Raw genomic sequence first — 49,905 nt, 5'->3', positions numbered from 1 at the left:
GTCTCGTTTCCCGCTCCAAATTCTTCTTCATCTCTAAAATATCCACAGCGAAAAGACGCGCTGGGGACGTTTTCTATTGCACCTGAAATACTCTTGTAAACAGAGTTATCCACAGAATTCGCGCTTTACCCAAACCGTGCAGAAAGTTAGCAGGGTGAATAATATCTTCCCAAGTCACTGTATTAATTGGATAAAATTTCATTTCAAAATGTTATTGAGATCACTTGACCTCTTCTCAAGTCCAGATGGTGCTTGAGTTTTTATTTTTATTCACAGGCTGTGAATATATCACGCATCCCGCGTAAGCCCTTTTTCAATCACCCTAACCAGCCGCTGTTTCTTAGGAAGCTGCACCTCGACCACGCAGGCATTTCGCTTCTCGATTTGCTGCGCAATCGCCCATTCTATGTGTTCATCAAGAAGTGGGTGCTCACCTCTACGGCTTTCGAGCGCCTGAATATTCGCTTCATCCCACGGGGCATTGCCCAGCGCGACGGCCACGTTTCGCAGCCAGCGCAGGTGGCCAATACGCCGAATAGCGGAACCTTCCGTCACCTTCAGGAACCAGGCTTCGGTCCAGGCGAACAGCTCAATAAGCTGTGGCGCATGCAGCGCTTTACGGGGGCTGAAGTCCTCTTCGTCCGTCAGCTGTGAATAGCGGTTCCACGGGCAAATCAGCTGGCAGTCGTCGCAGCCGTAGATCCGGTTGCCGATAAGCGGTCGGAATTCTTCCGGGATCGCCCCTTCGAGTTCGATGGTGAGATATGAAATACAGCGGCGGGCATCAACGGTGTAAGGCTCAACGATGGCGCCCGTCGGGCAGATGGTCATGCAGGCCACGCAGCGGCCACAGCCTTCCTCCACCGGGCCATCTACCGGCAGGGGTAAATCTATCAGCAGCTCACCGAGGAAGAAGAACGATCCGGCGTCGCGGCTCAGGATAAGTGAGTGCTTACCTGTCCAGCCAAGTCCGGCTTTTTCGGCGATCGGGCGCTCAAGAACAGGCGCGGAATCGACAAAGGGTCTAAAATTCAGCGAATCACAGTGCTGCTGAATGGTTTCCCCGAGTTTTTTTAAGCGGTTACGCAGAAGCTTATGGTAATCACGTCCCAGAGCGTACCGGCTGACGTAACCCAGGGAGGGATTTTTTAGCGTGCGCGCAAAGGCCGCGTTGGCAGGCAGGTAGTTCATGCGCACGCTGATGACGCGTAGTGTACCCGGTAAAAGTTCATGTGGACGGGCGCGCATCATGCCGTGACGCGCCATCCACTCCATTTCGCCGTGGTATTGTTTGTCCAGCCAGGCCTGCAGTTTTGGCTCGCTGGCAGAGAGGTCGGTATCGGTAATGCCTACCTTCTGGAAGCCAAGCTCAGCACCCCACTGTTTTATTTTTTGCGCTAATTCATTGAGATCGAGGGGCTGTGACATGACGGACCATACGGTGAAGAAAAACCCCGCAAGTATACCACATTCCATCTGGCATGCGGACGACCTCCGGCGCGCCGAAAAAGAGGCCGCAGACAGTCTCGGCATTACCCTTTATGAACTGATGCAGCGCGCGGGAGAGGCGGCGTTTAACGTTGCCCGCAGCGCGTACCCGCAGTCCACTCACTGGCTGATTTTGTGCGGGCACGGCAATAACGGCGGCGACGGCTACGTCGTTGCGCGTCTTGCCGTTGCAGCCGGTCTCCGCGTTACCCTGCTGGCGCTGGAGAGTGATAAGCCCCTGCCGGAAGAGGCCTGCGCGGCGCGGGAGGCATGGCTGAACGCAGGCGGCGTGATTCATGCTCCTGATATCGTCTGGCCGGAAGATGTTGATCTGATTGTTGATGGTCTGCTGGGGACCGGGCTACGCAGCGCGCCTCGCGAAAACATTGCCGCGCTTATTGAACACGCTAACGGGTACTCTGCACCGGTAATCGCGTTGGATATTCCGTCGGGCCTGATCGCGCAGACCGGCGCGACGCCTGGCGCCGTTATTCAGGCTGCGCACACCGTGACCTTTATCGCTCTGAAGCCGGGCCTGTTAACCGGAAAAGCGCGGGATGTGGTCGGCGTATTGCACCATAACGCGCTGGGGCTGGAGAGCTGGCTCGTTGGACAGGAAACGCTCCTGTCGCGCTTTGATTCCTCGCAGCTAAAAGAGTGGCTTCCGCCGCGCCGCCCAACGTCTCACAAGGGCGACAACGGCAGACTGGTGATTATTGGTGGCGATCGCGGTACGGCAGGAGCGGTTCGCATGACCGGTGAGGCGGCACTTCGCAGCGGTGCCGGGTTAGTGCGAGTACTCACTCGCATTGAAAATATTGCGCCAATCATCACAGCCCGACCGGAACTGATGGTCCATGAGCTTACGCCCCAGACGCTGGAAGAAAGCCTCGAATGGGCGGATGTGGTGGTTATTGGTCCCGGGCTTGGGCAACAGACATGGGGTAAACAGGCCCTGCAAAAGGTCGAGAATTTTCGTAAACCGATGCTGTGGGATGCCGACGCGCTTAACCTTCTGGCAATAAATCCGGATAAGCGTCACAATCGCATTCTGACGCCACACCCCGGCGAAGCCGCGCGCCTGCTTAACTGCAGCGTGGCAGAAATTGAAAGCGATCGCTTACTTTCTGCTCAGCGTCTGGTAAAACGTTACGGAGGTGTTGCCGTTTTGAAAGGGGCAGGAACCGTTGTCGCCAGTGACGAGACGCAGGGCATTATTGATGCCGGAAATGCGGGCATGGCGAGCGGCGGTATGGGCGATGTGCTTTCAGGCATCATCGGCGCATTGCTTGGACAGAAACTTCCCCTTTATGATGCAGCCTGTGCGGGCTGCGTGGCCCACGGCGCGGCAGCTGACAGGCTTGCTGCGCGGGAGGGGACACGCGGTATGCTGGCCACCGATCTCTTTTGCACGCTGCGGCGTGTTGTTAACCCGGATGTGATTGACGTAGAAAATGACTAATCGAGCGATTCCTTTACCTGATGAACAAGCCACTTTAGATCTCGGCAAGCGCGTGGCGCAGGCCTGTCAGGGGGCAACCGTCATTTATCTGTATGGCGATTTAGGTGCGGGTAAAACCACCTTCAGCCGGGGTTTTTTGCAGGCGTTAGGGCATAACGGGAACGTGAAAAGCCCTACCTACACGCTGGTCGAGCCGTACACCCTCGACAATCTTATGGTGTACCACTTTGATTTATACCGCCTTGCGGATCCTGAGGAGCTGGAATTTATGGGGATCCGTGATTATTTTGCCAACGACGCCATCTGCCTGGTGGAGTGGCCGCAACAAGGTGCGGGTGTGCTGCCTGACCCGGATGTCGAAATTCACTTAGATTACCAGGCTCAAGGGCGTGAGGCTCGCATCAGTGCGGTTTCCTCATCAGGGTGTTCCTTACTGGCGCGTCTCGCCGGTTAAGAGTAGGGATGACGGGATGATTAGTCGCGTTAAAGGTTGGGTGTTGGCTGCGACGGTGCTGCTGTGCGCGCAGGCCGGGGCGGCAAGCCTTTCGGATATTCAGGTGTCAAACGGCGAAAGCCAGGCGCGGATTACGTTCAGCTTTATGGGCGACCCTGAATACGCGTTTTCACAGCCAGACAGCCACAGCGTGGCGCTGGATATCAAACAGACAGGCGTGATCCAGGGGCTACCGCTGCGGTTCAGCGGTAACAACCTGGTGAAAAGTATCCGCTCGGGTACCCCTCAGGACAGCCAGTCACTGCGCCTGGTGGTCGATCTGACCGAAAAGGGCAAAACGAAGGCGGTGAAGCAGCAAAACGGGGCGAACTATACGGTGGTCTTCACCATCAATGCCGATGTTCCGCCGCCTCCGCCGCCACCGGTTGTCGCGAAACGCGTGGAAGAGCCGGTGTATACGCCTCGCCCATCGGAACCTGCGCGTAATCCGTTTAAATCGCAGAACGATCGCATCACCGCGGCAACCAGCAGTAACACGGTAACGCGTCCGGCGGTCAGCGCACGGCGTACGGTCAGCGGTGACAAAGTGATTATCGCCATTGATGCCGGGCACGGTGGACAGGATCCTGGAGCGATTGGCCCGGGCGGCACGCGAGAGAAAAATGTCACTATTGCGGTGGCCCGCAAGCTGCGGACGCTGTTAAACGATGATCCGATGTTTAAAGGCGTACTAACCCGCGACGGCGACTATTTTATCTCTGTGATGGGCCGCTCAGACGTGGCGCGCAAACAAAACGCCAATTTCCTGGTCTCCATTCACGCGGATGCCGCACCGAACCGTAACGCGACGGGCGCCTCGGTATGGGTCCTGTCGAACCGCCGGGCAAACAGCGAAATGGCCAACTGGCTGGAAGAGCATGAGAAACAGTCTGAACTGTTAGGCGGCGCGGGTGATGTGCTGGCAAACAGCCAGTCTGACCCATACCTCAGCCAGGCGGTGCTGGATTTACAATTCGGTCATTCTCAGCGCGTCGGGTATGATGTCGCCACTAACGTATTGAACCAGTTGCAGGGCATCGGGGCATTGCATAAGCGCCGCCCTGAACATGCGAGCCTGGGCGTTCTGCGCTCGCCGGATATTCCGTCAATTCTGGTAGAGACGGGCTTTATCAGCAATAACAGTGAAGAGCGCCTGCTGGGCAGCGACAGCTATCAGCAGCAAATTGCCGAAGCGATTTATAACGGTTTACGTAAATATTTTGAGGCGCATCCTCTGCAGTCCGCGCCGCAGGGCGGAGCAGCCCAGACGGCCAGCGCCGCGCAGCCGGGTGGGTTGACCGCCACAAATTAAGGAGATTTCATGCCGATTCAGGTTCTGCCGCCGCAGCTCGCGAACCAAATCGCCGCCGGTGAGGTGGTGGAACGCCCTGCGTCGGTGGTGAAGGAGCTGGTTGAAAATAGCCTCGATGCGGGCGCCACCCGCATTGATATTGATATCGAACGCGGCGGCGCAAAGCTTATCCGCATTCGCGACAACGGCTGCGGCATCAAAAAAGAGGAGCTGGCGCTGGCGCTGGCGCGTCATGCCACCAGTAAAATTGCCTCTCTGGATGACCTGGAAGCGATTATCAGCCTCGGTTTTCGCGGCGAAGCGCTGGCCAGTATCAGCTCGGTTTCTCGTTTAACGCTGACCTCCCGCACCGCTGAACAGCAGGAAGCCTGGCAGGCCTACGCTGAAGGGCGGGATATGGACGTCACGGTCAAACCCGCGGCGCACCCTGTCGGTACTACGCTGGAAGTTCTGGACCTGTTCTACAATACTCCCGCCCGCCGCAAGTTTATGCGTACCGAAAAAACCGAGTTCGGTCATATCGACGAGATCATCCGCCGAATTGCGCTCGCCCGTTTCGACGTCACCATCAACCTCAGCCATAACGGCAAGGTGATGCGCCAGTACCGCGCGGTGGCTGAAGGTGGTCAGAAAGAGCGACGGTTAGGCGCTATCTGCGGGACGCCGTTCCTGGAGCAGGCGTTGGCTATCGAGTGGCAGCACGGCGATCTGGCTTTACGCGGCTGGGTGGCCGATCCGAACGCCAGTAGCGCGGCGTATTCTGAAATTCAGTATTGCTACGTGAACGGCCGCATGATGCGCGACCGCCTCATTAACCACGCCATTCGCCAGGCCTGCGAAGACAAGCTGGGGGCCGATCAGCAACCGGCCTTTGTGCTTTATCTGGAGATCGACCCGCATCAGGTGGATGTCAACGTCCATCCTGCCAAGCATGAAGTGCGTTTCCATCAGTCGCGTCTGGTGCATGATTTTATCTACCAGGGCGTGCTGAGCGTGCTGCAACAGCAGCTTGAACCCACGCTGCCGCTGGAAAAAGAAGACTCCGCACCGCGCCCCATTCCGGAAAACCGTGTTGCTGCGGGCCGCAACCATTTTGCGGAGCCTGCCGTCGCGCGTGAACCAGACGCCCCGCGTTTCTCCTCTGCAGGAGCCGCGCCGCGTCCGACGGGCGTGAACTACCCGAACGCTCAGCCCGGCTATCAGAAGCAGCAGGGGGCGCTGTACCGTAAGCTGCTGGAAACGCCCGCAGTCGAGCGCAAAGAGCACGTTTCGGTGGCGACACCTTCCCTTGAAGGCCATAGCCAGAGTTTTGGCCGGGTACTGACGATTATCGCACCGGATATGGCCCTGCTTGAGCGCGACGGCAAACTGCTGCTTCTGGCGCTGCCGGTTGCCGAACGCTGGCTCAAGCAGGCGCAACTGACGCCGGGGGAACATGCGGCCTGTGCGCAGCCGTTATTGATCCCGGTTCGCCTGAAAATATCCGCTGAAGAAACAAGGGTATTGCAGCGTGCAGAGGCCCAGCTGGCGCAAATGGGCATTGAAATTGTGCTCGAACCACAACATGTGACAATTCGCGCAGTGCCTTTACCCTTACGCCAACAAAATTTACAAAACTTGATTCCTGAACTGATAGGCTACCTGGCGCAGCAAACATCGTTGGAGGCTGCCAACACCGCGCAGTGGATCGCCCGCCATCTGGCCAGCGAACATTCACCGTGGAGTATGGCGCAGGCGATTACCGTGCTGGCGGAGGTGGAACGCCTCTGCCCACAGCTGGTGAAAGCGCCGCCGGGTGGGTTATTACAACCTGTTGATTTAAAAACGGCGATGACCGCCCTGAAACATGACTGACGTAAGCAAGGCGAGCCTGCCAAAGGCAATTTTTTTAATGGGCCCAACGGCCTCTGGCAAAACAGCGTTAGCCATTGAGTTACGTAAAGTTTTGCCTGTAGAGTTGATTAGCGTTGATTCCGCCCTCATCTATCGAGGGATGGACATCGGCACGGCGAAGCCCGGCGCAGACGAACTGCGTGCGGCACCGCACCGTTTGCTGGATATTCTCGACCCGGCAGAGGCTTACTCCGCAGCGGATTTCCGCCGGGACGCCCTGGCTGAGATGGCCGAGATAACGGCGGCGGGGCGTATACCGCTGTTGGTTGGCGGAACCATGCTCTACTTCAAGGCGCTGCTCGAAGGTTTGTCACCCTTACCTTCTGCAGATCCTGAAATCAGAGCAAAGATTGAGCAGCAGGCGGCAGAGCAGGGGTGGGACGCATTGCATAAGCAACTGGCAGAGATTGACCCGGTTGCGGCGGCGCGAATCCATCCAAACGATCCGCAAAGGCTTTCCCGGGCACTGGAAGTTTTTTTCATTTCGGGTAAAACTTTAACGGAACTGACGCAAACGTCAGGAGACGCTCTGCCCTATCAGGTGCATCAGTTCGCCATCGCCCCGGCGAGCCGTGAACTGCTCCATCAACGAATTGAGCAGCGTTTTCATCAGATGTTGGCTTCAGATTTTGAAGCAGAAGTGCGGGCGCTATTTGCCCGTGGAGATTTGCATACGGATATGCCTTCCGTTCGTTGTGTGGGATACCGCCAGATGTGGTCGTATCTTGAAGGTGAGATTTCATACGATGAAATGGTTTATCGAGGTGTTTGCGCCACGAGACAGTTAGCGAAGCGCCAGATCACCTGGTTGCGCGGTTGGGAGGGGGTTCACTGGTTAGACAGTGAAAAACCGCAACAGGCGTTAAACGATGTGATTGAGGTTGTTGGTGATATCGCCCACTGAATGTGTACAATTGAGACGTATCGTGCGCAATTTTTCAGAATCGCAAGGTTCTAAGTACAAAACAAGCATATAAGGAAAAGATAGAATGGCTAAGGGGCAATCTTTACAAGATCCGTTCCTGAACGCATTGCGTCGGGAACGTGTTCCAGTTTCTATTTATTTGGTGAATGGTATTAAGCTGCAAGGTCAGATTGAGTCTTTCGATCAGTTCGTGATCCTGTTGAAAAACACGGTCAGCCAGATGGTCTACAAGCACGCTATCTCTACTGTTGTTCCGTCCCGTCCGGTCTCTCATCACAGCAATAACGCTGGCGGCGGCACAGGCAGTAACTACCATCATGGCAGCAACGCGCAGGGTTCTTCTGCTCCTGCGCAGGACAGCGACGAGACCGAATAAGGTTTTAGCTGTTATCCACACGGGGAGCCAGGGATCCTGCGTTCCCCGCTGATCTTTTTAGAGAGGTTTACGCTTGTTTGACCGTTATGATGCCGGTGAGCAGGCGGTGCTGGTACACATCTATTTTTCGCAAGACAAAGATATGGAAGACCTCCAGGAGTTTGAATCTCTGGTCTCTTCCGCCGGTGTCGAAGCAATGCAGGTGATTACCGGTAGCCGTAAAGCGCCGCACCCAAAGTATTTTGTTGGTGAAGGTAAAGCAGTAGAAATTGCGGATGCCGTAAAAGCAACCGGCGCGTCAGTCGTGTTGTTTGATCATGCGCTGTCTCCAGCCCAGGAGCGCAACCTGGAAGCTCTCTGCGAGTGCCGTGTTATCGATCGCACGGGATTGATTTTAGACATTTTTGCTCAGCGTGCCCGTACCCACGAGGGGAAACTGCAGGTTGAGCTGGCGCAGTTGCGCCATCTGGCGACGCGTCTGGTGCGTGGCTGGACCCACCTTGAAAGACAAAAAGGCGGGATTGGTTTGCGCGGTCCGGGTGAAACCCAGCTCGAAACCGACCGCCGTTTGCTGCGTGGCCGTATTACCCAGATCCTCTCACGTCTTGAACGTGTCGAGAAACAGCGTGAACAGGGGCGTCGGGCGCGAACCAAAGCCGACATCCCCACGGTGTCGCTGGTGGGCTATACCAACGCCGGTAAATCCACCCTGTTTAACCAGATAACCGAGGCCCAGGTGTATGCTGCAGACCAGCTGTTTGCGACCCTGGACCCGACGCTGCGCCGCATTGACGTTGCAGACGTGGGTGAAACAGTGCTGGCGGATACCGTAGGGTTTATCCGCCATCTGCCGCACGATCTGGTGGCGGCGTTTAAGGCGACGTTGCAGGAGACGCGTCAGGCGACTCTGCTGCTGCACGTGATTGATGCGGCTGACGTACGCGTGCAGGAGAACATCGACGCGGTGAACGTGGTGCTGGAAGAAATTGACGCCCACGAAATTCCCACCCTGATGGTGATGAATAAGATCGATATGCTGGAGGATTTCGAACCGCGTATCGACCGTGATGAAGAGAACAAACCGATTCGGGTCTGGCTTTCTGCTCAGGCCGGAATCGGTGTGCCACTGCTTTTCCAGGCTTTGACAGAACGTCTTTCCGGTGAGGTAGCTCAGCACACGCTGCGACTGCCGCCACAGGAAGGCAGGCTGCGCAGCCGGTTTTATCAGCTTCAGGCGATAGAAAAAGAGTGGATGGAGGATGACGGCAGCGTGGGGATGCAGGTGCGTATGCCGATCGTTGACTGGCGTCGCCTCTGTAAACAAGAACCTGCGCTGGCGGACTATATCGTCTGATCAGAAAGGGGAAGCCTGAAAAATTCGCCCTTGCATAACAAATATGGAGCATATACATGGCGTGGAATCAGCCCGGTAATAACGGACAAGACCGCGACCCGTGGGGAAGCAGCAATAATCAAGGCGGCAACTCTGGGGGAAATGGCAACAAAGGTGGTCGCGAGCAGGGGCCGCCGGATCTGGATGATATCTTCCGCAAGCTGAGCAAAAAGCTTGGTGGCCTTGGCGGAGGAAAAGGTTCTGGCTCGGGTGGCAGTTCCAGCCAGGGACCGCGCCCGCAATTAGGTGGCCGCCTGGTGGGCATCGTTGCTGCCGGGCTGGTGATCGTCTGGGCAGCCAGCGGGTTCTACACCATTAAAGAAGCAGAACGCGGCGTGGTCACCCGTTTCGGTAAGTTCAGCCATCTGGTTGAGCCGGGCCTGAACTGGAAGCCGACCTTCATTGACGATGTGACTGCGGTAAACGTGGAGTCCGTCCGTGAACTGGCCGCCTCCGGCGTGATGCTGACGTCTGACGAAAACGTGGTGCGCGTTGAGATGAACGTGCAGTACCGCGTGACCGATCCTGAGCGTTATCTGTTTAGCGTGACCAGCGCCGATGACAGCCTGCGTCAGGCGACCGACAGCGCCCTGCGTGGTGTGATCGGCAAATACACCATGGACCGCATCCTGACCGAAGGTCGTACCGTTATTCGTAGCGATACCCAGCGCGAGCTGGAAGAGACGATTCGTCCGTACAACATGGGTATCACCCTGCTGGACGTCAACTTCCAGGCTGCACGTCCGCCGGAAGAGGTGAAGGCCGCGTTTGACGATGCGATTGCTGCCCGTGAAAACGAACAGCAGTACATCCGCGAAGCAGAAGCGTACACCAACGAAGTTCAGCCGCGTGCTAACGGCCAGGCGCAGCGTATTCTGGAAGAGGCGCGAGCGTATAAGACCCAGACCATCCTGGAAGCTCAGGGTGAAGTGGCTCGCTTCGCGCGCATCCTGCCGGAATACAAAGCCGCCCCGGAAATTACCCGCGAGCGTCTGTATATCGAGACTATGGAAAAAGTGCTGAGCCACACCCGCAAAGTGCTGGTTAACGACAGCAAAGGCGGAAACCTGATGGTTCTGCCGCTGGATCAGATGCTGAAAGGCGGTTCTGCACCGGCAGCGAAAGACACCAGCGGAGCGAACAACCTGCTGCGTCTGCCGCCAGCCTCATCAGGCAGCTCCAGCGCGAACACAACGCCTTCTTCGAACGATGGTGACATTATGGACCAACGCCGTGCTAACGCGCAGCGTAACGACTACCAGCGTCAGGGGGAATAAGGATGCGTAAGTCAGTTATTGCGATCATCGTCATCGTACTGGTCGTGCTGTATACCTCGATCTTTGTGGTGAAAGAGGGCGAGCGTGGGATCAAGTTTCAGTTCAGCAGCGTCGTGCGTGATGGCGACAAACGTCCGGTGATTTACGAGCCGGGCCTGCACTTCAAGGTGCCGTTCATTCAGTCTGTGAAAACGCTTGATGCGCGTATCCAGACCATGGATAACCAGGCCGACCGTTTCGTGACTAAAGAGAAGAAAGACCTGATCGTTGATTCTTACATCAAATGGCGCATCAGCGATTTTAGCCGCTACTTCCTGGCAACGGGCGGCGGTGACGTGTCTCAGGCAGAAGTGCTGCTGAAACGTAAGTTCTCTGACCGTCTGCGTTCTGAAATTGGTCGTCTTGATGTGAAAGACATCGTGACCGACTCCCGCGGTCGTCTGACCCTGGAAGTGCGCGATGCGCTGAACTCCGGTACAGCGGGCACCGAAGACGAAGTGGCGACGCCAGCAGCGGATGACGCGATTGCTAAAGCGGCCGAACGCGTTCAGGCTGAAACCAACGGTAAAGTGCCGGTGATCAACCCGAACAGTATGGCGGCGCTGGGTATCGAAGTGGTTGACGTGCGTATCAAGCAGATCAACCTCCCAGCGGAAGTGTCCGAGGCGATCTACAACCGTATGCGCGCCGAGCGTGAAGCGGTAGCCCGTCGTCACCGTTCACAGGGTCAGGAAGAGGCTGAAAAACTGCGTGCGGCAGCGGACTATGAAGTGACCAAGACGCTGGCGGAATCAGAGCGTCAGGGCCGTATCCTGCGCGGCGAAGGCGATGCGGAAGCGGCGAAGCTGTTTGCCGATGCATTCAGCCAGGATCCAGACTTCTACGCCTTTATCCGTAGCCTGCGCGCTTATGAGAATAGCTTTAAGAGCAACCAGGACGTGATGGTGCTCAGCCCGGACAGCGATTTCTTCCGTTATATGAAGACGCCGACCAACGCAACGCGATAAACTCAGGCTCGTTTGAGTATTCAAACCACCGCTCCCAACGGAGCGGTGGTTTTCTTTTATAAGGATGAAAAATGAATTCAACGATCTGGCTCGCGCTGGCCCTGGTTCTGGTGCTGGAAGGTCTCGGCCCGATGCTCTATCCGCGCGCATGGCGTCGTATGATCGCGACCATGAGCCAGCTACCGGATAATATTTTGCGTCGTTTCGGCGGCGGTCTTGTGGTTGCCGGTATCGTTATCTACTACATGTTGAGGAAAACGATTGGCTGATCAAAAACTAGCCGCAATTGGCGTATTTTAAGGTCAAAAAGTGCTGTATATCTGAAAAAGCGATGGTAGAATCCATTTTTAAGCAAACGGTGATTTTGAAAAAAATGGGTAACAACGTCGTCGTACTGGGCACCCAATGGGGTGACGAAGGTAAAGGGAAGATTGTCGATCTTCTGACTGAACGGGCTAAATATGTTGTACGCTACCAGGGCGGTCACAACGCAGGCCATACTCTCGTAATCAACGGTGAAAAAACCGTCCTCCATCTTATTCCATCAGGCATTCTTCGCGAAAACGTCACCAGCATCATCGGTAACGGCGTTGTGCTGTCTCCTGCTGCGCTGATGAAAGAGATGAAAGGTCTGGAAGACCGTGGTATCCCTGTTCGTGAGCGTCTGCTGCTCTCCGAAGCCTGCCCGCTGATCCTGGACTATCACGTGGCGCTGGACGTGGCGCGTGAAAAAGCGCGTGGCGCGAAAGCGATCGGCACCACCGGTCGTGGTATCGGCCCGGCTTACGAAGATAAAGTTGCACGTCGCGGTCTGCGCGTCGGTGACCTCTTCGACAAAGCGACCTTCGCTGAAAAACTGAAAGAAGTGATGGAATATCACAACTTCCAGCTGGTGAACTTCTACAAAGCTGACGCTGTTGACTACCAGAAAGTGCTGGATGACGTCATGGCGATTGCAGACATTCTGACCGGTATGGTTGTTGATGTGTCCGATCTGCTGGACCAGGCGCGCAAGCGTGGCGATTTCGTCATGTTCGAAGGTGCGCAGGGTACGCTGCTGGACATCGACCACGGTACCTATCCGTACGTTACTTCTTCTAACACCACCGCGGGTGGCGTGGCGACCGGCTCTGGCCTGGGTCCACGTTATGTGGATTACGTTCTGGGCATCATCAAAGCGTACTCTACTCGCGTAGGTGCGGGTCCATTCCCGACCGAACTGTTTGATGAAACCGGCGAGTTCCTGTGCAAGCAGGGTAACGAGTTTGGTGCGACCACCGGTCGTCGTCGTCGTACCGGCTGGCTGGATGCGGTTGCCGTGCGTCGCGCAGTGCAGATCAACTCCCTGTCTGGCTTCTGCCTGACCAAGCTGGACGTACTGGACGGCCTGAAAGAAGTGAAAATCTGCGTAGGTTACCGTATGCCAGATGGCCGCGAAGTGACCACCACTCCGCTGGCTGCTGACGACTGGGAAGGCATTGAGCCAATCTACGAAACCATGCCGGGCTGGTCTGAGACCACCTTCGGTGTGAAAGAGCGTAGCGGCCTGCCGCAGGCGGCGCTGGATTACATCAAGCGCATTGAAGAACTGACCGAAGTGCCGATCGATATTATTTCTACCGGCCCGGATCGTACTGAAACGATGATCCTGCGCGACCCGTTCGACGCATAATCTTCGTGACTGCTGGCCTGCGGGGAGACCCGTAGGCCGGATAAGCGTAGCGCCAACCGGCGACCGCTCCTGGATCTCCGCTTTTTCGCCCCGTCTGTCAAATAAATTAGCCGCTAACTATCTGGCTGGTTTATCATCATTAATGAATATCTCTGCGGTTTGACCGCGTTTTCCCTTTTTCCTGAGGTTGATGTGCAGTTAACAAGTTTCACCGATTACGGCTTACGCGCGCTGATTTACATGGCGTCGTTACCCGAAGGGAAGATGACCAGTATCTCTGAAGTGACAGAGGTATACGGTGTATCCCGTAATCATATGGTCAAAATAATCAATCAACTTAGCCGTGCCGGATACGTTGCTGCCGTCCGCGGGAAGAATGGAGGGATCCGTCTTGGTAAACCGGCACAGAGTATTCGTATCGGGGATGTGGTACGCGAGCTGGAGCCCTTGTCTCTGGTGAACTGCAGCAGCGCGTTCTGCCACATTACGCCCGCTTGCCGCCTGAAACAGGCGCTTTCAAAGGCCGTGCAAAGTTTTCTCAAGGAACTGGATAACTACACGCTGGCCGATTTGGTTGAAGAGAATCAACCGCTTTATAAATTATTGCTGGTGGAATGAAGAAAATTTCCACCGGAGCTGACAACGGAGGAACCGACATGTCACAAGATCCTTTCCAGGAACGCGAAGCCGAAAAATACGCGAATCCTATCCCCAGCCGCGAGTTCATCATTGAACACTTAACAAAACGCGAAAAACCCGCCAATCGTGAAGAACTTGCCGTTGAATTAAATATTGAAGGTGAAGAGCAAATTGAAGCCCTTCGCCGCCGCCTGCGCGCGATGGAGCGTGACGGGCAACTGGTCTTTACCCGCCGCCAGTGCTACGCGCTGCCGGAACGCCTCGATCTGCTGAAAGGGACCGTCATAGGTCACCGCGATGGCTTTGGCTTCCTGCGCGTGGAAGGCCGTAAGGACGACCTTTACCTCTCATCCGAACAGATGAAAATGTGCATTCACGGCGACCAGATCCTGGCGCAGCCGCTGGGTGCAGACCGTAAAGGCCGCCGCGAAGCACGCGTGGTTCGCGTGCTGGTGCCAAAAACCAGCCAGATTGTGGGCCGCTACTTTACCGATGCGGGCGTAGGCTTCGTGGTGCCGGACGACAGCCGTCTGAGCTTCGATATTCTGATCCCACCTGAAGAGGTGATGGGCGCGCGTATGGGCTTTGTGGTGGTGGTTGAACTCACCCAGCGTCCGACCCGTCGCACCAAAGCGGTCGGTAAAATCGTCGAAGTGCTGGGCGATAACATGGGCACCGGCATGGCCGTCGATATGGCGCTGCGTACCCATGAAATTCCGTACGTCTGGCCGAAAGCGGTCGAAGAGCAGATCGAAAACCTGCGCGAAGAAGTACCGGAAGAGTCCAAAGCGGGCCGTGTGGATCTCCGCAGTCTGCCGCTGGTCACCATTGACGGTGAAGACGCTCGCGACTTCGATGACGCGGTCTACTGCGAGAAAAAACGCGGCGGCGGCTGGCGTCTGTGGGTGGCCATTGCTGACGTAAGCTACTACGTTCGTCCGCACACGCCGCTGGATAACGAAGCGCGCAGCCGTGGTACCTCGGTCTACTTCCCGTCGCAGGTGGTACCGATGCTGCCGGAAGTGCTCTCCAACGGCCTGTGCTCCCTGAACCCGCAGGTTGACCGTCTCTGTATGGTATGTGAGATGACCATCTCCACCAAAGGGCGCTTAACGGGCTACAAATTCTACGAAGCGGTAATGAGCTCGCACGCGCGTCTGACCTATACCAAGGTCTGGCATATGCTGCAGGGCGACCAGGACCTTCGCGAGCAGTACGCGCCGCTGGTTAAACACATTGAAGAGCTGCATAACCTCTACAAAACGCTGGAGCAGGCGCGCGAAGAGCGCGGCGGGATCTCCTTTGAGAGCGAAGAAGCGAAGTTTATCTTCAACGCCGAGCGCCGCATTGAGCGTATCGAACAGACCCAGCGTAACGATGCGCACAAGCTGATCGAAGAGTGTATGATTCTGGCGAATATCTCGGCGGCACGCTTCGTTGAGAAAGCCAAAGAACCTGCGCTGTTCCGTATTCACGATAAGCCGACCACGGAAGCCATTACGTCGTTCCGCTCCGTGCTGGCTGAGCTCGGCCTGGAGCTGCCTGGCGGTAATAAGCCTGAGCCACGCGATTACGCCGAACTGCTGGAATCCATCAGCGATCGTCCTGACGCGGAAATGCTGCAGACGATGCTGCTGCGCTCCATGAAGCAGGCGATTTACGATCCGGAAAACCGGGGGCACTTCGGCCTGGCGCTGCAGTCTTACGCGCACTTTACCTCGCCGATCCGCCGTTATCCGGATCTGTCACTGCACCGCGCGATCAAGTATCTGCTGGCGCACGAGCAGGGCCATAAAGGCAACACGACTGAAACCGGTGGGTATCACTACTCCATGGACGAAGTGCTGCAACTGGGTCAGCACTGTTCCATGACCGAGCGCCGTGCGGATGAAGCGACGCGCGACGTGGCGGACTGGCTGAAGTGTGACTTTATGCTGGATCAGGTGGGCAACGTCTTTAAGGGCGTGATTGCCAGCGTGACCGGCTTTGGTTTCTTCGTGCGTCTGGATGAGCTGTTTATCGACGGTCTGGTGCACGTCTCCAGCCTGGATAATGACTACTACCGCTTCGACCAGGTCGGTCAGCGTCTGATTGGCGAATCAGGCGGCCAGACCTACCGTCTGGGCGATCGCGTGGAAGTGAAGGTCGAAGCCGTGAATATGGACGACCGTAAAATCGACTTCAGCCTGATCTCCAGCGAGCGCGCGCCGCGTAACGTCGGTAAAACCGAGCGTGAAAGGGCGAAAAAAGGCGGAAACGGCAAAGCGAGCGGTAAACGTCGCCAGGCGGGCAAAAAGGTAAACTTCGAGCCGGACAGCGCGTTCCGCGGCGAGAAGAAACAGAAGCCAAAGGCGGCGAAGAAAGAGGCTCGCTCAGCGAAAAAGCCTTCCGCGAAGACGCAGAAAATCGCTGCCGCGACAAAAGCAAAGCGCGCAGCCAAGAAAAAGCAGGCGGAGTAATTCTCCCCTCACCCTGACCCTCTCCCCAACCGGGAGAGGGGAAATATTTATTACGAGAACCATCAATGAGTGAAATGATTTACGGCATCCACGCGGTGCAGGCCCTTCTCGAGCGCGCACCGGAGCGTTTTCAGGAAGTGTTTATTCTGAAAGGTCGTGAAGACAAACGTCTGATGCCGCTGATCCACGCGCTGGAAGCGCAGGGCGTGGTGATCCAGCTGGCGAACCGCCAGTTCCTGGATGAGAAAAGCGAAGGCGCGGTGCACCAGGGGATCATTGCCCGCGTGAAGCCGGGCCGTCAGTATCAGGAAAACGATCTGCCGGATCTGATTGCCGCGCTGGAAAACCCGTTTTTCCTGATTCTGGATGGCGTCACCGATCCACATAACCTCGGCGCGTGCCTGCGCAGCGCGGATGCGGCGGGCGTGCACGCGGTGATCGTACCGAAAGATCGCTCTGCCCAACTGAACGCGACGGCGAAGAAAGTGGCCTGCGGCGCGGCGGAAAACGTTCCGCTGATCCGCGTGACCAACCTGGCGCGCACCATGCGTCTGCTGCAGGAAGAAAATATCTGGATCGTCGGTACCGCGGGCGAAGCGGATCATACTCTGTATCAGAGCAAAATGACCGGCCGTCTGGCGCTGGTGATGGGGGCGGAAGGTGAAGGCATGCGTCGTCTGACGCGCGAGCACTGCGACGAGCTGATCAGCATCCCGATGGCGGGCAGCGTGTCGTCTCTGAACGTTTCCGTTGCAACGGGTATCTGCCTGTTTGAAGCGGTGCGCCAGCGCGGAGAATAAACAGCAAGGCCGTCCAAAGGACGGCCTTTAGTGTTTTCTCCCTCTCCCCGTGGGAGAGGGCCGGGGTGAGGGCGCCAGACGGTGACAACCTCACTCCTCTAACGACCGTAAATGGTCATCCTTCCTGAGCGTCATCAGCGCGAAAATACTCACCACCGCCGTTGCCATCACGTAATAGGCCGGAATGTCCAGGTTGCCCGTCTGCTTAATCAGCCCGGTAATGATTAACCCCGCACAGCCCGAAAAAATCGCGTTCGATAACGAATAGGCCAGCCCCAGTCCCGTATAGCGCACGCGCGTCGGGAACATCTCAGACAGCATCGCCGGCCCCGGCCCTGCCAGCATCCCTACCAGACCGCCCGCAATCAGCACCACAATCGCTTTGACCGCCATCGTGCTGGATTCCGCCTGCAAAATTTTCAGCAGCGGCAGGGCGAGGATCAGCAGGAGCACGGTGGCGATAATCATCACCGTTCGCCGCCCGATCCTGTCGCTCAGCATTCCCGACGGAATGATGGTGAGCGCAAACCCAATGTTAGAAATCACCGCTATCAGCAGCGCCTGATTAAACCCGGTGTGCAGCGCAGACTGCAGATAGGTCGGCATGATCACGAGGTAGGTATACCCCGCCGCGGACCAGACCATCACGCGGCCAATGCCCATCAGGATGGTTTTGAGCGTGGCGGAAGTACTGGCCTGAGCAATGACCGCTTTTTCCTTCTGCTGCACAAAGCTCGGCGTCTCTTCCATGCTCACCCGCAGCCACAGCGCAACCGCGCCCATCGGCAGGGCAAGGAAGAATGGAATGCGCCAGCCCCAGTCGTGCAGGGCTTCAGGCGTGAGGAGGGCAGAGAGCAGCGCGACAATACCTGCGCCCGCTAACAGCCCGAGCGCCACGGTAAAGGACTGCCACGCGCCGTACAGACCGCGCTTGCCGCGCGGGGCGAACTCCGTCATCAGTGAGACCGCACCGCCGTACTCGCCGCCCGCGAACAGGCCCTGCAGGATGCGCAGCAGCGTAACGATCAGCGGCGCAGCAATGCCGATGCTGGCGTAGACGGGAACGATGCCGATGGCCGTGGTGGCGAGCGTCATTAGCGCCAGCACAATAATCAGCGTCGGTTTTCGGCCTATCCTGTCACCAATGCGGCCAAATACCACCGCACCCAGCGGACGGAAGAAGAAGGCAATGGCAAACGAGGCCCAGGTGAGGATCAGACTGGTCAGTCCCGCCTCTCCCTCAAGCTGGAAGAAGTTCTTCGCAATCACGGTCGCCAGAAAACCGTAGACCGCAAACTCATACCACTCGATAAAGTTACCAATGGAGCCTGCAATTAATGCTCGCTTGTGCGCATCCTGTTGCATAACGATCCTCACAAAGACGGGTTAAGAATAAATTATTCAACATAAGAGAAGTAATGAAATAGTTTATTCTTATGTTCTGTGAGCTATTTCACGAATGATATCAGCGGGATCGCCATCGTGTGACCTCACTCCCATGCAGCGTTCATACGGTCTGTCCATACTTACCTTCATTGCCACTGAAGGAGGGAGACAGCATGCACTGGCAGACCCATACCGTTTTTAATCAACCAGCCCCACTCTCTAACAGCAACCTTTTCCTCTCTGACTGCGCCCTGCGCGACGCGGTTGCGCGCGAGGGTGCCGAGTGGGATATGGATCTTCTTGCCAGCATTGGACAACAGTTAGGCACGGCGGAGTCGCTGGAGCTGGGCAGGCTGGCGAACGTGAATCCGCCGGAGCTATTACGCTACGACCCCACGGGAGAGCGGCTGGATGACGTCCGCTTTCATCCGGCATGGCACCTGCTGATGCAGGGGCTCTGCGCTAACCGGGTACATAATCTGGCATGGGAGGAAGAGGCACGAAAAGGTTCTTTCGTCGCCAGGGCCGCGCGCTTCGTGCTCCATGCTCAGGTAGAAGCGGGGACGTTATGCCCGGTGACCATGACCTTCGCCGCCACGCCGCTGTTGCAGCAGTCGCTGCCCAAACCGTTTCATGAATGGTTAACGCCGCTGATGAGCGACCGTTACGATCCCCATCTCGCGCCGGGTGGGCAAAAGCGCGGCCTGCTGATCGGCATGGGAATGACGGAAAAGCAGGGCGGCTCGGACGTGCTCAGCAACACCACCAGAGCGGAAAAATGCAGCGACGGCAGCTACCGTCTGGTGGGCCACAAGTGGTTTTTCTCCGTGCCGCAGAGCGATGCGCATCTGGTGCTGGCGCAGGCGAAAGGCGGTTTGTCATGCTTCTTTGTCCCGCGTTTCTTACCCGACGGACAGCGCAACGCCGTACGGCTGGAACGTCTGAAAGACAAGCTCGGCAACCGCTCGAACGCTAGCAGCGAGGCGGAGTTCCTCGATGCCTCCGGTTGGCTGCTGGGTGAAGAGGGAGAAGGCGTGCGGCAAATCCTGAAGATGGGCGGGCTGACGCGCTTCGACTGCGCGCTGGGCAGCCACGGGCTAATGCGCCGGGCGCTTTCCGTGGCGCTGTACCACGCCCATCAGCGTCAGACCTTCGGCAAAAATCTTATCGATCAGCCGCTAATGCGTGAAGTGCTGAGCCGTATGGCGCTGGTGCTGGAGGGGCATACGGCGCTGTTGTTCCGTCTGGCCCGGGCGTGGGATAACCGCACCGACCCGCAGGAGGCCGCCTGGGCGCGGCTTTTTACCCCGGCCGCAAAATTCAGCGTGTGCAAAGCGGGCATTCCGTTCGTGGCGGAGGCGATGGAGGCACTCGGCGGCGTCGGGTACTGCGAGGAGAATGAACTTCCACGCCTGTATCGCGAGATGCCGGTGAACAGCATCTGGGAAGGATCGGGCAATATCATGTGCCTGGACGTGCTGCGGGTGCTGGCGAAGCAGTCAGGTATCCACGACCTGCTTGCCGACGAGTTTGCCCAGGTCAAAGGACAGGACAGACACTTTGACCGCAGCTGGCGGCAGCTTCAGCAAAAGCTGCGTAAACCGCAGGAGGCGCAGGGGAGGGAGATCGCTCAGCAGCTCTTTTTGCTGGGGGCCGGCAGCCAGATGCTGCGGCACGCATCGCCGCCCGTGGCGCAGGCGTGGTGCCGCATGATGCTGGATACCCGTGGCGGTACGCTCATGAATGTGCAGGTGCAAAGCGATCTGCTGCTGCGCGCCACGGGCAGGGTTGGCTAGCGTTTAAGCTGGAACAGGCTGACCAGCTGGGTAAGGTGTGACCCTTTCTCGCGCAGCGTGCGTGCGGTTTGCTCGCTGCGTGAGATGCGATCGGCATTGATATGCGACGCTTCGCCAATGTGGGTCATGGCAAGATTGACCTGGCCGATCCCCGCGGACTGCTCGCGTGACGCGTGGTTAATCTCCGTGACCAGTTGGCTGATGTTGTCGATATGAACGATGATGGAATCCATCGCCAGACGCGTCTGTTCAGACAGCGCGTGGCCTTCGCCCACTTTTCGCAGGGTATCGCCAATCAGATGTTCAATCTCCTTCACCGCGTTGGCGCTTCGACCTGCCAGGGCGCGAACTTCCTGCGCGACCACGGCAAAACCTTTTCCATGCTCGCCTGCGCGTGCCGCTTCTACCGCCGCATTCAGCGCCAGAATATTAGTCTGGAACGCGATGGACTCGATCACGCGGGTGATGTCTTCGATACGTTTTGACGCTTCGCGAATGTCGTCCATGGTGGCAACCGCATGGGTCACTGTTTCACCACCCTGATGAACCGCGCGCGAGGTTTCACCTACCAGCTGCTGCGTTTGCTCCATGTTGGCGGCATTTTGCTGCACGGTCGCGGCCAGTTGCTCCATGCTGGCGGAGGTCTCTTCAACGCTGCTGGCCTGCTTGTTGATCTGCTCGGAGATGTCTCCGGTATCGGAGGCCAGCGCATTGGTGCCCAGATGGATCTCGCCCGCGGCCTCGCGGACCTGCAGGACAATTTTTTGTAGCCCATCGCCGATACCGTTAATGGCTTCAACCAGCTGGCCAACCTCGTCCTGGCGGGTCACGGGCAGGCTGGAGCGTAGATCGCCCGCGGCATACTGGCGGGCAAGGTCAATCACGTTACGCAGCGGACGGGTCAGCATCCGGCGAATAAGCACCACAAACAGGCCCGCGAAGAGGACGGACAACGCTACGCCGGCCAGCAGGAAACGGTCGCGCATGGCGTTAACGCTTGAGAGCAGGACTGATTTATCCACTTCACCGACGATGGTCCAGTTCCAGCCGGGCAGCGGCGTATAGGCCATTTTCAGCGTGCGACCGTCGTCGCTTACGCGTTCCAGCGTGCCTGAGGAATCGCTCAACAGCTGCTGTTGGGTGGCGCTATCCCACTTCGGCTGTTTTCCCTCTTCGCTGGCGTGGAACAGATACTGACCGCGCGTTTTGCCGTTGCTGCGGTCCAGCACGAAGAAGTGCCCGCTCTCGCCCAGGCGGCGGTTGAGGATTTTCTCGCGCATGACATTCCAGGAGTGAGTGATATCCACCCCAACGAAGATGATCCCGATAACCTGACCTTCACTGTTCTTCACGGGCTGGTACTGGGTTATGTAGCGCTTGCCAAACAGGAGCGCCAGGCCGCGGTACACCTCGCCTTTCGTGACGGAGGCAAACGCCGGGCTGCTCGTGTCCAGAACCGTCCCCATAGCGCGATCGCCATTCTCTTTGCGCAGGGAGGTGGCAACGCGAATGAAGTCGTTACCGCTGCGAACAAACAGCGTTGAGATCGCTCCCGTACGGCTCAGAAAATCATCAGAAAACGTTGTATTTTCATGGAGTTCAGCGTCGCCCCCTTTCAGCAGGGGAACGGCGAGCCCGTTTATGGTCCGGGTCTGCTGAGTATCGACGCTAAACGGCTGAGGCAGAAATGTCGTAAACAGTCTGGTGTAGCTTTCGACTTCTTCGCTCAGGCTGGTATTAAACATCTGCACCATGTCGACCATACCGGTGGACTGATTATGCAGATCTTCGACCGCGAGGGCTTCAAGCTGCTGGCTGGCTTTTTGGCTGAGCAGGAAAGTGAAAAGCAGAAACAGCGTGGCGACACTGACGCCCGTCAGCAGCGACAGCTTTGTTCCAAGGCCCGCACGGCGGAAAACATTGATCATAAATTGCTCATCATTGAAAAGGTATGGTTCTTCAACGGCAGAGCGGAGATTACGTTTACTGAATTAATGTAACAAAATGTTATTTTATTGTTTTAGAGTGGTTTTAAATTAGATAAAAAATTTGCAAAAACGAAAAGCCACTAAAAATAAGTGGCTTTTATCAGGAAGGATTTATACGTAGAGAATGGCCTGTACCCGCCACTGGTCGATATGGTTATCTTCCTGCATCTGGATGATGCGATACCATGACGCGCCCTGTTCATCGGCCTTTAATGCCACGATACGTTCAACGTCTTGCGGGCTCCCCGGAATGTTATTGACGGAGATCTGGCCTATTTCATTCAGACCTGTTACGCAATCCGCACTGGCGAATTCTGCTGACTGCGCGGTGGTGCTCACCAGGCCTGCAGAGAGCAACAGAGAGGTCAAAGCAAGAGTTCGTTTCATCGTCAGCTCCATTTCACATATTTCCGGTATCCGCCGGGCAATCCTTCGCGAATAAACTCCCATTCCTTGTCGCTGGCATGGAGTTTATTGTGGACAGGAAAATGTCTATGGACGCAAAGCAGTGTAAATGTCGTTCAAAGGTAAACCATTATTTCCGGTACAAAATGGCTTGTGAATACCACTGTCCCGTTATGATGGTTTCGTCGATCATAATAATGACGTAATAATCTGCTTTGGCAGCGACGGCTTGTGCCTTTATTGCGTCTTCTGCGTCATCCGGCGAACCGCGAACGAGCGCGGAGACGGTGCCCATTCGCTGTAATCCTTCCGTCTGATTACGACGAATCTCCTGCGGATGATCGGCAACCGGGGGAGCGGGTTGCGGTGTACCCTGCAGTGCGCTACAGCCGCTGAGCAGAAACACCAGCAATAAAGCAGCAAACCTGTGCATAACCATATCTCGTTTCCTGTTAGCCATAGTGTAGTTGTCTGCGAATTTAGTTTTGGGGGAATGTTCCCGAAGTGTTATCTGGGACGTAATTTTCGAATGAAAATAGCGTCAAACCGTAATCCAGTTCTCAACATTATGAATCATTCATTCGTACAGGGTCGACAATGATTGAAATTGAAATACGCCATCTCGGCGACCATGAAATTTTACACGCTGTGCCGGCAGGAAAACGTGATAAATCGCTGCCTGTTGTGGTTTTTTATCATGGGTTTACCTCATCGAAACTGGTTTACAGTTATTTTGCAGTGGCGCTGGCTCAGGCAGGTTTTCGCGTGGTAATGCCGGATGCGCCTGACCACGGCGCGCGCTTTACGGGCAATGAGCGGGCGCGACTGGGGCAGTTCTGGCACATTCTGCACGGCAGCCTGACCGAGTTTGCCGGGTTGCGCGATGCGCTCTATGAGGCTGGGCTGGTGGCCGATAATCGGCTGGCGGTGGCCGGGGCGTCGATGGGCGGCATGACGGCGCTGGGGATTATGACGCACCATCCTGACGTGCGGTCTGTTGCCTGTCTGATGGGCTCGGGCTATTTTACCTCGCTGGCGAAGACGCTTTTCCCCCCTCAGGATTTAACGGAAATTATGCCGATGCTGGCAGAGTGGGAAGTGACCCGGGCATTGCCGCGCCTGGCCGATCGCCCGCTGCTGCTATGGCACGGTGATGCGGACGATGTTGTCCCGCCCGATGGAACCTTCCGCCTGCAGCAGGCGTTAAAGAATGAAGGACTGGACGCTAATCTGACCTGTTTGTGGGAATCAGGCGTCCGCCACCGCATCACGCCAGCGGCGCTGGACGCAACGGTGGCGTTTTTCCGCAAGCATCTTTAAACGCGCAGGACTTTCACCCCTTGATCTTCCAGCTTCTGGAGGATCTCGGGATTCGCCCCTTTGCCGGTGATAACCATGTCGATCTGTTCTGCGCGGCTGAACAGCATGCCTGCGCGTTCACCGACTTTGCTACTGTCGACCAGCACAACGAGCTTGCCCACCACGTTGAGCATGTTTTGTTCCGCCATCGCGGTCAGCATATCGGTTTTATACAGGCCGTCAGCGGTCAGGCCTTTGCCGCTGGTAAACATCCAGTGCCCGGCGTAGAGACTGTTTTCGCTGTCCTGCGGGCTGAGCGTGATGGACTGGCTTTTGTTGTACTGGCCGCCCATGATCACCACGCTCTCATGTTCCTGATCGATCAGGTAGTTAGCCAGCGGCAAATAGTTGGTAATGATTTGCACTGGCTTGCCGCACATTTCACGGCCCAGCAAAAACGCCGTGGAGCCGCAGTTGATGACGACGCTCTCACCGGGGTTCACCAGCTGTGATGCCGCTCTGGCAATCCGTACTTTTTCATCGTGATTCTGCGCCTGATGAATATTCATCGGCGACCAGCGTGGACGCTGCTGGCTGATGGCTTCTGCGCCGTTGCGGACTTTTTTCAGCTTGCCGCTCTCATCCAGCTTGTTGATGTCTCGCCGCGCGGTGGCGGGGGAGATCCCTAAACGTTCGATCACTTTCTCGACGGTGATAAACCCTGTTTGCGCCAGGAGTTCCAGTAAAATTTGATGCCGTTGCGCTTCCGTCATGAGCTATTCCGATAAGAATTGATTTGAAAAGATGATATTTGAAATAGCGTGAAATTACTAAAATAAATATGAAATCGCCAGACACAGGGTCTGGCGATATGGCCTCACAATCAGAGGAAGGATTTGAACGGGAGATCTGGCTCAATGGTGAAGCAATCATCGAAACCACGCGGGTAGTGATACTCGAGATTGTCTTTGTCCAGCGGCCAGGTGAACTTGCCGCCTACCTGCCAGATAAAGGGCTTGAAGCCGTACTTCAGGCGGTCTTTTTTCATCTCCCACAGCACGCGGATCTCTTGCGGGTCGGCCTGGAAGTTTGACCAGATATCGTGGTGGAACGGGATCACAACTTTGGTGTTGAGCGCTTCCGCCATGCGCAGCATATCGGCGCTGGTCATTTTGTCCGTAATACCGCGCGGGTTTTCCCCGTACGAGCCCAGCGCCACGTCAATCTGATGTTCGTTGCCGTGCTTCGCGTAATAGTTAGAGTAGTGGGAATCACCGCTGTGATACAGGGAGCCGCCCGGCGTCTTGAACAGGTAATTCACCGCACGCTCGTCCATGCCGTCTGGCAGTACCCCAGCAGCCTTCTGGTCGGCCGGCAGGGTAATCAGCGCGGTACGGTCAAAGGCATCCAGCGCGTGGATTTCAATGTCTTTAATTTTCACCACGTCGCCAGGCTTCATCACGATGCAGCGCTCTTTCGGCACGCCCCAGCCAATCCAGAGATCTACGCAGGTTTGCGGCCCGATAAACGGTACGTCGTCCGCGCAGTTTTGCATCACCGCTGCCGCCACGTTCACGTCGATATGGTCGTTGTGATCGTGAGTAGAAAGCACGGCATCGATCTGGCGAATGGCAAAAGGATCAAGCACAAACGGCGTGGTGCGCAGGTTCGGCTGGAGCTTTTCCACGCCGGCCATACGCTGCATCTGGTGGCCTTTTTTCATCAGCGGGTTGCCGTGGCTCTGTTTGCCGGTGCCGCACCAGAAATCGACGCAGATATTGGCGCCGCCTTCAGATTTCAGCCAGATACCGGTGCAGCCCAGCCACCACATTGCAAACGTGCCAGGAGCAACCTGTTCCTGCTCGATCTCTTCGTTCAGCCAGCTACCCCACTCCGGAAAGGTGCTCAGAATCCATGATTCACGGGTAATGGTTTTCACTTTACTCATCGTTTTGACTCCTGGTTTAATCAAAAGTAATCACATCGTGATTCGTTGTGATTAATGCTGGCACTATTTGACGTGCTTTGCAATGGTGAAAATGCGGAATTTTATCTGCTCAATGTCACGGACTCTCCGCTTCTAACTTGTTAGAGTATTGCGTATTAAACATTAATTTCATGAATTATAAGGATAAGTTTGTTTTAAAAATACAGTAGTGAAAATCATTACTATCAGCATGGAAATAAATTGCGTGATGCGTCACAAATAATCAAATGCAATCTTGTGGTGATTATTTGTGATTAATAGAGTGATGGCACCAACCGCACAGGGATTGCCCCTCGTGTTCTCATTTCTGGAGAGAGTTATGGAGATCCTCTACAACGTCTTTACCGTTTTCTTTAATCAGGTAATGACCAACGCCCCGCTGTTGCTGGGTATCGTGACGTGCCTGGGGTACATCCTGCTGCGCAAAAGCGTCAGCGTGATTATTAAAGGCACCATCAAAACCATTATCGGTTTCATGCTGTTGCAGGCGGGGTCAGGCATTCTGACCAGCACGTTTAAGCCGGTCGTCGCCAAAATGTCGGAAGTGTATGGCATCAACGGCGCTATCTCTGATACCTACGCCTCAATGATGGCGACCATCGATCGCATGGGTGATGCCTATAGCTGGGTAGGGTATGCAGTGCTGCTCGCGCTGGCGCTGAACATCATTTACGTGCTCCTGCGCCGAATTACCGGCATTCGCACCATCATGCTCACCGGGCACATCATGTTCCAGCAGGCGGGGCTGATCGCGGTTTCTCTCTATATCTTCGGTTACCCAATGTGGACCACGATTATCTGCACCGCGGTGCTGGTCTCGCTCTACTGGGGTATCACCTCCAACATGATGTACAAGCCAACGCAGATCGTGACCGACGGCTGTGGCTTCTCCATCGGTCATCAGCAGCAGTTTGCCGCCTGGATTGCCTATAAAGTTGCGCCGTACCTGGGCAAAAAAGAGGAGAGTGTCGAAGACCTCAAACTGCCTGGCTGGTTGAATATCTTCCACGACAACATCGTCTCAACGGCGATTGTGATGACCCTCTTCTTCGGTGCCATTCTGCTCTCTTTCGGCATTGACGTCGTGCAGGCGATGGCGGGTAAAACCCACTGGACGGTCTATATCCTGCAGACCGGTTTCTCCTTCGCGGTAGCGATTTTCATCATCACTCAGGGCGTGCGTATGTTCGTCGCCGAGCTGTCGGAAGCCTTTAACGGCATCTCTCAGCGCCTGATCCCTGGTGCGGTACTGGCGATTGACTGTGCGGCTATCTATAGCTTTGCGCCAAACGCCGTCGTCTGGGGCTTTATGTGGGGCACCATCGGCCAGCTGATTGCGGTGGGCATCCTGGTGGGCTGCGGCTCCTCAATCCTGATCATTCCTGGCTTTATCCCGATGTTCTTCTCCAACGCCACCATTGGTGTGTTTGCTAACCACTTCGGCGGCTGGCGCGCGGCGCTCAAGATCTGCCTGGTGATGGGCATGGTGGAAATCTTCGGTTGCGTGTGGGCGGTCAAGCTCACCGGTATGAGCGCCTGGATGGGCATGGCGGACTGGTCAATTTTGGCACCGCCGATGATGCAGGGCTTTGCCTCCGTCGGTCTGGTCTTTATGGCCGTCATCATCCTGATTGCTCTGGCTTATATGTTCTTCGCTGGCCGTTCGCTGCGAGCTGAAGAAGATGCGGAAAAACAAACAGCAGAAGTGTCTGCTCATTAAGGAGTTTCGATTATGACCGTACGTATCCTGGCTGTGTGTGGCAATGGGCAAGGTAGCTCCATGATCATGAAGATGAAAGTGGACCAGTTTTTGACCCAGTCAAACATCGACCACACGGTGAACAGCTGCGCAGTGGGTGAATACAAAAGTGAACTGAACGGCGCGGACATCATCATCGCTTCAACTCATATTGCCGGTGAGATTAGCGTGTCGGGCAACAAATATGTGGTAGGCGTGCGCAACATGCTCTCGCCTGCGGATTTCGGGCCAAAACTGCTGGAAGTGATCAAAGAACACTTCCCACAAGACGTGAAGTAAGGACGCCACATGAAACTACGTGATTCGCTGGCAGAGAATAACTCCATCCTTTTACAGGCCGACGCCAGCACCTGGCAGGAAGCGGTGAAGCTGAGTGTGGATCTGCTGGTTAAAGCGGACGTTGTCGAGCCGCGCTATTACCAGGCCATTCTGGATGGCGTGGCGCAGCACGGCCCCTATTTCGTGATTGCGCCGGGCCTGGCCATGCCGCACGGCCGCCCGGAAGAGGGCGTCAAGAAAACCGGTTTTGCACTGGTGACGCTGAAAACGCCGCTGGTGTTCAACCACGAAGATAACGACCCGGTCGACATTCTCATCACCATGGCGGCCGTTGATGCCAACACCCACCAGGAGGTGGGCATCATGCAGATCGTCAACCTGTTTGATGACGAAGCCAATTTTGACCGTTTACGCGCCTGCCGCACCGCGCAGGAAGTGCTGGATTTAATTGATAACGCCACTGCGGCGGCCGTTTAAGAGGAATTGAACATGTCATTACCAATGTTGCAAGTTGCGCTGGATAACCAGACGCTGTCTCACGCTTACGAAACCACCCGCCTGATTGCGGAAGAGGTGGATATCATCGAAGTGGGGACCATTCTGTGCGTGGGCGAAGGCGTGCGCGCCGTTCGTGACCTGAAAGCGCTCTATCCGCACAAAATCGTGCTGGCGGATGCCAAGATTGCTGACGCAGGCAAAATCCTTTCCCGCATGTGCTTTGAAGCCAACGCCGACTGGGTCACCGTGATCTGCTGTGCGGATATCAACACCGCCAAAGGCGCGCTGGACGTGGCAAAAGAGTTTAACGGCGACGTGCAGATTGAACTGACCGGCTTCTGGACCTGGGAGCAGGCGCAGGAGTGGCGCGATGCGGGCATCCAGCAGGTGGTTTATCACCGCAGCCGCGATGCGCAAGCCGCAGGCGTGGCGTGGGGTGAAGCGGATATCAGCGCGATTAAGCGTCTGGCGGATATGGGGTTCAAAGTCACCGTCACCGGTGGCCTGGCGCTGGAAGATCTGCCGCTGTTCCAGGGCATCCCTATTCATGTCTTTATCGCTGGCCGCAGCATTCGCGACGCGGCATCTCCGGTGGAAGCGGCGCGTCAGTTCAAACGCTCAATCGCTCAGCTTTGGGGTTAAGGAGCGGGTATGTTGTCAAAACAGGTCCCGCTTGGCATCTATGAAAAGGCACTCCCTGCAGGGGAGTGCTGGCTGGAGCGGTTACGGCTGGCAAAACAGCTGGGTTTCGATTTTGTCGAAATGTCCGTGGATGAGACGGATGAGCGCCTTTCTCGCCTGGACTGGAGCCGCGAGCAGCGCCTGGCGCTGGTGAGCGCCATTGCCGAAACCGGCGTGCGCGTGCCGTCCATGTGTCTGAGCGCCCACCGCCGTTTTCCGCTCGGCAGTGAAGACGATGCCGTGCGCGCTGAAGGGCTGGAGATCATGCGCAAAGCCATTCGTTTTGCGCAGGATGTCGGCATCCGCGTGATCCAGCTGGCGGGTTACGACGTCTACTATCAGGAAGCCAACGACGAAACGCGCCGTCGTTTCCGTGACGGCCTGAAAGAGAGCGTTGATATGGCAAGCCGCGCGCAGGTCACGCTGGCGATGGAGATCATGGACTACCCGTTGATGAACTCCATCAGCAAGGCGCTGGGCTATGCGCACTATCTGAATAACCCCTGGTTCCAGCTTTATCCGGATATCGGCAATCTGTCGGCCTGGGATAACGACGTGCAGATGGAGCTGCAGGCGGGCATCGGGCATATCGTGGCGGTGCACGTCAAAGATACCCGCCCTGGCGTGTTTAAAAACGTACCGTTCGGCACCGGGGTGGTGGATTTCGAACGGTGCTTCGAGACGCTCAAACAGACAGGATATTGCGGGCCTTATCTGATTGAGATGTGGAGCGAAACGTCAGACGATCCGGCTGCGGAAGTGGCAAAAGCGCGGGACTGGGTGCGCGAGCGAATGGCGCGGGCGGGTTTGCTGGAGGTTGCACATGCTTAAGCTGAAACAGCAGGTCTTTGAGGCCAATATGGATCTGCCGCGCTATGGCCTGGTAACGTTCACCTGGGGCAACGTGAGCGCCATCGACCGTGAACAAGGTCTGGTTGTGATCAAGCCGAGCGGCGTGGCGTATGAAACCATGAAAGCGGACGATATGGTGGTGGTCGACCTCGAAGGAAACGTCGTTGAGGGCAAATGGCGTCCTTCTTCTGATACGGCGACCCATCTGGCGCTGTACCAGCGTTATCCATCGCTGGGTGGCGTTGTGCATACCCACTCCACGCACGCCACCGCCTGGGCACAGGCGGGGCTGGCGATTCCGGCGCTGGGAACAACGCATGCGGACTACTTCTTTGGCGACATCCCCTGCACGCGCGCATTAACGCAGGCTGAAGTGGAAGGCGAATACGAGCTCAACACCGGGAAGGTCATCATCGAAACGTTGGGTGAAAGCGAACCGCTGCATACGCCGGGTATTGTGGTCTATCAGCACGGCCCGTTCGCCTGGGGAAAAGATGCCCACGACGCCGTTCATAATGCGGTTGTCATGGAGGAAGTGGCGCGCATGGCGTGGATTGCCCGCGGTATCAACCCACAGCTTCAGGGCATTGACGATGACCTGATGAACAAGCATTTCATGCGCAAGCACGGCCCGAACGCCTACTACGGGCAGAAGTGAATAAGTGCTCTGGAATACCGAAAAACAGTTGTAACCGGTGGTATTCCGGAGCCATTCACAAAAAAAGCCCCCGGACAGGGGGCAACGTCAACTATGGCTATGTTCTCGTTGTTGGCTTTCCTGGTGCTAGCGTTAAGGGTTACCGGTAGATATCTGCACTGGCGTGCATGTTGCCGTTGCTGCCGGGCTCACGGGTTAACATCACGTGGTAATAGGTTGCGCCCTGGGCATCGGTCTCTTCATTTAGTGCCCGATCTGCTTCGCTTTCAGTGGCGAAATTATGATTGATATAGATTACGCCTAAGCTATGCACATCATCCATGTTTCTGGCCTGCCGGCCGTCTATTTTGATGGCTGCCATCGCGTTTGCACTGAGCAAAAGCGCCGCCATTATGGCTACTGCGATTTTTTTCATGATATGCGCTCCACGACTGCGTGCTGTGTGAGGGGAATACTCCTTCTTTAATTCAGCTGATCTCTGATTAAAGTGTAATCATTCCTCCGGCGGGGATGCGTGACCATTTCTGATGCAGTTGTTCAAAAAAACAACGCTTCCTGATGCGATTAATTTTAAATCACCCACTTAGACCAGCTTTACGCTTTGTGCGAATTATTTGTGCAATCAGCTTGAGTTTCCTGGGGGGGGCAAGTATTATGACGCGTCAATTTTTCAGCCGACCTTTAACACGTTCCTTGCCTCCCCGGGCCTCGGCTGACCCAGACAGGAGGCTGAATAATCCGTAAGGAGCAATTCGATGCGTCATTACGAAATCGTTTTTATGGTCCATCCTGACCAGAGCGAACAGGTTCCGGGTATGATCGAGCGTTACTCTGCTGCCATCACTGGTGCAGAAGGTACGATCCACCGTCTGGAAGACTGGGGCCGCCGTCAGCTGGCTTACCCGATCAACAAACTGCACAAAGCACACTACGTTCTGATGAACGTTGAAGCGCCGCAGGAAGTGATCGATGAGCTGGAAACTACCTTCCGCTTCAACGATGCCGTTATCCGCAGCATGGTTATGCGTACCAAAAACGCAGTTACCGAAGCATCTCCGATGGTTAAAGCGAAAGACGAGCGCCGTGAGCGTCGCGATGATTTCGCAAACGAAACCGCAGATGATTCTGATGCTGGGGATTCTGAAGAGTAATTTCTGATGACCAACCGTCTGGCGTTGTCCGGCATCGTATGCAGGGCTCCCCTTCGAAAGGTCAGTCCATCAGGAATTCCGCATTGCCAGTTCGTGCTTGAGCATCGTTCTGTGCAAGAGGAAGCCGGGTTTCACCGGCAGGCGTGGTGCCAAATGCCCGTTATTATTAGCGGACACGAAAACCAGGCCATTACTCACAGTTTAACGGTCGGTAGCGCAGTAATCGTTCAGGGGTTCATCTCTTGCCACAAGGCAAAGAACGGCCTGAGCAAAATGGTTCTGCATGCCGAGCAGATTGATTTGATAGATACTGGAGACTAGCCATATGGCACGTTATTTCCGTCGTCGCAAGTTCTGCCGTTTCACCGCGGAAGGCGTTCAAGAGATCGACTATAAAGATATCGCAACGCTGAAAAACTACATCACCGAAAGCGGTAAGATTGTCCCAAGCCGTATCACCGGTACTCGTGCTAAATATCAGCGTCAGCTGGCTCGCGCTATCAAACGCGCTCGCTACCTGTCCCTGCTGCCGTACACTGATCGTCATCAGTAATCGGGCACGGTCCATTAATACGACTTTAAGAGGATAAGGTAATGCAAGTTATTCTGCTTGATAAAGTAGCAAACCTGGGCAGCCTGGGTGATCAGGTTAACGTTAAAGCGGGCTACGCTCGTAACTTCCTGGTTCCACAGGGTAAAGCTGTTCCAGCTACTAAGAAAAACGTAGAGTTTTTCGAAGCACGTCGCGCTGAACTGGAAGCCAAACTGGCTGACGTTCTGGCGGCTGCTAACGCTCGCGCTGAAGCAATCAACGCACTGGGCACTGTTACCATCGCTTCCAAAGCTGGCGACGAAGGTAAACTGTTCGGTTCCATCGGTACCCGCGATATCGCTGATGCAGTTACTGCAGCAGGCGTTAAAGTGGCTAAGAGCGAAGTTCGCATGCCGAACGGCGTTCTGCGTACCACTGGTGAGCACGAAGTTGACTTCCAGGTTCACAGCGAAGTGTTCGCTAAACTGGTTGTTAACGTTGTAGCTGAGTAATTTTTTACTCTGCTCGCGTCGAAGCGCCGGCCTTGTGCCGGCGTTTTGCTATTTAAAGCTACCGGAAATTCTCTTTTTATCTCGTATGGTAGCTATTCCAGACGCATTCTCTGATAATAAATTGAAACGCAATTTTATTTATGAGATTTGTCATGGATACCGCTCTGCCCACGCCCGTCTTTGCCCGTCGACATGTGGCCTACGCATGCGCCACGCTCTGCTGCCTGCTTTGGGGGAGCTCGTACCCGGCCATTAAAAATGGCTACGAACTCTTTCAGATCGCGACCGATGATATTCCCTCCAAAGTCGTTTTTGCCGGATACCGTTTTCTGTTTGCCGGTGCCTTGCTGCTGCTGTTTGCGCTGGCCCAGCGCAAACCGATTGGCAGGCTCACGCCCGCGCAGTTTGGCCAGCTCACGATCCTCGGGCTGACCCAGACCACCATTCAGTACACATTCTTCTATATAGGACTGGCCTACACGACGGGGGTAAACGGCTCAATCATGAACGCCACCGGGACTTTCTTCGGCGTACTGCTGGCGCACTGTATCTACCACAATGACAAACTCAGCTATAACAAAACGCTGGGCTGTATTCTTGGGTTTGCCGGTGTGATGCTGGTGAACTTTCACAGTGGGTTAAGCGATTTCCAGTTTATCTGGAAAGGCGACGGCTTTGTGGTGCTGGCGGCTTTTATTCTCTCTGCCGCCACGCTTTACGGGAAACGTATTTCCCAGACCGTCGACCCAACGGTGATGACCGGCTGGCAGCTGGCGATAGGCGGGGCTGCGCTGGTTGCGGGAGGTTATGCCACGGGCGGAACGCTGGAAGTGCACAGCATGAAGGCCGTTGCGGTGCTGGGGTATCTGACGCTGCTCTCATCGGTGGCGTTCGCCCTGTGGAGCGCGCTGCTGAAAGTGAACCGGGTAAGCATGATTGCTCCGTTCAACTTTGTCATTCCTGTTGCAGGGACGGTGCTTTCCGCCATTTTCCTCGGCGAAAACATTCTGGATATCAAATACGCGATTGCGCTGGTGCTGGTCTGCTCGGGGATCTGGTGGGTGAATAAACGGAGTGCCTGAGAACAAAAGTGCCGGGTGGCGGCTTCGCCTTACCCGGCATACGCCATTAACGTGCTCTGATGAAACTGCCGTCCGGCTGGCGGGTAAACAGCACCTGCTGACCATTTCCGGTATCAATGGTCAGCCCGGTGACCACTCCGCTGGCGTTCTGGCGAATCTGCACCATCTGGCCGTTCTGTAAGTTGCTCAGCGGTTTACCTGCGCCTTCCACTTTTGCCATGGCATATACGTCGGTCGGCGGCAGGTTGTGGTCGCGGAAAAGCTGTGCCAGGGTTTTGCCCGGCTCCACGCGATAGGAACGCCACTGCTGCTCAATGCCGGTCGGCTGCTGGGTTTGCGGCTCAGACGGCGCTGCGGCCTGCTCCTGTTCATCCTGAACGGGTTCGGGTTCAACAGGCGCGACCTGACCTGGATCGTTAGACGGGGTTACCAGCTGCGTCTGCATCGGCTGCGCGTCAGGCTGCGGCCGCGTTTGCGACTGAAGATCCAGCTGCGCATTGCGGGTGACCGGCGCGGTATCAACATCATCACCGCCGGAAGGAAGCAGGAAGCCCACGATCACCATCAGCGCACCAATGATGATCCCCCTGCGGTGCAGAGGAGGCAGCGGGTCCATAATGCGAAAATTGTCCGGCGCCTGCCAGATTTTCGCCAGGGTAGGTTTCAGTTCAAATCGCCCGGGCATGGCTCTCCTCCTGCTCCGCGTCTTTTATATCCTGTGCTTCGAAGTATAGTTCGCTAACTGCCTGAACGACGTAGCAAACCGGACATCCGTGACATCAGTTCGGGATTAATCCTGGTTGTCTCTATTGTTTCTGTTTCGTCGCGGTTTGTCACCTTAACTTCAGACAAAGTTTTACCCATAAGGGCATGGCTGATATGCTGCCCGCTACTTTAAATGTGATGGAAGGAAAACCCATGACCACCCCGACTTTTGACACTATCGAAGCGCAGGCAAGTTACGGTATCGGCTTGCAGGTAGGACAGCAGCTGAGCGAATCCGGCCTGGAAGGTCTGTTACCTGAAGCGCTGGTGGCGGGTATCGCTGATGCGCTGGAAGGTAAACAGCCTGCCGTTCCGGTTGACGTTGTGCATCGTGCGCTGCGTGAAATCCACGAACGTGCTGACGCCGTGCGTCGCGCGCGCTTCGAAGAGATGGCAGCTGAAGGCGTTAAATATCTGGAAGAGAACCGCGAGCGCGAAGGTGTGAACAGCACCGAATCCGGCCTGCAGTTCCGCGTGATCAACCAGGGCGACGGCGCTATCCCGGCGCGTACCGACCACGTTCGCGTGCACTACACCGGTAAGCTGATCGACGGAACCGTGTTCGACAGCTCCGTGGCGCGCGGCGAACCGGCTGAGTTCCCGGTCAACGGCGTTATCGCAGGCTGGATCGAAGCCCTGACCCTGATGCCAGTGGGTTCCAAATGGGAACTGACCATCCCGCACAACCTGGCTTACGGCGAGCGTGGCGCTGGTGCGTCCATCCCGCCATTCAGCACCCTGGTATTTGAAGTCGAGCTGCTGGAAATCCTGTAATCGACTTTTCTTATTTCCTCTCTCCGCCCGGGGAGAGGAAAATAGTGATAAAACCCATAGTTACGACGGAATCAACATTTTATCTTGCAAACGAAACTGTTGCGTGTATTTTTGTGAGCTGTTTCGCGCTGTATGAGTGATATGACACTCACTTTCAACATATTATTAACATAATATCTAAATCATAGTATTCATCCCGCCGATTCTTACCTAATATCGATAAACCCTTACGAAGGGACCGTCATTTATTTGACGTTTTTAAAGGCCAGAAGAGCCTTAACAACACAGACAGGCATAAACAGGAAAAATTACATGGTAGATCAGGTCAAAGTCGCCGCTGCAGAAGAGGCGACGTCTGAACAGTCGCTACGGCGCAATCTCACAAACCGTCATATACAGCTTATCGCCATCGGCGGTGCCATCGGCACCGGGCTGTTTATGGGGTCCGGCAAAACCATCAGTCTTGCCGGGCCGTCGATCATCTTCGTTTATATGATCATCGGTTTTATGCTCTTCTTCGTGATGCGCGCAATGGGTGAATTGCTGCTCTCGAACCTCGAATACAAATCCTTCAGCGACTTCGCGTCGGACCTGCTCGGCCCGTGGGCGGGCTACTTTACCGGCTGGACCTACTGGTTCTGCTGGGTGGTCACCGGCATGGCGGACGTCGTGGCGATTACCGCTTACGCGCAGTTCTGGTTCCCGGGGCTGTCGGACTGGGTCGCCTCGCTGGCGGTGATTATTCTGCTGCTGAGCCTGAACCTTGCCACCGTGAAAATGTTCGGTGAGATGGAGTTCTGGTTCGCGATGATCAAGATTGTCGCTATCGTGGGGCTGATTGTGGTGGGCCTGGTGATGGTCCTGACGCACTTCCAGTCGCCAACGGGCGTTCAGGCGTCCTTCACCCATCTGTGGAATGACGGCGGCTGGTTCCCGAAAGGCATCAGCGGCTTCTTTGCGGGCTTCCAGATTGCGGTGTTTGCGTTTGTGGGGATTGAGCTTGTCGGAACGACCGCTGCGGAAACCAAAGATCCGGAGAAGTCCCTGCCGCGCGCCATCAACTCCATACCGGTGCGTATCATCATGTTCTACGTCTTCGCGCTGATCATCATCATGTCCGTGACGCCGTGGAGCTCCGTGGTGCCCAGCAAGAGCCCGTTCGTTGAGCTGTTCGTACTGGTAGGGCTGCCTGCTGCGGCGAGCCTGATTAACTTCGTGGTGCTGACCTCTGCGGCCTCTTCCGCGAACAGCGGCGTGTTCTCAACCAGCCGTATGCTGTTTGGTCTGGCGCAGGAGGGCGTAGCGCCGAGCGCCTTTGCGAAACTCTCTAAACGTGCGGTACCGGCGAAAGGGCTGACCTTCTCCTGCATGTGCCTGCTGGGTGGCGTGGTGATGCTCTACGTAAACCCAAGCGTAATTGGCGCGTTTACCATGATCACCACGGTGTCGGCGATCCTGTTCATGTTCGTCTGGACCATTATCCTGTGCTCGTACCTCGTGTACCGCAAACAGCGTCCGCACCTGCATGAGAAGTCGATCTACAAGATGCCGCTGGGCAAGCTGATGTGCTGGGTGTGCATGGCGTTCTTCGTGTTCGTGCTGGTGCTGCTGACGCTCGAAGATGACACCCGTCAGGCGCTGGTCGTCACGCCGCTGTGGTTTATCGCGCTGGGGCTGGGCTGGCTGTTTATCGGTAAGAAACGTATGGCAGGCATGCGTTAAGCATATTGCCGGGTGGCGCTGACGCTTACCCGGCCTATGTTCGAGGACGTTGTAGGCCCGGTAAGCGCTAGCGCTACCGGGCTTTTTTATTCCCCCGCCAATGCCCGCGGGAATAGCACGTTATTCTCAAGACTGATGTGCTCCATCAGGTCGTCAATCATCTCGTTAATGCCGTTGTACATCGCTTTCCAGGTGGTGCACGCTTCCGGCGGCGGCGTGACGTTGTTAGTGGTGTGTTTGATCACGTCCAGCAGTTCGCCCGCGTCATCGTGCTCGCTTTCCATTACGCTGATAGGCCCCATCGCCTGGCTTCCCATTCCCTGTTTAATCATCGGGAAGAGGATCTGCTCTTCTTTCATCATGTGGCTGGAAAGCTCTTCATGCAGCATGGTCAGGTATTTTGCCAGACCGCGCGGCACGGAAGGCTTGTCGGCATGTACGCGCTCAACTTTCGTTGCCTGCAGGATCAGCTCAGGCAGCTGTTCACGGTGGCGGTCGTGGTAACGCACGATGATATGGTCGATGATTTCCGTGAGCGGGGCGGTGCGCCAGTCTTTTTCAACAGGCTGTTCAGCCAGCAGCGCCAGTTCCGCTTCGATAGCCTCCACGTCCAGCTCCTTGCGCGATGCCGCTCGCGCCAGCGTTTGCTTACCGCCGCAGCAGTAATCCATATCGTATTTACGGAACAGCGCGGAAGCGCGAGGGATGGAGAGCGCCAGCTCGCCGAGGGGTTGGTCGCGAAAGGCCATAGCAGTTACCTCGTCATTAAAAATATAAGATGCATATTAAATGCATCTTTAAGGCGGCGCTATAACCCTTTAGAGGGAAGGGGGAAAATGCGACACGGATCACAAAAAAATGTCCCGTTTAACTCCCTGAATGGATTTAGGAAAGTGGTTTAGAAAGTTTTTAAAGGTGGAGAAACAGTAAACAACCCGCCGCGCGTGCCGATAGATACACGTCAGACAAACCTGCATATAACAAAGGCAACGCATGTTTAAACGTATAAAAGTCATTACTCTTCTTATTTCGGTGCTGCTTGTGCTCGGCATCATGCAAGTGATTTCCGCGGGTATCTTTATCAACGCGCTGAATAACGATAAAGACAACTTCACCGTGTCGCAGCTTTCCAGCCAGAACGTGGCGGAATTTACCGACGCCTGGATCAGCCTGAACCAGGCGCGCGTCACGCTAAACCGCGGGATGCTGCGTCTGCAAAGCAGCATGGCCTCTCAGATTAACGGCGGACAGCTGAACGAGCTGGTTAACACCGCGAAAAATCTGCTGGCCAATGCGCAGGTCCATTACGACAAATACTACGCCCTGCCGAATACCCCGGGTCTGGATGAGAACCTGGCCGATCGGCTGGAAGAGCAGTACCGCATCTACTCCGCCACGTTGACGCAAATGAACGTTCTGCTGGGCCAGGGCAACCTGGAAGATATGTTCAAGCAGAATGCCGAACAGAAGCAGACGGCAATGCAAAAGGTCTATCGCGAGTGGCGCGAGGCGCAGGCTGCGCTCACCAGTAAAGGCATTCAGGATAACGAAAGCGACTACAAGCGCATCCTGTGGATCCTTTCTGCCGTCATGATCCTCGTCATTGCGGTGATTATCTCCAGCTGGATCGCCATGCGCCGGGTGCTGCTGCTGCCGCTGGAAGAGGTGATCAACCATATCCGCGCCATCGCGGCAGGGGATTTAACCCAGCCGATTCAGGCTGAAGGCAAAAACGAAATGGCTATCCTGGCGCGCAACGTGCAGGAGATGCAAACCTCGCTGGCGAACACCGTGGGCGTGGTGCGTGAAGGCGCAGACACCATCTATACCGGTGCGGGTGAAATCTCGGCGGGCAGCAATGACCTCTCTTCCCGTACCGAGCAGCAGGCCGCGTCTCTGGAAGAGACGGCAGCCAGCATGGAACAGCTGACCGCCACCGTGAAGCAGAACGCGGATAACGCGCGTCAGGCGTCTCGTCTGGCGCTGGATGCCTCCTCAACCGCGAAGAAGGGCGGTAACGTGGTGGAAGGCGTGGTGCGCACCATGGATGAGATCGCCACCAGCTCCAGCAAAATCGCACAAATTACTAACGTTATCGACGGCATTGCCTTCCAGACCAACATTCTGGCGCTGAACGCGGCGGTGGAAGCGGCGCGTGCGGGCGAGCAGGGCCGTGGCTTTGCGGTGGTTGCAGGAGAAGTACGCACGCTTGCCCAGCGCAGCGCCCAGGCGGCAAAAGAGATTAAGGCGCTGATCGATGATTCCGGCGAGCGCGTGAACGCCGGCTCGCAGCTAGTGAACGAAGCGGGCGCGACGATGGCGGAAATCGTTAACGCGGTTACCCGCGTGACCGACATCATGGGCGAAATTGCCTCTGCCTCTGACGAGCAGAGCCGCGGTATCGACCAGGTTGGTCAGGCGGTAGCCGAGATGGACCGCGTGACCCAGCAGAACGCCTCGCTGGTGGAGGAGTCTGCGGCGGCAGCGGCGGCGCTGGAAGATCAGGCCGCACGCCTGAACGAAGCGGTAGCGGTGTTCAAAATAACGCGTAATCAGGCGGTCAAAGCGGCACCGGTGAAAACCTATGTGCCAAAAGCGCAGCCAGCAGCGACGGCGTCTGAAGCGAACTGGGAAACGTTTTAACATCATGCCGGGTAAGGCGTAGCCGCCACCCGGCAAAATCATACCTCCGAAGCCGGAACAACCCTCGGTTTTTCCGGCTTCGCTCTTACCGCCATCACCACCCCCACCACCAGCAGCGCGATCCCGCAGGCCGTTAACAGCGGCGGCACGCTCTGGCGCATCAGGAAGGTGTACAGCAGCCCGGCCAGGGTTTCGAACACAATCAGCGGCCCTAAGATCACCGTCGGCAGCTTCTGGCTGGCAATGTTCCAGCACAGCGCGCCCACCCAGGAGCACAGCACCGCAATCGCAACCATTAAGCCTATAAAGACCCAGGGTCTTGGCCCGAAGGGCTGGGCAAATTCCGGCTGCTGATGACCCAGCCAGAGGCATGCGCCGGCATACCCCACTAACGAGACGGGGAGCGTGACCAGCGCCTGCGCCGTTGCCCACATCATCGGGTGTTTGTCCGGGTTCTCCCGCAGCCAGCGCGCATTGCGCAGGGCGTACCAGGCCCAGCACGCGACCGAGATGAACGCTAAAACGATCCCCGAACCGTAACGCCATAAGCTGAAGTCTGCCAGGCCGTGGCGCAGCTCGGCGATATTGACGCACACCAGCCCCACGGCGGTGCAGGCCAGGGCGGGTATCATTTTCGACCACGCCAGCTTGCCGTCCCGATGGCTATAAAGCAGATTCGCGAAGATGGGGATGACCACCGGCAGCGTGCCGATAATCATGGTCGACACCGGGGCACCGGTTCGCTGAATGGCGCTTGCCAGGCAGACGTAATAGATGAGATTGCCCATCATGGTCAGCGCCAGCGCGGTGCCCCAGTCCTGACGGCTGAGCTGTCGCAAGCGCGTACGCCCCAGCCATGCCAGAGGAAGGGCAATCAGCCCGAGCGCCAGATAACGTCCGGTAGACTGCAATATCGCCGGGTATTCCGGCACGATTAGAGGGCCGACAAAGATCAGCCCCCACATCAGACCTGCAAGCAGGGCATACAACACGCCGCTAATCATTTTTCCATCCACATTGATTTACTCTGCACTCAGTCTAGAAGGGGGAAACGCGCGCGTATTGTATGAGATTGCGCATTAGCGCCGGGTGACCTGTTTCTGGTAGCGCACGGGCGTAATGCCGTAGCGGCGGGTAAAGGCGCGGGTTAAATGCGACTGGTCGGTCAGCCCCGTTGCGGCGGCGACTTCGGCGGCGGGCATACCGTGGGTGAGAAACGCTTTGGCGCGCCACAGGCGGATGGCCATCAACATCTGGTGCGGCGTAACGTGAAAATGGGCTTTGAACTGGCGCTGGAAATGGTACGGGCTGAGCGAGACAACGTTCGCCAGTTCGTCCAGCGTCAGGGCGTGCATATAGTTGTCGTGCAAATACTCGCGCACGCGCTCGAAACGGTGTGCGCCTTCCTGAACCACCGGCGCGTGATGGGCTAGCGGCTGAAAGGTCTCGATCAGATCCAGCAATAAGCCTTTTTGCGCCAGCGGATCGTCCGTATGCCACAGGCCGTAAATTAGCCTGCCGATCTGCTGAGAGCGGTGCGGGTCGTAACGGGTTACGTCGCTGAACCACCAGTGGCGCAGGCCGGTTACCTCTTCCAGAAGATCGGGTTCGATGTAGACCATCCGGTAGCGCCAGCCGTCTTCGGTCGCGGACTCCCCGGTATGGATCTCGTCCGGGTTCATGGTAACAACGGATTTTTCAGGTGCGAGATGCTGGGTGCCGCGATAGCGAAAGCGTTGGGCGCCGGTTTCGATGGTGCCGATGCCGAAGGCTTCATGAGTGTGGGGCTCAAAGGCGTAGTCAGAGATATGCGCGTGATAGAGTTCAAGGCCCGGCAGCTGCGCCAGATGGCGAAAGCGCGCGCTGTCTCTCTCGTCAGTAAACTGTTCCGGTACGCCTTGCACGATGAGCCTCCTCATGGGTCATCACACCATTATCAGAGATGACCCGAGGGGATGCCACAAAAAATAACCAATCCGTAACAATTACAGAATGGCTTTGACGCTCTCCGCCAGCGGTGTGGTCGGGCGGCCGATCAGCTTGCTCAGGGTACGGCTGTCGTCAAACAGGCCGCCTTTGGACGCGCCCACGTCGGAGTCCGCCAGCATATCCGCCAGCCCGGCGGGTAAACCCACGCTCTTCAATGCGGCTGCAAAGTCCGCTTCGCTCAGGTTTTGATACGCCACAGGTTTACCACTCTGCTTACTCAGTTCCGCCGCCAGCTCGCTCAATGTCCAGCCGTGGTCGCCTGCCAGTTCGTATACCTTGCCCGCATGACCCTCTTCAGCGATCACTTTGGCTGCCGCCGCGGCATAGTCTGCGCGGGTGGCAGAGGCAATTTTGCCTTCGCCTGCGGCACCAATGAATACGCCGTGTTCCAGCGCAGGCGGCGCGCTCGCCAGGTAGTTTTCGGTGTACCAGCCGTTGCGCAGCAGGGCGTATGGCACGCCAGATTCTGCCAACGCTTTCTCGGTTTCGACATGTTCAACGTGCAGACCCAGCGGTGATTTATCCGCGTGCAGCAGGCTGGTGTAGGCGATAAATTTCACGCCTGCCGCTTTGGCGGCGTTGATCACGTTCTGGTGCTGGGTCGCGCGCTGGCCCACTTCGCTTGAGGAGATGAGCAGCAGCTTTTCCACGCCGCTCAGCGCGGCAGTAAAGGCGGCCTTATCGGTGTAATCCGCCTGACGAACCACAATACCCTGGTTGCTTAACGCTTCAGCTTTCGCCAGGTTACGAACAATGGCAACAATCTGGTTTGCTGGAACGGTTTTCAGCAGTTCTTCAATAACGTGCTGGCCAAGCTGGCCGGTAGCGCCGGTAATCGCGATCATGATAAATCTCCTTCGTGTTTGTCTGGTGTTGTGGCACACTATCACCATAGCTAACTTTTAGTAAGTACGCACAAAAAGGTAAGTATGAAAAAAACGATCCCAACGCTCAGCGAGCAAATGCGCGATGGCAATCTCTTCGCGGAACAGTGCCCTTCACGGGAGGTGCTTAAACACGTTACCAGCCGCTGGGGCGTGCTGATTCTGCTGGCTCTGCGCGGAGGAACGCACCGTTTTAGCGAGCTGCGCCATAAAATGGGCGGGGTGAGCGAAAAGATGCTGTCCCAGTCGCTTCAGGCGCTGGAGCAGGACGGGTTTGTCGATCGCGTGTCGTATCCGGTCGTGCCGCCGCACGTCGAGTATAGCCTGACACCGATGGGCATTGAGGTGAGCGAGAAAGTCGCCGCGCTGGCGGACTGGATTGAAGTCAATACGCCGAAGGTGATGGCGAATCGGGATGAGCGTGCGGCGTAAAAGCCGGGTGGCGGTTTCGCCTTACCCGGCACAATCACCGCTACCTGCTTAAATCCACCTGATAAATCGCGAACCCGATATCATCCGTCGCAACCTTCTTCATCGGATACTGCGCCTTATCCTTAATAAACGCGGCTGCTTTATCGGACGGTGACGTTTCAAAGCGGATATCCAGTTTCGCATCGCTGTGGATTGGCGCAAGACGCCAGTTGTTATCCACCGCCGGGTGAATTTCGCCCGCCTTCTTCGACTCCGCGCCGATCCACGCCGCCAGCACCGAGCGGTTTTCGTCCGGTGACGCAAAAGCGATGTGGCTATCGCCCGTACCGGCAAACTTGCCGCCGTAGGCGCGGTAGTTATTGGTCACGACCAGGAAGGTTGCATTCGGGTCGATCGCCTTGCCGTTGAACGTCAGGTTTTTGATGCGTTCGGCCTGCGGGTTAATCGCCTGGCACTCGCCGTCATATTTCGCCGGCTGGGTGACGTCAATCTGGTAATTTACGCCGTCGATCACGTCGAAGTTGTAGGTGCGGAAGCCGTCCCAGTTAATCAGCGGCTGTGGTTTACTGCTCTTCGGGTCGATCTGGTTAAACTGCCCGGCGGAGCACTCCAGCCACTCCTTCACCTCTTTCCCCGTGGCTTTAACCACCACCAGGGTATTCGGGTAGAGATAGAGATCGGCGGCGTTACGGAAGGTCAGCTGGCCTTTTTCGACCTCAACATAGCTTGCCGGGTCGTTCTTGCGTCCGCCCACTTTGAATGGCGCTGCGGCAGACAGCACCGGCAGCTTTGCCAGATCCGGATCGCCCTGAACAAAGTGTTCGGCATAGGCTTTCTGGGCCATGTTGACCACCTGAACGGTCGGATCATCCTGCACCAGCGCCAGGAAGCTGTACATGTTGTCGGCGGATTTGCCGATCGGCTTGCTGACGAATTCGCGGGTGGCGTCGTGGTCGTGCTTCAGCACGTCGACCAGCTTTTTATCTTCACCTGCCAGGGATTTTTTAGCCGCCGCGTCGTAAATCGGGCGCGCTTCGGCTTTTGACTGCGTCACCTTCCAGCTGCCGCTGTCGTTATTTAGCACCAGATCCACCACGCCAAGGTGGTCGCCCCACATGCCCGGCATCACCGACGGCACGCCGTTGAGCGTCCCTTTCTCGATATCCGCCCCTTTAATGCTGGCGAAATCTTTGCCCGGGAAAACGGCGTGAGCGTGGCCGAACAGGATCGCGTCAACGCCCGGGACTCCGCTCAGATAATAAACGGAGTTCTCCGCCATGGCCTGGTACGGGTCGGCTGACAGGCCTGAGTGAGCCACCACGACAACGACATCCGCACCTTTCGCACGCATTTCCGGCACGTACTTGCGCGCGGTTTCGGTAATGTCATTAACGGTCACTTTGCCGTCGAGGTTGGCTTTATCCCAGGTCATGATCTGCGGCGGTACGAAGCCGATATAGCCGATTTTCAGCGTCTGCTTTTTACCGTCCCGATCGACAACTTCACTCTCTTTAATCAGGTATGGGGTAAAGAGCGGCTTTTGCGTCTTAACGTCGATGATATTGGCGTTAACGTACGGGAACTTCGCGCCGGCCAGCGCATCGTGCAGGTATTTCAGGCCGTAGTTGAATTCGTGGTTGCCCAGGTTGCCGACGGCATAGTCCAGCGTGTTCATCGCTTTATAAACGGGATGGATCTCGCCTTTCTTCAGACCTTTCGCCGCCATGTAGTCGCCGAGCGGGCTGCCCTGAATGAGATCGCCGTTGTCCACCAGCACGCTATTTTTGACTTCACCCCGCGCGGCGTTGATCAAACTTGCTGTACGTACCAGTCCGAATTTTTCCGTAGGGGTATCTTTGTAGTAATCGAAGTCCATCATATTGCTGTGCAGATCGGTCGTTTCCAGAATACGCAGATCTACCGTCGCCGCCTGCACGCTCGCTGCAATCAGCGTCGCCAGAAGCGTTGCACTAAACTTAATCATCAGAGGAGTCCTTTTTTCGATCCGTTCCACAAAAGAGTATGTATCTATCGTTTGTTGCTTACAGAAATGTGAATCCTGACAGAAAAAAGCGACCTGAAACCGGAATTGCTTCACAGATAGCGGAATTGTTCACATTACGATATAACTAAAACAAAGAGTTAACCTCACTGCGTTAACAAAGAGGTGGAAAATGCTAGATAAGATTTGTCAGCTCGCACGGGATGCGGGAGATGCCATCATGCAGGTGTATGACGGTGTTAAACCGATGGAGGTCGTCAGCAAGGCGGACGACTCCCCGGTCACGGCGGCCGATATCGCGGCGCATAAGGTGATCCTGCAAGGTCTGCAGGCCTTAACGCCGGATATCCCCGTTCTGTCTGAAGAAGCGCCGCAAAGCTGGGACGAGCGCCAGCACTGGCAGCGCTACTGGCTGGTCGATCCGCTGGACGGGACAAAAGAGTTCATCAAGCGCAACGGTGAGTTCACCGTCAATATTGCCCTGATTGAGAAGGGTAAAGCGGTGCTCGGCGTGGTCTACGCGCCGGTAATGAAGGTGATGTACAGCGCTGCAGAAGGGAAGGCCTGGAAGGAGGAGTGCGGCGTACGCAAGCAGATCCAGGTGCGCGATGCCCGTCCACCGCTGGTGGTGATTAGCCGCTCGCACAGCGACAGCGAGCTGGAGGAATACCTGCAACAGCTGGGTGAACACCAGACCACCTCGATTGGCTCGTCGCTGAAATTCTGCCTGGTGGCGGAAGGTCAGGCGCAGCTGTATCCGCGCTTTGGGCCAACCAACGTCTGGGATACCGCGGCAGGCCATGCCGTTGCCGCGGCCGCCGGGGCGCATGTCCATGACTGGCAGGGCAAGCCGCTGGACTATACCCCGCGCGAATCATTCCTCAACCCCGGCTTCCGCGTCTCTCTTTACTGAGCCAGCAGTTTGTGCAGCAGGGCGACAACCTGCTGCACCTCTTCCTGAGTTAACGCGCCGTCTTTCACCCACTGCACGCGGCCGTCCTTATCCAGCACGATAATCGCGGAGCTCTCTTCTTCAAGCTGCCAGGCCTTACGCGTTACGCCGTTGCTGTCGACGATAAACTGCGACCACGGGTAGAGCTTTTTATTGCTCTCAAGGCTTGAGCGCACAAACATCCCGGAGCCAGGAATGGCATCATCGGTGTTCACAATCGTGGTGGTCTGGTAGCGGTCATGGGGGAATTTTGCGGCCTTGATCGCCTCCACCAGGCTGGCATTCTTCTCTTTTGCGGATGTACGACCGGCAATATGTTGTACAACTCTCACTTTGCCCGCGAGCTGCGCGCTATTCCAGGCTTTATAGCTAAACTTATCATTGTCGAGAATCAATTCTCCCCGGTCAGCAATGCCGACTGGCGGTACACGTTGTCCTTTTTCAATGCTGTGAGCGGAAGCCCACAGGGGCAGCAGCAGACAAGCTGCCGCAAGGATATTACGTAGGGTCATGGCGTTTCCTTATTGTTTGCAGGTGATCCGACCACTTGGTCATACGCTTTTAATCATAAGTGCGATCAATGTGGTTTTCCCGCAATCCCAGTGCCAGTTTGCGGGTGAACGCACATATCCATGAAAAAACGACGGCTTATACTGCTCTCTATCACGCTTTGCAAAGATTATTCTGAATAATTGTAATCAAACGGTAAATAAACTTATGCACACTGGGTAACACCGTAGTTCTGGTCTATAGTCATTGGGCATCAAAATTTGCGCTCAGGACAGTCGGGCCGATTGTGGCACCGCAAGAGCGTATGATTCGCAGGAGATACAAGAATGAAAATTTTCCAACGCTACAACCCGCTTCAGGTGGCGAAGTACGTGAAGATCCTGTTCCGTGGACGGTTGTACATCAAGGATGTTGGCGCTTTTGAGTTTGATAAGGGCAAGATCCTTGTCCCAAAAGTGAAGGACAAACAGCACCTGTCTGTGATGTCCGAAGTCAACCGTCAGGTTATGCGTCTGCAAACTGAGATGGCTTAACCAACGTGCTATGCAGTAGGTAGTTAAAAAGACGGCTCCCGATGGGAGCCGTTGATGTTTGTGGGGGTAGGTACGTTATGCCGACACCTTCTCTTCCGCGTCCGGCAGCTTCGGCACCAGTACGGTCGGCTTGTTGTCAATACGCGTCACCAGCAGCTGGTCGATGCGGTAGTTATCAATATCCACCACCTCAAACTTGTAGCCGGAGAACTTCACCGAGTCGGTGCGTTTCGGGATTTTACGCAGCATAAACATCATAAAGCCGCCGATGGTTTCGTAGTTACCGGACTGCGGGAACTCGTCGATATCCAGCACGCGCATGACGTCTTCAATCGGCGTACCGCCGTCGATCAGCCATGAATTATCGTCACGCTGAACAATCTGCTCTTCCAGTCCCTGGCCAACCAGGTCTCCCATCAGCGTGGTCATCACGTCGTTCAGCGTGATGATACCCACCACCAGCGCGTATTCATTCATGATCACCGCGAAGTCTTCCCCGGCGGTTTTGAAACTTTCCAGCGCTTCGGAGAGCGTCAGGGTGTCCGGCACAATCAGGGTATTGCGGATCTGCACGCCGCTGTTGAGCGCCAGGCTCTGGTTTGCCAGCACGCGGTTCAGCAGGTCTTTGGAGTCGACGTAACCGATGATGTGGTCGATATCTTCATTACAGACCAGGAACTTGGAGTGAGGATGCTGCGCTACTTTGTTCTTCAGGCTCTGCTCATCTTCATGTAAATCGAACCAGATAATGTTTTCGCGGCCCGTCATGGAAGAGGGCACGGTACGGGATTCCAGTTCAAATACGTTCTCAATCAGCTCGTGTTCCTGCTTACGCAGCACTCCGGCCAGCGCGCCGGCTTCCACCACCGCATAAATGTCGTCAGAGGTGATGTCGTCTTTACGCACCATTGGCAGCTTAAAGATGCGGAAAATCACGTTCGCCAGGCCGTTGAAGAACCACACCAGCGGACGAAACACATACAGACAGAAGCGCATCGGGTTGATGATACGCAAAGCTACAGCTTCTGGCGCAATCATACCGATGCGTTTCGGGGTCAGGTCTGCAAAGAGGATGAACAGGCCGGTTACCAGCGAGAAGGAGAGAATAAAGCTCAGCTGTTCGGCAAGCTCAGCGGACATGTATTTGACAAAGAGGCTATAAAACGCTGGAGAAAAGGCCGCATCGCCCACGATACCGCCGAGAATGGCGACCGCGTTAAGGCCAATCTGCACCACGGTGAAGAACATGCCGGGATTTTCCTGCATTTTCAGGATGCGGGTGGCATTGATGTTGCCCTCGTCGGCAAGCAGCTTCAGTTTGATTTTACGGGACGCGGCCAGCGAGATCTCAGATATCGAGAAAAATGCACTGACGGCAATAAGACAAAGTATTACTAAAATACTGTTTAACATAGTTTATCCGGCTTCTCGCCAGATCCTCAGAAGGGGAGTTGATACCATTTGTGTGAAAACACGTAGAACGTCAGCTCGTAGCGTTGAGCCGATTATTTCAGCGGTAGTATAGCGTAAAGAGATGTAAATCTGCCAGAGGTCACATTTTTGGCATAAAACAGACCGGACAGCGTGCGCTGTCCGGTACGGGTGACGATTTAACGGTTAATAATCAGGCCAGCTGTGGCGGCAGGCAGACGCCGATGCCCCCGATGCCGCAGTAGCCGTACGGGTTTTTGTGCAGATACTGCTGATGATCGTCCTCGGCATAGTAGAACGGCTTCGCGGTGGCGATTTCCGTGGTCACCTCGCGCGTATCGCCTGCTTCACGCATGGCCTGCTGGAAACGCTCAAGGCTGGCGCGCGCGGCGGCGTCCTGCTCAGGCGTGAGCGGATAAATGGCCGAGCGATACTGTGTGCCGTGGTCGTTGCCCTGACGCATGCCCTGCGCCGGGTCGTGGTTTTCCCAAAAGACCTGCAGGAGCTGTTCGTAGCTGATGACCGTCGGGTCATATACCACGCGTACCGCTTCCGCATGGCCGGTTTCGCCGGAGCAGACTTCGCGGTAGGTTGGATTCGGCGTATAACCGCCCGTGTAGCCGGCCGCGGTGCTGTAAACGCCGGGCAGTTGCCAGAAGAGGCGCTCAACGCCCCAGAAGCAGCCCATGGCGAACAGGGCGATTTCCATTCCATCAGGAACGTTGGTCATTGAATGGTTATTGACGGCGTGTAAGGTCGCCACAGGCATAGGGGTGTTGCGTCCCGGTAATGCATCAGCTTGTGAAACCAGATGCTTCTTGTCGAATAAACTCACGATGGGGCCTCCCGGGGTGCGATGTTTCGGTTAAGGTTGTCACGAAGCGTTTAATTGAACACAATAAATGCGCTGAATGAGACTAGATTTAATCATAAGAAATATTTGGGTGTTACACCCGTTTTCAACCCACGTTTTGGTTTTTGGCTTCCGGGCCGTATTTTGCCGCACGGCGGCGCTTCATTTGCTTCCAGGGTGGAAAAGGGATATTCAGGAGAAAACGTGACAAAAATCCGCCAGTTATGTTTAGTCAGTGTATTGCTGACAAGCGGGGTTGCCAGCGCGGCGAATGTCCGTTTGCAGGTTGAGGGGTTATCCGGGACGCTGGAAAAAAACGTGCGTGCGCAGCTGTCGACCATCCAGAGCGATGAG

The 49,905-nt window shown here is 56.0% G+C and carries 51 protein-coding genes (1 of these 51 running past the window's edge); 34 read left to right on the top strand and 17 right to left on the bottom strand.

Annotation, left to right across the window (positions count from 1 at the left end):
- Positions 1–288: 288 nt before the first annotated feature.
- The gene (gene queG, locus IM273_RS09935) at positions 289–1,428 is read right to left on the bottom strand and encodes a tRNA epoxyqueuosine(34) reductase QueG (RefSeq protein ID WP_028015248.1); all 1,140 of its coding nucleotides are present in this window, start codon (positions 1,426–1,428) and stop codon (positions 289–291) included.
- Between queG and nnr the strand changes: the two genes are divergently transcribed.
- From nnr to rlmB, 14 genes are all read left to right on the top strand, one after another.
- Positions 1,427–2,950 (top strand): bifunctional ADP-dependent NAD(P)H-hydrate dehydratase/NAD(P)H-hydrate epimerase, encoded by a 1,524-nt coding sequence (gene nnr, locus IM273_RS09930; RefSeq protein ID WP_193051146.1) that lies wholly within the window; start codon positions 1,427–1,429, stop codon positions 2,948–2,950. The two genes, queG and nnr, sit on opposite strands and share 2 nt — an antisense overlap.
- Positions 2,943–3,404, top strand: a complete 462-nt coding sequence (tsaE, locus tag IM273_RS09925; RefSeq protein ID WP_028015250.1) for a tRNA (adenosine(37)-N6)-threonylcarbamoyltransferase complex ATPase subunit type 1 TsaE — start codon at positions 2,943–2,945, stop codon at positions 3,402–3,404. The genes nnr and tsaE overlap by 8 nt, the downstream gene beginning before the upstream one ends.
- Positions 3,405–3,420: 16 nt before the next feature.
- Positions 3,421–4,755, top strand: coding sequence for an N-acetylmuramoyl-L-alanine amidase AmiB (gene amiB / locus IM273_RS09920; protein WP_028015251.1), 1,335 nt, complete (start codon positions 3,421–3,423; stop codon positions 4,753–4,755).
- A gap of 9 nt (positions 4,756–4,764) precedes the next feature.
- Positions 4,765–6,609 (top strand): DNA mismatch repair endonuclease MutL, encoded by a 1,845-nt coding sequence (mutL, locus tag IM273_RS09915; protein ID WP_028015252.1) that lies wholly within the window; start codon positions 4,765–4,767, stop codon positions 6,607–6,609.
- Positions 6,602–7,552 (top strand): tRNA (adenosine(37)-N6)-dimethylallyltransferase MiaA, encoded by a 951-nt coding sequence (gene miaA, locus IM273_RS09910; protein WP_028015253.1) that lies wholly within the window; start codon positions 6,602–6,604, stop codon positions 7,550–7,552. Before mutL ends, miaA begins: the two co-directional genes overlap by 8 nt.
- A gap of 85 nt (positions 7,553–7,637) precedes the next feature.
- On the top strand, positions 7,638–7,949 hold the full coding sequence (gene hfq, locus IM273_RS09905; RefSeq protein WP_013095287.1) for an RNA chaperone Hfq: 312 nt from the start codon (positions 7,638–7,640) through the stop codon (positions 7,947–7,949).
- A gap of 73 nt (positions 7,950–8,022) precedes the next feature.
- Entirely contained in the window at positions 8,023–9,303 is a 1,281-nt protein-coding gene (gene hflX, locus IM273_RS09900; RefSeq protein ID WP_193051144.1) for a ribosome rescue GTPase HflX, read from the top strand.
- A 56-nt stretch (positions 9,304–9,359) separates the two neighbouring features.
- Positions 9,360–10,619: an FtsH protease activity modulator HflK gene (hflK, locus tag IM273_RS09895; protein ID WP_028015254.1), complete on the top strand. Its 1,260-nt coding sequence runs from the start codon at positions 9,360–9,362 to the stop codon at positions 10,617–10,619.
- Positions 10,620–10,621: 2 nt separating this feature from the next.
- The gene (gene hflC / locus IM273_RS09890; RefSeq protein ID WP_028015255.1) at positions 10,622–11,626 is read left to right on the top strand and encodes a protease modulator HflC; all 1,005 of its coding nucleotides are present in this window, start codon (positions 10,622–10,624) and stop codon (positions 11,624–11,626) included.
- A 71-nt stretch (positions 11,627–11,697) separates the two neighbouring features.
- The gene (locus tag IM273_RS09885; RefSeq protein ID WP_003855996.1) at positions 11,698–11,895 is read left to right on the top strand and encodes a DUF2065 domain-containing protein; all 198 of its coding nucleotides are present in this window, start codon (positions 11,698–11,700) and stop codon (positions 11,893–11,895) included.
- Between the two features lie 104 nt (positions 11,896–11,999).
- Positions 12,000–13,298, top strand: a complete 1,299-nt coding sequence (locus IM273_RS09880; protein ID WP_006178975.1) for an adenylosuccinate synthase — start codon at positions 12,000–12,002, stop codon at positions 13,296–13,298.
- A 192-nt stretch (positions 13,299–13,490) separates the two neighbouring features.
- A complete protein-coding gene (nsrR, locus tag IM273_RS09875; protein ID WP_028015256.1) occupies positions 13,491–13,916 on the top strand; it encodes a nitric oxide-sensing transcriptional repressor NsrR in 426 nt (141 codons plus the stop codon).
- A gap of 38 nt (positions 13,917–13,954) precedes the next feature.
- The gene (gene rnr, locus IM273_RS09870) at positions 13,955–16,396 is read left to right on the top strand and encodes a ribonuclease R (RefSeq protein WP_028015257.1); all 2,442 of its coding nucleotides are present in this window, start codon (positions 13,955–13,957) and stop codon (positions 16,394–16,396) included.
- Between the two features lie 65 nt (positions 16,397–16,461).
- Positions 16,462–17,196: a 23S rRNA (guanosine(2251)-2'-O)-methyltransferase RlmB gene (gene rlmB, locus IM273_RS09865; protein ID WP_041911487.1), complete on the top strand. Its 735-nt coding sequence runs from the start codon at positions 16,462–16,464 to the stop codon at positions 17,194–17,196.
- 90 nt (positions 17,197–17,286) lie between these two features.
- Here the strand turns inward: rlmB and IM273_RS09860 are convergent, their stop codons facing one another.
- Entirely contained in the window at positions 17,287–18,561 is a 1,275-nt protein-coding gene (locus IM273_RS09860; protein ID WP_193051142.1) for an MFS transporter, read from the bottom strand.
- 194 nt (positions 18,562–18,755) lie between these two features.
- Here IM273_RS09860 and IM273_RS09855 point away from each other — a divergent pair, with 194 nt between their 5' ends.
- Entirely contained in the window at positions 18,756–20,378 is a 1,623-nt protein-coding gene (locus tag IM273_RS09855) for an isovaleryl-CoA dehydrogenase (RefSeq protein WP_047366978.1), read from the top strand.
- On the opposite strand, the gene IM273_RS09850 is transcribed toward IM273_RS09855, so the two are convergent.
- The 3 genes from IM273_RS09850 to bsmA all read right to left on the bottom strand — a co-directional run bounded on the left by IM273_RS09850 (position 20,375) and on the right by bsmA (position 23,231).
- Positions 20,375–22,306, bottom strand: coding sequence for a methyl-accepting chemotaxis protein (locus IM273_RS09850; RefSeq protein WP_045259635.1), 1,932 nt, complete (start codon positions 22,304–22,306; stop codon positions 20,375–20,377). The genes IM273_RS09855 and IM273_RS09850 overlap by 4 nt on opposite strands.
- 171 nt (positions 22,307–22,477) lie before the next feature.
- Positions 22,478–22,765, bottom strand: a complete 288-nt coding sequence (gene yjfN, locus IM273_RS09845) for a DUF1471 family protease activator YjfN (RefSeq protein WP_032644956.1) — start codon at positions 22,763–22,765, stop codon at positions 22,478–22,480.
- Between the two features lie 136 nt (positions 22,766–22,901).
- Positions 22,902–23,231 (bottom strand): biofilm peroxide resistance protein BsmA, encoded by a 330-nt coding sequence (bsmA, locus tag IM273_RS09840; RefSeq protein ID WP_028015263.1) that lies wholly within the window; start codon positions 23,229–23,231, stop codon positions 22,902–22,904.
- 137 nt (positions 23,232–23,368) lie between these two features.
- On the opposite strand from bsmA, the gene yjfP reads away from it, so the two are divergent.
- Entirely contained in the window at positions 23,369–24,091 is a 723-nt protein-coding gene (gene yjfP / locus IM273_RS09835) for an esterase (RefSeq protein ID WP_047366981.1), read from the top strand.
- On the opposite strand, the gene ulaR is transcribed toward yjfP, so the two are convergent.
- Both ulaR and ulaG read right to left on the bottom strand, forming a co-directional pair.
- Entirely contained in the window at positions 24,088–24,843 is a 756-nt protein-coding gene (gene ulaR, locus IM273_RS09830) for an HTH-type transcriptional regulator UlaR (protein ID WP_024907324.1), read from the bottom strand. The genes yjfP and ulaR overlap by 4 nt on opposite strands.
- Positions 24,844–24,953: 110 nt before the next feature.
- Positions 24,954–26,018, bottom strand: coding sequence for an L-ascorbate 6-phosphate lactonase (gene ulaG, locus IM273_RS09825; RefSeq protein ID WP_006810379.1), 1,065 nt, complete (start codon positions 26,016–26,018; stop codon positions 24,954–24,956).
- 358 nt (positions 26,019–26,376) lie between these two features.
- On the opposite strand from ulaG, the gene ulaA reads away from it, so the two are divergent.
- The 6 genes from ulaA to IM273_RS09795 are packed head-to-tail and all read left to right on the top strand — an operon-like array spanning position 26,377 to position 30,784.
- A complete protein-coding gene (gene ulaA, locus IM273_RS09820) occupies positions 26,377–27,777 on the top strand; it encodes a PTS ascorbate transporter subunit IIC (RefSeq protein WP_059357766.1) in 1,401 nt (466 codons plus the stop codon).
- Between the two features lie 12 nt (positions 27,778–27,789).
- On the top strand, positions 27,790–28,095 hold the full coding sequence (gene ulaB, locus IM273_RS09815) for a PTS ascorbate transporter subunit IIB (protein WP_003856022.1): 306 nt from the start codon (positions 27,790–27,792) through the stop codon (positions 28,093–28,095).
- 9 nt (positions 28,096–28,104) lie between these two features.
- Complete coding sequence (ulaC, locus tag IM273_RS09810) at positions 28,105–28,572, top strand: PTS ascorbate transporter subunit IIA (RefSeq protein ID WP_028015266.1); 468 nt, start codon at positions 28,105–28,107, stop codon at positions 28,570–28,572.
- Between the two features lie 12 nt (positions 28,573–28,584).
- A complete protein-coding gene (gene ulaD / locus IM273_RS09805) occupies positions 28,585–29,235 on the top strand; it encodes a 3-keto-L-gulonate-6-phosphate decarboxylase UlaD (RefSeq protein ID WP_023334265.1) in 651 nt (216 codons plus the stop codon).
- A gap of 9 nt (positions 29,236–29,244) precedes the next feature.
- Complete coding sequence (locus IM273_RS09800; RefSeq protein WP_193051140.1) at positions 29,245–30,105, top strand: L-ribulose-5-phosphate 3-epimerase; 861 nt, start codon at positions 29,245–29,247, stop codon at positions 30,103–30,105.
- A complete protein-coding gene (locus IM273_RS09795) occupies positions 30,098–30,784 on the top strand; it encodes an L-ribulose-5-phosphate 4-epimerase (protein WP_193051138.1) in 687 nt (228 codons plus the stop codon). Before IM273_RS09800 ends, IM273_RS09795 begins: the two co-directional genes overlap by 8 nt.
- Before the next feature lie 139 nt (positions 30,785–30,923).
- Here the strand turns inward: IM273_RS09795 and yjfY are convergent, their stop codons facing one another.
- A complete protein-coding gene (gene yjfY, locus IM273_RS09790; protein ID WP_041911476.1) occupies positions 30,924–31,199 on the bottom strand; it encodes a DUF1471 family protein YjfY in 276 nt (91 codons plus the stop codon).
- A gap of 340 nt (positions 31,200–31,539) precedes the next feature.
- Here yjfY and rpsF point away from each other — a divergent pair, with 340 nt between their 5' ends.
- The 5 genes from rpsF (at position 31,540) to IM273_RS09765 (ending at position 34,061) form a co-directional block, all read left to right on the top strand.
- Complete coding sequence (gene rpsF, locus IM273_RS09785) at positions 31,540–31,935, top strand: 30S ribosomal protein S6 (RefSeq protein ID WP_014068637.1); 396 nt, start codon at positions 31,540–31,542, stop codon at positions 31,933–31,935.
- A gap of 6 nt (positions 31,936–31,941) precedes the next feature.
- Positions 31,942–32,256, top strand: coding sequence for a primosomal replication protein N (priB, locus tag IM273_RS09780; protein ID WP_028015270.1), 315 nt, complete (start codon positions 31,942–31,944; stop codon positions 32,254–32,256).
- A gap of 4 nt (positions 32,257–32,260) precedes the next feature.
- A complete protein-coding gene (rpsR, locus tag IM273_RS09775; RefSeq protein ID WP_000135199.1) occupies positions 32,261–32,488 on the top strand; it encodes a 30S ribosomal protein S18 in 228 nt (75 codons plus the stop codon).
- 41 nt (positions 32,489–32,529) lie between these two features.
- A complete protein-coding gene (gene rplI, locus IM273_RS09770; protein ID WP_006810372.1) occupies positions 32,530–32,979 on the top strand; it encodes a 50S ribosomal protein L9 in 450 nt (149 codons plus the stop codon).
- Between the two features lie 152 nt (positions 32,980–33,131).
- Complete coding sequence (locus tag IM273_RS09765; RefSeq protein ID WP_193051137.1) at positions 33,132–34,061, top strand: DMT family transporter; 930 nt, start codon at positions 33,132–33,134, stop codon at positions 34,059–34,061.
- Positions 34,062–34,107: 46 nt separating this feature from the next.
- Here IM273_RS09765 and IM273_RS09760 read toward each other — a convergent pair whose 3' ends face one another.
- Positions 34,108–34,746 (bottom strand): OapA family protein, encoded by a 639-nt coding sequence (locus IM273_RS09760; protein ID WP_028015272.1) that lies wholly within the window; start codon positions 34,744–34,746, stop codon positions 34,108–34,110.
- A 233-nt stretch (positions 34,747–34,979) separates the two neighbouring features.
- Between IM273_RS09760 and fklB the strand changes: the two genes are divergently transcribed.
- The gene (gene fklB / locus IM273_RS09755) at positions 34,980–35,600 is read left to right on the top strand and encodes an FKBP-type peptidyl-prolyl cis-trans isomerase (protein ID WP_008502892.1); all 621 of its coding nucleotides are present in this window, start codon (positions 34,980–34,982) and stop codon (positions 35,598–35,600) included.
- A gap of 312 nt (positions 35,601–35,912) precedes the next feature.
- The gene (cycA, locus tag IM273_RS09750; protein WP_047366984.1) at positions 35,913–37,322 is read left to right on the top strand and encodes a D-serine/D-alanine/glycine transporter; all 1,410 of its coding nucleotides are present in this window, start codon (positions 35,913–35,915) and stop codon (positions 37,320–37,322) included.
- 86 nt (positions 37,323–37,408) lie between these two features.
- Here the strand turns inward: cycA and ytfE are convergent, their stop codons facing one another.
- Complete coding sequence (ytfE, locus tag IM273_RS09745; protein WP_045631260.1) at positions 37,409–38,071, bottom strand: iron-sulfur cluster repair protein YtfE; 663 nt, start codon at positions 38,069–38,071, stop codon at positions 37,409–37,411.
- Positions 38,072–38,315: 244 nt separating this feature from the next.
- On the opposite strand from ytfE, the gene IM273_RS09740 reads away from it, so the two are divergent.
- A complete protein-coding gene (locus tag IM273_RS09740; protein WP_045259627.1) occupies positions 38,316–39,965 on the top strand; it encodes a methyl-accepting chemotaxis protein in 1,650 nt (549 codons plus the stop codon).
- A gap of 38 nt (positions 39,966–40,003) precedes the next feature.
- Here IM273_RS09740 and IM273_RS09735 read toward each other — a convergent pair whose 3' ends face one another.
- The 3 genes from IM273_RS09735 to IM273_RS09725 form a co-directional block, all read right to left on the bottom strand.
- Positions 40,004–40,969 carry a DMT family transporter gene (locus IM273_RS09735; RefSeq protein ID WP_045631258.1) on the bottom strand — a complete coding sequence of 322 codons (966 nt, stop codon included), beginning with the start codon at positions 40,967–40,969 and terminating at the stop codon, positions 40,004–40,006.
- A 75-nt stretch (positions 40,970–41,044) separates the two neighbouring features.
- Positions 41,045–41,869, bottom strand: coding sequence for an AraC family transcriptional regulator (locus IM273_RS09730; RefSeq protein WP_193051136.1), 825 nt, complete (start codon positions 41,867–41,869; stop codon positions 41,045–41,047).
- Between the two features lie 81 nt (positions 41,870–41,950).
- Entirely contained in the window at positions 41,951–42,799 is an 849-nt protein-coding gene (locus tag IM273_RS09725; RefSeq protein ID WP_193051135.1) for an SDR family oxidoreductase, read from the bottom strand.
- Between the two features lie 84 nt (positions 42,800–42,883).
- Here IM273_RS09725 and IM273_RS09720 point away from each other — a divergent pair, with 84 nt between their 5' ends.
- A complete protein-coding gene (locus IM273_RS09720) occupies positions 42,884–43,270 on the top strand; it encodes a helix-turn-helix domain-containing protein (protein WP_028015279.1) in 387 nt (128 codons plus the stop codon).
- Positions 43,271–43,310: 40 nt separating this feature from the next.
- Here the strand turns inward: IM273_RS09720 and IM273_RS09715 are convergent, their stop codons facing one another.
- On the bottom strand, positions 43,311–45,254 hold the full coding sequence (locus tag IM273_RS09715) for a bifunctional 2',3'-cyclic-nucleotide 2'-phosphodiesterase/3'-nucleotidase (RefSeq protein WP_193051134.1): 1,944 nt from the start codon (positions 45,252–45,254) through the stop codon (positions 43,311–43,313).
- 190 nt (positions 45,255–45,444) lie between these two features.
- On the opposite strand from IM273_RS09715, the gene cysQ reads away from it, so the two are divergent.
- Complete coding sequence (cysQ, locus tag IM273_RS09710; RefSeq protein WP_028015281.1) at positions 45,445–46,185, top strand: 3'(2'),5'-bisphosphate nucleotidase CysQ; 741 nt, start codon at positions 45,445–45,447, stop codon at positions 46,183–46,185.
- Here the strand turns inward: cysQ and IM273_RS09705 are convergent.
- Positions 46,179–46,736 (bottom strand): YtfJ family protein, encoded by a 558-nt coding sequence (locus tag IM273_RS09705; protein WP_048959079.1) that lies wholly within the window; start codon positions 46,734–46,736, stop codon positions 46,179–46,181. The genes cysQ and IM273_RS09705 overlap by 7 nt on opposite strands.
- A gap of 324 nt (positions 46,737–47,060) precedes the next feature.
- Between IM273_RS09705 and IM273_RS09700 the strand changes: the two genes are divergently transcribed.
- The gene (locus IM273_RS09700) at positions 47,061–47,267 is read left to right on the top strand and encodes a DUF1107 domain-containing protein (protein ID WP_008501430.1); all 207 of its coding nucleotides are present in this window, start codon (positions 47,061–47,063) and stop codon (positions 47,265–47,267) included.
- Positions 47,268–47,342: 75 nt separating this feature from the next.
- Here the strand turns inward: IM273_RS09700 and IM273_RS09695 are convergent, their stop codons facing one another.
- Together IM273_RS09695 and msrA are read right to left on the bottom strand one after the other, a co-directional pair.
- Complete coding sequence (locus IM273_RS09695) at positions 47,343–48,680, bottom strand: hemolysin family protein (protein WP_028015283.1); 1,338 nt, start codon at positions 48,678–48,680, stop codon at positions 47,343–47,345.
- Positions 48,681–48,891: 211 nt separating this feature from the next.
- Entirely contained in the window at positions 48,892–49,533 is a 642-nt protein-coding gene (msrA, locus tag IM273_RS09690; protein ID WP_028015284.1) for a peptide-methionine (S)-S-oxide reductase MsrA, read from the bottom strand.
- Between the two features lie 222 nt (positions 49,534–49,755).
- On the opposite strand from msrA, the gene tamA reads away from it, so the two are divergent.
- Positions 49,756–49,905, top strand: partial view of an autotransporter assembly complex protein TamA gene (gene tamA / locus IM273_RS09685; RefSeq protein ID WP_045259622.1) — the 5' end (the start) only. The gene runs 1,584 nt beyond the window's last position; 150 of the gene's 1,734 nt are visible here — the first part of the coding sequence; its start codon is at positions 49,756–49,758; its stop codon lies beyond the right edge, outside the window.

Origin of the sequence: Enterobacter cloacae complex sp. P13B, assembly GCF_014895915.1 — a bacterium.
Lineage (GTDB): Bacteria > Pseudomonadota > Gammaproteobacteria > Enterobacterales > Enterobacteriaceae > Enterobacter > Enterobacter bugandensis.
Note: the sequence above shows the minus strand (reverse complement) of the source record. Positions and strands in the feature narration are given on the sequence as shown.

What these genes read in the sequence shown, in the direction of transcription:
- nnr (WP_193051146.1), top strand. Translation starts at nt 1,427, where the DNA reads ATGACGGACCATACGGTGAAGAAAAACCCCGCAAGTATACCACATTCC.
- queG (WP_028015248.1), bottom strand. Translation starts at nt 1,428, where the DNA reads ATGTCACAGCCCCTCGATCTCAATGAATTAGCGCAAAAAATAAAACAG.
- tsaE (WP_028015250.1), top strand. Translation starts at nt 2,943, where the DNA reads ATGACTAATCGAGCGATTCCTTTACCTGATGAACAAGCCACTTTAGAT.
- amiB (WP_028015251.1), top strand. Translation starts at nt 3,421, where the DNA reads ATGATTAGTCGCGTTAAAGGTTGGGTGTTGGCTGCGACGGTGCTGCTG.
- mutL (WP_028015252.1), top strand. Translation starts at nt 4,765, where the DNA reads ATGCCGATTCAGGTTCTGCCGCCGCAGCTCGCGAACCAAATCGCCGCC.
- miaA (WP_028015253.1), top strand. Translation starts at nt 6,602, where the DNA reads ATGACTGACGTAAGCAAGGCGAGCCTGCCAAAGGCAATTTTTTTAATG.
- hfq (WP_013095287.1), top strand. Translation starts at nt 7,638, where the DNA reads ATGGCTAAGGGGCAATCTTTACAAGATCCGTTCCTGAACGCATTGCGT.
- hflK (WP_028015254.1), top strand. Translation starts at nt 9,360, where the DNA reads ATGGCGTGGAATCAGCCCGGTAATAACGGACAAGACCGCGACCCGTGG.
- hflC (WP_028015255.1), top strand. Translation starts at nt 10,622, where the DNA reads ATGCGTAAGTCAGTTATTGCGATCATCGTCATCGTACTGGTCGTGCTG.
- IM273_RS09885 (WP_003855996.1), top strand. Translation starts at nt 11,698, where the DNA reads ATGAATTCAACGATCTGGCTCGCGCTGGCCCTGGTTCTGGTGCTGGAA.
- IM273_RS09880 (WP_006178975.1), top strand. Translation starts at nt 12,000, where the DNA reads ATGGGTAACAACGTCGTCGTACTGGGCACCCAATGGGGTGACGAAGGT.
- rnr (WP_028015257.1), top strand. Translation starts at nt 13,955, where the DNA reads ATGTCACAAGATCCTTTCCAGGAACGCGAAGCCGAAAAATACGCGAAT.
- rlmB (WP_041911487.1), top strand. Translation starts at nt 16,462, where the DNA reads ATGAGTGAAATGATTTACGGCATCCACGCGGTGCAGGCCCTTCTCGAG.
- IM273_RS09860 (WP_193051142.1), bottom strand. Translation starts at nt 18,561, where the DNA reads ATGCAACAGGATGCGCACAAGCGAGCATTAATTGCAGGCTCCATTGGT.
- IM273_RS09855 (WP_047366978.1), top strand. Translation starts at nt 18,756, where the DNA reads ATGCACTGGCAGACCCATACCGTTTTTAATCAACCAGCCCCACTCTCT.
- IM273_RS09850 (WP_045259635.1), bottom strand. Translation starts at nt 22,306, where the DNA reads ATGATCAATGTTTTCCGCCGTGCGGGCCTTGGAACAAAGCTGTCGCTG.
- yjfN (WP_032644956.1), bottom strand. Translation starts at nt 22,765, where the DNA reads ATGGAGCTGACGATGAAACGAACTCTTGCTTTGACCTCTCTGTTGCTC.
- bsmA (WP_028015263.1), bottom strand. Translation starts at nt 23,231, where the DNA reads ATGGCTAACAGGAAACGAGATATGGTTATGCACAGGTTTGCTGCTTTA.
- yjfP (WP_047366981.1), top strand. Translation starts at nt 23,369, where the DNA reads ATGATTGAAATTGAAATACGCCATCTCGGCGACCATGAAATTTTACAC.
- ulaR (WP_024907324.1), bottom strand. Translation starts at nt 24,843, where the DNA reads ATGACGGAAGCGCAACGGCATCAAATTTTACTGGAACTCCTGGCGCAA.
- ulaG (WP_006810379.1), bottom strand. Translation starts at nt 26,018, where the DNA reads ATGAGTAAAGTGAAAACCATTACCCGTGAATCATGGATTCTGAGCACC.
- ulaA (WP_059357766.1), top strand. Translation starts at nt 26,377, where the DNA reads ATGGAGATCCTCTACAACGTCTTTACCGTTTTCTTTAATCAGGTAATG.
- ulaB (WP_003856022.1), top strand. Translation starts at nt 27,790, where the DNA reads ATGACCGTACGTATCCTGGCTGTGTGTGGCAATGGGCAAGGTAGCTCC.
- ulaC (WP_028015266.1), top strand. Translation starts at nt 28,105, where the DNA reads ATGAAACTACGTGATTCGCTGGCAGAGAATAACTCCATCCTTTTACAG.
- ulaD (WP_023334265.1), top strand. Translation starts at nt 28,585, where the DNA reads ATGTCATTACCAATGTTGCAAGTTGCGCTGGATAACCAGACGCTGTCT.
- IM273_RS09800 (WP_193051140.1), top strand. Translation starts at nt 29,245, where the DNA reads ATGTTGTCAAAACAGGTCCCGCTTGGCATCTATGAAAAGGCACTCCCT.
- IM273_RS09795 (WP_193051138.1), top strand. Translation starts at nt 30,098, where the DNA reads ATGCTTAAGCTGAAACAGCAGGTCTTTGAGGCCAATATGGATCTGCCG.
- yjfY (WP_041911476.1), bottom strand. Translation starts at nt 31,199, where the DNA reads ATGAAAAAAATCGCAGTAGCCATAATGGCGGCGCTTTTGCTCAGTGCA.
- rpsF (WP_014068637.1), top strand. Translation starts at nt 31,540, where the DNA reads ATGCGTCATTACGAAATCGTTTTTATGGTCCATCCTGACCAGAGCGAA.
- priB (WP_028015270.1), top strand. Translation starts at nt 31,942, where the DNA reads ATGACCAACCGTCTGGCGTTGTCCGGCATCGTATGCAGGGCTCCCCTT.
- rpsR (WP_000135199.1), top strand. Translation starts at nt 32,261, where the DNA reads ATGGCACGTTATTTCCGTCGTCGCAAGTTCTGCCGTTTCACCGCGGAA.
- rplI (WP_006810372.1), top strand. Translation starts at nt 32,530, where the DNA reads ATGCAAGTTATTCTGCTTGATAAAGTAGCAAACCTGGGCAGCCTGGGT.
- IM273_RS09765 (WP_193051137.1), top strand. Translation starts at nt 33,132, where the DNA reads ATGGATACCGCTCTGCCCACGCCCGTCTTTGCCCGTCGACATGTGGCC.
- IM273_RS09760 (WP_028015272.1), bottom strand. Translation starts at nt 34,746, where the DNA reads ATGCCCGGGCGATTTGAACTGAAACCTACCCTGGCGAAAATCTGGCAG.
- fklB (WP_008502892.1), top strand. Translation starts at nt 34,980, where the DNA reads ATGACCACCCCGACTTTTGACACTATCGAAGCGCAGGCAAGTTACGGT.
- cycA (WP_047366984.1), top strand. Translation starts at nt 35,913, where the DNA reads ATGGTAGATCAGGTCAAAGTCGCCGCTGCAGAAGAGGCGACGTCTGAA.
- ytfE (WP_045631260.1), bottom strand. Translation starts at nt 38,071, where the DNA reads ATGGCCTTTCGCGACCAACCCCTCGGCGAGCTGGCGCTCTCCATCCCT.
- IM273_RS09740 (WP_045259627.1), top strand. Translation starts at nt 38,316, where the DNA reads ATGTTTAAACGTATAAAAGTCATTACTCTTCTTATTTCGGTGCTGCTT.
- IM273_RS09735 (WP_045631258.1), bottom strand. Translation starts at nt 40,969, where the DNA reads ATGATTAGCGGCGTGTTGTATGCCCTGCTTGCAGGTCTGATGTGGGGG.
- IM273_RS09725 (WP_193051135.1), bottom strand. Translation starts at nt 42,799, where the DNA reads ATGATCGCGATTACCGGCGCTACCGGCCAGCTTGGCCAGCACGTTATT.
- IM273_RS09720 (WP_028015279.1), top strand. Translation starts at nt 42,884, where the DNA reads ATGAAAAAAACGATCCCAACGCTCAGCGAGCAAATGCGCGATGGCAAT.
- IM273_RS09715 (WP_193051134.1), bottom strand. Translation starts at nt 45,254, where the DNA reads ATGATTAAGTTTAGTGCAACGCTTCTGGCGACGCTGATTGCAGCGAGC.
- cysQ (WP_028015281.1), top strand. Translation starts at nt 45,445, where the DNA reads ATGCTAGATAAGATTTGTCAGCTCGCACGGGATGCGGGAGATGCCATC.
- IM273_RS09705 (WP_048959079.1), bottom strand. Translation starts at nt 46,736, where the DNA reads ATGACCCTACGTAATATCCTTGCGGCAGCTTGTCTGCTGCTGCCCCTG.
- IM273_RS09700 (WP_008501430.1), top strand. Translation starts at nt 47,061, where the DNA reads ATGAAAATTTTCCAACGCTACAACCCGCTTCAGGTGGCGAAGTACGTG.
- IM273_RS09695 (WP_028015283.1), bottom strand. Translation starts at nt 48,680, where the DNA reads ATGTTAAACAGTATTTTAGTAATACTTTGTCTTATTGCCGTCAGTGCA.